Here is a 57,671-nt window from a genome sequence, read left to right as displayed (position 1 = left end):
CGTGCGACTATCATCGCGTGCATATGCCTTGTAACGGTATTCTGCGCGAGATGATCTATGTGCCGGGCGATCTCTATTCGGTCAACCCGCTAACGGCGCAAAATATTCCTAATCTGTTTGCCCGTAATGAACGCGTCATTTGCCGCTTTGATACTGAATTTGGCCCGATGGTGCAGATTCTGGTGGGTGCAACCATAGTCGGCAGCATCGAAACCGTTTGGTCAGGAACCGTTACGCCACCGCGTGAAGGGGTGATTAAACGCTGGAGCTGGCCGGGTGCCGATGAAGACGGGGCGGTGGTACTGCTCAAGGGACAGGAGATGGGCCGCTTCAAGCTTGGCTCCACGGTGATTAACCTGTTTGCTCCTGGGAAAGTGAAACTGGCTGAAAACCTGACGGCAGGAAGTCAAACCCGTCTTGGCGCACCGCTGGCCACCGCGCTGCAGAAAGAGAGCGCCGAAGACGTCCTTCACCACCCATAACGGGAAACCCATGTTACGTCTGATTCTGACTCTTTTGTTAGGCTGGAGCTTGCTCCAGCCGGTTTATGCCGCCAGCGTACCGGATGCGTCGCAGATCAAGCAGGAGCTTGAGGAAGCAAAGTCCAACAAAACCAGTACGAATCAGACGGCGACCGTCGACGCGTTGCAGTCCACGCTGAACTGGCTGGAAGAACGCCAGCAATCCCTTGAACGGGCGCAGGATTATCAGCAGGTTATCGATAACTTCCCCAAGCTGTCGCGAGAGTTGCGCCAGCAGATCGCCACGCAGACCAACAGCAGAAAACCGCTGCGCAGCAGCATGAGCGCCGCCGATCTTGAGCAGGAGATCCTACTGGGTAGCAGCCAGTTGCTGGAGGAGAGCCGCCAGGTTCAGCAAGAGCAGGATCGCGCCAGGGAAATCAGTGACTCGCTTTCTCAGCTACCGCAGCAGCAAACCGAAGCGCGTCGTGCGCTGGGTGAGATCGAGCGCCGCCTGCAGGGTCAGCCATCCCCTTCTACCCCGGCAGGCCAGGCACAGCGGGCGCAAAGGCAGGCTGAATCCGCCGCACAGAAAGCGCGGGTGGATGAACTGGAGCTGGCACAACTGTCGGCCAATAACCGCCAGGAACTGGCGCGCATACGCGCAGAAGTCCACCAGCGCAAAGCTGCCGAGCTGGACGGCTGGCTGCAAGATTTGCGCAACCAGCTGAACAACCTGCGCCAGCGCGAGGCCGAGCTGGCGTTAGCACGCACCGAGCAGCTGGCAGAAGACAGCGGTGATATGCCGCACGGCATTACTGAACAGTTCCGCATTAATCGGGAGCTGTCCGCCGCACTGAATCAGCAGGCGCAGCGTATGGATCTGGTCACCTCGCAGCAGCGCACCGCCGCCAATCAAACGATTCAGGTTCGTCAGGCGTTGAGTACTATCCGCGAACAGTCACAGTGGCTGGGCGTGTCGAACGTACTGGGTGAAGCGCTGCGCGCGCAGGTCGCCCGGCTGCCTGAAATGCCCAAACCGCAGCAGCTTGATAACGAAATGGCCGAGCTGCGCGTCAAGCGCCTGTATTACGAAGACCTGCTGGAACAGCAGCCGTCGCTGCGTCAGCTGCGCCAGGATGACAACAGTAACCTGACCAGCGAGCAGGAGCGCATTCTCACCGCGCAGTTGAAAACCCAGCGCGAACTGCTGACCTCACTGCTTTCCGGCTGCGATAACCTGATTCTGGAAGTCACCAAGCTGAAAGTAGGCAACAGCCAGCTGGTGGATGCGCTCAATGAAGTGAAAGAGGCCACCCACCGTTATCTGTTCTGGACCGCCGACGTCAGCGCGCTAAGCTTCAGCTATCCGATCGAGCTGGCGCACGACCTGAAGCGTCTGCTGTCGCTTGATACTCTCGGCCAGTTGGGGGGAGCGATGGTGATGATGATCACCAGCCGCGAAACCCTGCTACCCCTTTTTTCCGCCATTGTGCTGGTCGGCTTCAGCATCAGCTCTCGCCGCCACTTCCACGCATTTCTTGAACGTGCTTCCAGTAAGGTGGGCAAGGTCACCCAGGATCAGTTCAGTCTGACGATACGCACCGTATTCTGGTCTATTCTGGTTGCCCTGCCGCTGCCGGTGCTGTGGGCGGCGCTGGGCTACGGCTTACAGCACGCCTGGCCCTGGCCAATTGCGGTCGCCATCGGCGACGGCGTCACCGCCAGCGTGCCGCTGCTTTGGGCGTTTATGATCTGCAATACCTTTGCCCGTCAGCAGGGATTGTTTATCGTGCACTTCCGCTGGCCACGCAGCCGCGTGGCGCGCGCGATGCGTTTCTATACGCTGTGCATCGGGCTGGTGGTACCGCTGATGATGCTGCTGATCGCCTTCGATAATCTGCAGGATCGTGAGTTCTCCCCTACCCTCGGCCGCCTGTGCTTTATTCTGATCTGCGGGGCGCTGAGTATGGTCACGGTCAGCCTTAAACGTGCCGGTATCCCATTGCATATTGATAAAGAAGGCAGCGGCGAGAACTTTATCAATAACGTGCTGTGGAATGTGATGATCGCCATTCCCATGCTGGCGGCGCTGGCTTCCTGTATTGGCTACCTGGAAACCTCCCAGGCCCTGCTGGCCAGGGTAGAAACCTCGCTGGCTATCTGGTTCCTGCTGCTGGTGATTTACCATATTATTCGGCGCTGGATGCTGATCCAGCGCCGACGCATTGCCTTCGATCGCGCCCGGTCGCGCCGTGCGGAAATCCTCGCCCAGCGCGCACGCAGCGAAGAAGAGCTGGCCGCCCAGCAGACCGCCGCCGATAACATAGAGATCGAAGAGCCGGTTATCGACCTGGATGCCATCAGCGCGCAGTCGCTGCGCCTGGTGCGCTCGATCCTGACGCTGATTGCGCTGGTTTCGGTGATCGTACTGTGGTCAGAGATCCATTCCGCCTTTGGTTTCCTGGAAAATATCCGCCTGTGGGATGTCAGCACCACCATACAGGGCGTTGAGAGCCTGCAACCGATTACGCTCGGATCGGTGATGGTCGCCATTCTGGTATTGATCATTACTACCCAGCTGGTGCGCAATATGCCGGCGCTGCTGGAACTGGCACTGCTGCAGCATCTCAGCCTGACGCCGGGTACCGGCTATGCCATCACCACCCTGACTAAATATCTGCTGATCCTGATCGGCGGCCTGACGGGCTTTGCCCTGATTGGCATTGACTGGTCCAAATTACAGTGGCTGGTTGCTGGTTTGACCTTAGGATTAGGCTTTGGCCTGCAGGAGATCTTCGCCAACTTTATGTCCGGCCTGATCATCCTGTTTGAAAAGCCGATCCGCATCGGCGATACCGTCACCATCCGCGATTTGACCGGTAGCATCACGCGTATCAATACCCGTGCCACCACCATTACGGACTGGGATCGCAAAGAGATTATCGTGCCGAATAAGGCATTTATCACCGAGCAGTTTATTAACTGGTCGCTGTCGGATTCCGTCACCCGCGTGGTGCTGAGCATTCCGGCTCCGGCAGAAGCCAATAGTGACGAAGTGACCAACCTGCTGTTAACGGCCGCACAGCGCTGTAGCTACGTGCTGGAGACGCCGCAGCCAGAAGCTTTCCTGGTGGACTTACAACAGGGGATTCAGTTATTTGAGTTGCGTATTCACGCCGCTGAGATGGGTCACCGGATGCCGCTGCGCCATGAGCTGCATCAGCTGATCCTACGTGGGTTCCAGGAACACGGGCTGGAGATGCCGTTCCCACCGTTCCAGGTGCGTATGGACACTCTTGGACGTAAAACCCCTGCCAGCAACGGCACCCCGGCGGCACGCAGCTATAAATCCGGCGGGCTTTAGCGCAGCTGGCCACGGCATGCGCCGCACAATGACCGCCCACGACAAACGCACGGTGCGTACCCTGTCGCGGGCGAGCCAGTTTACCAGGCTAATCAGCTGCCTAGCAGCGATCTACCGTAAAGGCGATAACGTCACTCAGTCGTTCCGCTTTCAACGCCAGCATCACCAGACGGTCAACGCCTAGCGCCACGCCGGAGCTGTCCGGCATCCCCCCGGCAAGCGCCTCCAGCAGATAATTATCAATCGGCTGCTGCGGTAGTCCGGCGGCGGCGCGTTTGCGATTATCCTGCTCAAAACGCTGACGCTGTTCGCGGCTGTCGGTCAGTTCGTGGAAACCGTTCGCCAGCTCAATACCCTTAAAATAGACCTCGAAACGCTCGGCCACGCGGTGATCTTCCGGGCTAATCTCGGCCAGCGCGGCCTGGGTCGCCGGGAAGTGATAAACAAAGGCCGGTTTCTCTTTGCCAATTTCTGGCTCCACGCCGAGCACAAACAGCAGCTGTAACAGCGTATCGCGGTCTTCTTCACGATGGGCGAGGTCACCGGCACCGAGTTTCTCCGCCGCTTCACGCAGCTGGGCTTTATCTGCCGACAGGGGGTCAATCTCCAGATGACGCTGAAACGCCTGCTGATATGAAAGGGTTTCTGCCGGCGCGCACTCCAGCACCTGCTGCAGCAGGTCATCGACCTCATTCATCAGGCGGTACATGTCGTAGTGCGGGCGATACCACTCCAGCATGGTGAATTCCGGGTTATGATGACGCCCCATCTCTTCGTTGCGGAAGCTGCGGCACAGCTGGTAAATAGGGCCGCTGCCCGCTGCCAGCAGGCGTTTCATATGGTATTCCGGGCTGGTCATCAGATAAAGATCGACGCCCGCTGCCGCGCCCGGGCCAACAAAGCGCGTCTGGAACGGGAACAGGTGCACATCGGTCACCGTTGCCTGGCTCATTGCCGGGGTTTCCACTTCCAGGACGCCACGATCGGCAAAGAAACGCCGGATTTCAGCCATAATCGCCGCACGCTTTAATAAGTTGGCGATCGATGCACTCGGCTGCCAGCTGGCCGTATCGCTCATCTTGTCTACTCCAAAGTCAGTCAGGGGGAAGAAGTCTACCTGCCCATGCCGCCGCACACAATTCACAGCAGAATAATTCCCTCAGTGGCGGCGGCTAAACCGTTCGCGGCAGAGGCAGCGTAGCGCTTTACGTCTATACTGTAATACTTGATTGATAAAGGAATAGTTTCTATGAAGTTGTGGAAAAAGGTCACAGCCATTGTCGGCGCGCTACTTTCCGTCGCCTGTAGCACCACCCCGCCACATGGCGTGACGCCGGTGGCAGATTTTGACAGCAAGCGCTATCTCGGCAGCTGGTATGAAATTGCCCGCTTTAATCATCCCTTTGAACGCGGGCTGGATCATGTCACCGCCAGCTACAGCCAACGCGATGATGGCGGCCTGAAAGTGGTCAATCGAGGCTTTAACCAAAAAAAACAGCGCTGGCAGGAGAGCACGGGTAAAGCTTATTTCACCGGCTCAAGCGATCGCGCAGCGCTGAAAGTCTCTTTCTTTGGGCCATTTTACGCAGGCTATAACGTGATAGCGCTGGATAAAGATTACCAGCATGCGCTGGTTTGTGGGCCAAATCGTGACTATCTGTGGATGTTATCTCGCACGCCGCAGCTGGATGAGCAGGTTAAGCAGGATCTGATTGAAGAGGCGCGTCGGGCCGGATTCACGGTGGATGAGCTGATCTGGATCGATCAACGTTAAGCCTGAAGGAGAGAGAACACAGGCCGGTGAGAAGCACCAGCCTGTCAGCAGACTACTGCGTGCTTCTCTGAATCGCCTTACCGCCTGCCTCAACATCTTCACCCACGCCGCGCGTGGTATTGCAGGCCGTGAGTACAGAGGCGAACACCAGAACAGAAAGCAGAGCAACAATACCTTTCTTCATAGCCTTTTCCTTTTCTTTAGAGTTTAAGCACTGCGTTATAAGCATAGCCACGATCTCTTCGGCTGCCTCACCGGCAACAAGAAAAGGCAATTTTCAGAATAATGAGGCATGTTGATCGAACCCGGGGAAAGCATCTTCAGGCGGGACGGCAATCTAGCGCAACCAGTCTCGTTACGCACAGGGCCTGCAAAAACAGGCCCTGATTCGTTCAGATTTATTTTACGCGGGAAACGTATTCGCCAGAACGGGTATCCACTTTAATCACTTCGCCAATCTGCACAAACAGTGGCACTTTCACTACCGCACCGGTAGAGAGAGTCGCGGGCTTACCGCCGGTACCCGCGGTATCGCCTTTCAGGCCTGGATCGGTATCGGTGATTTCCAGCTCCACGAAGTTCGGTGGCAGAACCTGGATCGGCTTTCCGTTCCACAGGGTGACAATACATTCCGCATTGTCGAGCAGCCATTTCGCCGCGTCGCCCACGGTTTTCGCTTCAACAGGATGCTGTTCGAAGGTTTCCGGGTGCATGAAGTGGTAGAAATCACCGTCGTTGTACAGATAGTTCAGGTTAGTATCAACCACATCTGCGCCTTCAGCGGAGTCGGTAGACTTGAAGGTTTTTTCAACGCGGCTGCCGGTCAGCAGGCGACGCATTTTAACGCGCGCGAAAGCCTGGCCTTTGCCCGGTTTAACAAACTCGCTCGATTCGATAGCGTAAGGTTCGCCTTCGAACATGATTTTAAGACCGGGACGGAAATCGTTGCTAGAATAAGTCGCCATAAAGGCCCTCTACAATTTATTACTGGTACTTAGCCAAAAAAATGGCACACATTGTAACCCTAAATACCCCTGAGCGAGAAGAATGGTTACATCAACTTGCTGATGTAATCACCGATCCTGACGAATTGCTGCAACTTTTGGCGTTGCAACACCATCCTGAGCTGGTTTCAGGCCATGACGCACGGCGTCTTTTCGCCCTGCGCGTGCCCAGGGCGTTCGCGGCACGCATGCGTAAAGGCGATCCGCAAGATCCGCTACTGCTGCAGGTGATCACCTCGCGACAGGAGTTTGTCGATGCACCAGGTTACAGTGCCGATCCGCTCGATGAGCAGAGCAGCGTGGTGCCGGGTCTGTTACATAAATATCGTAATCGTGCGCTGTTGCTGGTCAAAGGCGGCTGCGCCGTCAATTGCCGTTACTGTTTCCGCCGCCATTTTCCCTATCAGGAAAACCAGGGGAACAAGCGCAACTGGCAGCAAGCCCTGGAGTATATCCGACAACAGCCGGAACTGGATGAGATTATTTTTTCCGGCGGCGATCCGCTGATGGCAAAAGATCACGAGCTGGACTGGCTGATCGGGCAGCTTGAGCAGATCCCTCACCTTAAGCGCCTGCGTATTCACAGCCGCCTGCCGGTCGTTATTCCCAAACGTATTACCGAAGCCCTGTGTCAGCGTCTGGCACAGTCGCGGCTGCAAACGCTGATGGTGACCCATATCAACCACGCGCAGGAGATCGATGACGATCTGCGTCACGGTATGCACATGTTAAAACGTGCCGGTGTCACCTTACTTAACCAAAGCGTCCTGTTGCGCGATATCAACGACAGTGCGCCTGCGCTTGCCGCCCTGAGCAACGCGCTGTTTGATGCCGGCATCCTGCCCTACTATCTGCATGTGCTGGATAAAGTGCAGGGCGCGGCGCATTTCTACGTCAGTGACGAGCGCGCACGCGCCATCGTGCGTGAGCTGCTGACGATGGTCTCAGGCTATATGGTGCCGAAACTGGCGCGTGAAATTGGTGGGGAGCCGAGCAAAACGCCGCTGGATTTACAGCTGCGCCAGGAATAGATGCCATGCGGGCGGAACGACGATCCGCCCGCATGGCTGGCCGATAGCCTTTAAATCAGCCCCTTTAAGGGCACTTATAGACCTGCCCGCTCATCTTGCTATCCAACGGTGCGAAGCTGGACCAGAAGTTCTGGGTTGGACTGGTGGCCCCATAAATCACGTTGCCGCCCATTTCCGCCGCACGGTTGCGCAGATCGTTAGCCGCGCCGCGCAGTGAACTTCCTTCACCGCCAGAGCCAGAGAACCAGTTGCTTTGTACGCCGGTCACGTTACCTAACAGCTGGCAGCTGCGAGCCGGCTGCTGGTCAGTAAAGGTCACGCGCCCGCCCGCAGAACTTAGCGTATGAGAAGAGCTACAGCCTGCCAGCAGCAGGGCAGCCACAGAGAGTCCCGGCAAGTTAATCCGCATTTTGATCCCCATATTATTATCATCAGTGTCAGGCCAGGGCATCGATGAAATCATTAAGATTTCCGACCCATCCTTGCCCCTTAACCCGCTTATCAGGTTAGCTTTGCGCCATTACTTATACTATTTCCCCGCCAAAAAGAAAAACCCCCTGCCAAAGGCAGAGGGTTTATTCGGACAGGTGCCTGGGGGGATTACATCATGCCGCCCATGCCGCCCATACCACCCATGCCGCCGCCGCCAGCACCTAAGTCAGGCGCATCGCCTTTAGGCAGGTCGGTTACCATGCATTCGGTGGTGATCATCAGGCCAGCAACAGAGGCCGCGTACTGCAGAGCAGAACGGGTCACTTTAGTTGGGTCAAGGATACCGAAATCGATCATGTTGCCGTACTCTTCGGTCTGTGCGTTGTAGCCGTAGTTACCTTCACCCGCTTTCACGGCATTGGTCACCACAGATGGTTCTTCACCGGCGTTAGAAACGATCTGACGCAGTGGAGATTCCATCGCACGCAGGGCAACTTTGATACCCACGTTCTGGTCTTCGTTCTGACCACGCAGGTCAGCGAGCACTGCCGCAACGCGAACCAGCGCCACGCCACCACCAGCAACCACGCCTTCTTCAACCGCAGCACGGGTCGCGTGCAGGGCATCTTCAACGCGTGCTTTTTTCTCTTTCATTTCAACTTCAGTTGCTGCGCCCACTTTCAGCACGGCTACGCCGCCTGCCAGTTTTGCTACGCGCTCCTGCAGTTTTTCACGGTCGTAATCAGACGTCGCTTCTTCGATCTGCTGGCGGATCTGAGTCACGCGGCCAGAGATAGCCACTTCTTCGCCGGTGCCATCGATGATGGTGGTGGTGTCTTTGTTGATAACAACGCGTTTTGCCTGGCCCATATCTTCCAGAGCCGCTTTTTCCAGCTCCATACCGATCTCTTCAGAGATTACGGTACCACCGGTCAGCACGGCGATATCCTGCAGCATGGCTTTACGGCGGTCGCCAAAGCCAGGTGCTTTAACCGCAGCCACTTTCACGATGCCACGCATGGTGTTCACCACCAGAGTAGCCAGCGCTTCGCCTTCCACATCTTCCGCGATGATCAGCAGTGGTTTACCGGCTTTAGCAACCGCTTCCAGTACTGGCAGCATTTCGCGGATGTTGGAGATTTTTTTGTCAGCCAGCAGGATAAATGGTGATTCCAGCTCTACCGCACCGGTTTCTGGCTTGTTGATGAAGTAAGGAGACAGGTAGCCGCGATCAAACTGCATACCTTCAACCACATCCAGCTCGTCCTGCAGGCCGGTGCCTTCTTCAACGGTGATAACGCCTTCTTTGCCCACTTTTTCCATCGCCTGAGCAATCAGTTCGCCCACGGTTTCATCGGAGTTGGCAGAGATAGTACCTACCTGAGCGATAGCTTTAGAGTCAGAGCAAGGCACGGACAGTTTTTTCAGCTCTTCAACCGCAGCGATAACCGCTTTGTCGATGCCGCGCTTCAGGTCCATTGGATTCATGCCCGCCGCAACGGCTTTCAGACCTTCGTTCACGATGGACTGAGCCAGTACGGTAGCGGTGGTGGTGCCGTCACCGGCTGCATCGTTAGCTTTAGAAGCGACTTCTTTCACCATCTGCGCGCCCATGTTTTCGAACTTGTCTTCCAGTTCGATTTCACGCGCGACGGAAACACCATCTTTCGTAATAGTTGGTGAGCCGAAAGATTTATCCAGCACCACGTTACGGCCTTTCGGGCCGAGGGTCACTTTCACTGCATCTGCCAGTACGTTCACACCGCGCAGCATTTTTACGCGAGCGTCATTACCGAATTTTACGTCTTTAGCTGCCATTTTATCTTTTTCCTTAAATTCGTTACGTTCAGTGAATTACGCTTCAACAATTGCCAGAATGTCGCTTTCTGAGATGATCAGAACTTCTTCGTTGTCGATTTTTTCGGTTTTCGCGCCGTAGCCTTCGCTGAAGATGACCACGTCACCCACTTTCACGTCCAGCGGCTTGACGTCACCGCTTTCCAGGATGCGGCCGTTGCCAACTGCCAGAACCTCGCCACGGGTAGATTTACCCGCTGCAGAACCGGTCAGTACAATGCCGCCAGCAGATTTGGATTCAACTTCTTTACGCTTGACGATCACACGATCGTGCAATGGACGAATTTTCATTGTTAGCTCTCCTTTGAGAAGTCCAATCAGTTTGGGATGAAAGCCGGGCTACATGGGCTACCGGCCTCGTGACGGAAGAGATGCGGCCGTACTGATGGCCTTTCAAGGGGCAGAAGCGATTTTTTTTATTCACTGCGGCATTTGCCGTTTTTTTAGCCACCAGAGCAGGCAGATAGCAAAACGGCGCGACCGTCAGAGGTGCGCGCCGTGCCAGCTGCGGTTATTGATGAGGGGGGTTGCCATCGTCGTGCTCAATCCGCATAACCTCTTTGCGCTCAAATTCACCGTCAACGGTCACTCCGCTGTCGGGACCGGCACCCGGCCCACGCCGCATTTTCAGATGCGGCATCAGCTTAAGCGTCAGATGCTTCTGTACCGGTGGCAGCAGCAGCAGCAGGCCAATAAAGTCGCTAAAGAAACCCGGTAGCAGCAGCAGGAAGCCCGCCAGTACCAGCGACACGCTTTTGGTCATCTCTGCCGCCGGGCTTTCACCCGCATGGAGCTTCTGCTGCATCAACATAAAATTCTTCATCCCCTGGTTCTTCACCAGCGAGATGCCAATGCAGGAGGTGAAAATCACCAGCAGCATCGTCAATAATACCCCGATGACATGGGCAATCTGAATGAAGAGAGAAATCTCAATCCATACCAGGACAAACATAATTAAGAACGGTAACCAGCGCACCGTATTCTCCTGTATCAATGGCCGCCTTGCAGCATACACGACGACATAAAATGAGGTTCGTAACGACCTGTAATATAGAAAATGGGAACGCTAACCCGGATTTTCAACTTAAAATGTTGAAAATCCTTTGGGAACTGCCAATGTTACCCAGACCATGTATCATTGAAGCTGTATGATATGACACAAAATTATGCGATCCGAGTCCAGTCTTTTGCATGACATCGGAATATGATCGTGCTCACCCCGACACAAACAGATAAAATGTCGCAGCAGGCGCTTCAGGTCGCATATTCATGGGATGATGCCTGCTAACACAGCAGTGACGCTGTGATGATTCTATCAGTATCCCCCCTTAAAGAAGGTTCTCATGGTTAATAACATTCGTATCGAAGAAGACCTACTTGGCATGCGCGAAGTTCCTGCGGATGCGTACTACGGTGTTCATACTTTGCGTGCGATTGAAAACTTTTACATCAGCAACAGCAAAATCAGCGATATTCCTGAGTTTGTGCGCGGCATGGTGATGGTGAAAAAGGCAGCCGCGCTGGCGAACAAAGAATTACAAACTATTCCGCGCAACGTGGCCAATGCCATTATCAGCGCCTGTGACGAAGTGCTGAACAACGGCAAGTGTATGGATCAGTTCCCGATCGATGTTTATCAGGGCGGCGCGGGCACTTCAGTGAATATGAACACCAATGAAGTGTTGGCGAATATCGGCCTGGAGATCATGGGCCATCAGAAAGGTGAGTATCAGTTCCTTAACCCGAACGATCACGTCAACAAATGCCAGTCCACCAACGATGCCTATCCTACCGGTTTTCGCATCGCGGTTTACAGCTCCATTCTCAAACTCCTCGACGCTATCGGTCAATTGAGCGAAGGCTTCCAGCGGAAAGCGGTTGAGTTTAATACTATTCTGAAAATGGGCCGTACCCAGCTACAGGACGCGGTGCCGATGACCCTCGGCCAGGAGTTTCATGCCTTTAACGTGCTATTAAATGAAGAGATCCGTAGCATTTTGCGCAACGCTGAACTGCTGCTGGAGGTCAATCTCGGCGCAACGGCAATCGGTACACGCCTCAATACTCCGGATGGCTATCAGCAACTGGCGGTGGCCAAACTGGCGGAAGTCAGCGGCCTGGCCTGTGTTCCAGCTGAAGACTTAATCGAAGCCACTTCCGACTGCGGTGCCTATGTGATGGTACACAGCTCGCTGAAGCGCCTGGCGGTAAAGCTGTCGAAAATTTGTAATGACCTGCGCCTGCTCTCCTCCGGTCCGCGCGCCGGCCTGAACGAAATCAACCTGCCAGAATTGCAGGCCGGTTCTTCGATCATGCCAGCCAAGGTGAACCCGGTAGTGCCGGAAGTGGTCAATCAGGTGTGCTTTAAAGTCATCGGCAACGATATCACCGTGACCATGGCGTCTGAAGCCGGTCAGCTTCAGCTCAACGTGATGGAACCCGTGATCGGCCAGGCGCTGTTCGAATCTATTCACATTCTGACGAACGCCTGCTACAACCTGCTGGAAAAATGCGTCGATGGTATCACCGCCAACAAAGCGGTATGTGAAGCCTACGTGTTTAACTCCATCGGTATCGTCACCTATCTCAACCCGTATATCGGCCACCATAACGGCGATATCGTCGGCAAGATCTGCGCAGAAACGGGTAAGAGCGTGCGTGAAGTGGTGCTGGAACGTGGTCTGCTGACCGAAAGCGAACTGGATGATATCTTCTCAACGCAAAATCTGATGTTCCCGGTGTACAAAGCCAGACGCTACACCGATGAAAACGAACAGTAATGCAGCCATCTGACCATGCCTTATCTCAGCCAGTTATCAGGAAGGTTGTTGGCCGGTAAATCTCTGGCAGGCGCAACGAAAATGATAAAGCGAGAAGGAGCACGCAGAGCCAACGCATTTGCCGCTTAAGGCATGAAGGAGCATGTAAGGCACGTCGGTTCTCACAGCGGCGTGCCTTTTGCTTTTTACAGCCCATAAATGATTAACATCCAGTAAGTAATAAATTAAGGAAACACCATGTTAGTACCAGAATTTCTTGTCGTCTTTGCCGCTATTTATCTGGGTAGCCGGTTGGGAGGGATAGGCATCGGCTTCGCTGGCGGTCTTGGGGTACTGGTATTAACCCTCGGATTTCAGATCTTGCCAGGGGCGATTCCGTTCGATGTCATAGAAATCATTATGGCGGTCATCGCCGCCATTGCCGCTATGCAGGTGGCTGGCGGCATGGATTATCTGGTTAATCTGGCCGAGCGCCTGCTGCGTAAGCATCCGCGTTACATTACCCTGCTCGCTCCACTGGTGACGTATCTGATGTCCCTGCTGGCGGGAACCGGACATACTGCATTCTCCACGCTGCCGGTGATTGCTGAAGTCGCCAAGGAGCAGGGAGTGCGCCCTTCCCGTGCGCTGTCGATTGCCGTGGTTGCATCGCAAATAGCGATCACCGCCTCACCGATATCAGCGGCGGTGGTGTTTATGGCCGGCATCCTTGAGCCAAAAGGGATCAGTTACCTGATGCTGCTGGCGGTCGCTATTCCCGCGACCATGGCGGGTATCTTTATCGCTGCTTTAATCACTAATTTCCTCGGTAAAGAGCTGAAAGACGATGCCTTGTTTCAGGCCCGGCTGGCGAAAGGGGAAGTCACACTGCGCGGGGCCAGCAAGTTCGAGCTAAAACCGGGAGCGAAACGCTCGGTTGTGCTGCTGCTGGCAGGCATTGTCGCCGTAGTAATGTACGCCACCGCGATCGGCGATGCGGTGGGGCTGATCGACAACCCGGTACTGCCACGTAACGAAGCCATCGTGGTGTTTATGCTGACGGTGGCCATGCTGATCTGCTTTAGCTGTAAGATTGATAGCGCAGAGATCCTGAATGCCAGCACTTTCAAATCCGGCATGAGCGCCTGCGTCTGCGTACTGGGCGTGGCATGGCTGGGAGATACCTTTGTCAAAGCCCATATTGGCGATATTCAGCAGGTGGCAGGCAATCTGCTGCATGATTATCCGTGGATGCTGGCAGTTATCCTGTTCTTTGCATCCACCCTGCTTTACTCACAGGCGGCCACCACCAAAGCGCTGATGCCTGCGGCACTGATGCTGGGCGTCTCACCGGTCACCGCCGTCGCGTCATTTGCTGCGGTTTCCGCCCTGTTTGTGCTGCCAACCTATCCAACATTACTCGCGGCGGTCGAGATGGACGATACCGGCTCGACGCGCATTGGCAGCCTGGTGTTTAATCACTCATTCCTGGTGCCCGGCACATTGGCCATCGTCCTGTCGGTGGCGTTTGGTTTCTTGCTGGGAGGGGTTCTGCTGTAGACGTGCCCCTGCGGGCCGATCGCCAGCCGCGATTGGCCCCCGTCATGTCGTTATGGCTCCAATGATTTACCCCCCGGTCCGATCGTTATATCCTGAAAACCCCATACCCGCTCTGCCATGCTATTATCTGCGCTTGCCGCACAAGGAATGGCCAGAATCGTGAAATTCGCCATTACCCGTTTCATATGGAGAGAGCAAATACCCGTCATGGACCAGCGCATTACGCCCTTTATTTTCCTGCTGTTAACCACCCTGTTCAGCCTGAACGCCAGCGCGTCGTTGTTTGGGCAGAACAACTCTGCTCAGTTTGTCACGGCCAACCAAGCCTTTTCATTTGATTTTTCTCAGAAAAATGAGCGCCTACACCTTAGCTGGCAGATTAAACCAGGCTATTACCTTTATCGCCAGCAGATCAAAATTAGCCTGAAAGGTGCAACCCTCGCCCAGTGGAGCCTGCCGGCCGGGCAACCGCACGAAGATGAATTCTACGGCAAAATGGCAGTTTATCCGCACAGTCTGACGCTGCCGTTCACCCTCATTCAGGCTGCTGCCGGCGCACAGCTCACGGTGAGCTATCAGGGGTGCGCCGCCGCCGGGTTTTGCTATCCACCGGAAACGCGTAACGTACCTTTAAACGCGGTTGCCGCGCAGAGTTCATTGGCGAATGCAGCCATGCCAGCCAGCTTAGTGGAGGATAGCAATGAACATTCTCTGCCATTTTCCGCACTGTGGGCGCTGCTGATCGGTATCGGCGTCGCTTTCACTCCCTGCGTACTGCCGATGTATCCGCTGATTTCCGCTATTATCCTCGGCGGCAATCGTCAGTACAGCCTGAGCCGCCTGTTTGCACTTGCCATGCTTTATGTACAGGGGATGGCGCTGACCTATACGCTGATGGGCGTAGTGGTGGCGGCTGCCGGGCTGCGTTTCCAGGCCGCATTGCAGGCACCTGCCGTGCTGATGGTGCTCTCCGCGCTGTTTATCCTGCTGGCGCTGTCGATGTTTGGCCTGTTCAACCTGCAGCTTCCCTCCGCGCTGCAAACCCGTCTGACGCTGTGGAGCAACCGCCAGCAGGGCGGTTCACTGCCCGGCGTATTCCTGATGGGCGCGCTGGCGGGGCTGATCTGCTCGCCCTGCACCACCGCGCCGCTCAGCGCCATCCTGCTGTATATCGCCCAGAGCGGGAACATGCTGACCGGAGCCGGAACCCTGTATCTGTACGCACTTGGGATGGGCCTGCCGCTGATCGCCATTACCCTGTTCGGTAACCGTCTGTTGCCGAAAAACGGCCCGTGGATGCAAACGGTGAAAGAAGGTTTTGGCTTTGTCATTCTCGCCCTGCCGGTATTCCTGTTGGAGCGCGTGGTCGGTGAAAGCTGGGGACTGCGGATGTGGAGCGGGCTGGGCGTGGCGTTCTTCGGCTGGGCCTTTATCAGTAGCCTGAAGAGCAACTGCGGCTGGCTGCGCGTGCTGCAAATTCTGCTGTTAGGTGCCATGTTAATCGCTGCCCGTCCATTACAGGACTGGGCTTTTGGCAACGCCCCTGCCCCACAAGCGGCGGCACCAATCAGCTTTACGCCTGTTACCCATGCTGGGCTGCTTAACCAGCAACTGCAAAGCAGCAACGGCAAAATTACCATGCTCGACCTGTACGCCGACTGGTGCGTGGCCTGCAAAGAGTTTGATAAGTACACCTTCCGTGATGCCCCGGTACGCGCAGCGCTCGCTTCTATGCAGCTGTTACAGGCAGATGTAACAGCGAATAACGCCCGTGACAGCGCCCTGCTTAAGCATCTGAATGTGTTGGGCCTGCCGACCATTCTGTTTTTTGCTGCCGACGGGCACGAAATTCCCGGATCGCGCGTGACGGGTTTTATGAAACCCTCAGATTTCCACGCGCATTTGCAGAAACTGGCGCGGTAAACGACACTAAAACGTTAAATGGTAAATGTGGAGAACCGCGTGCAGCGTGAACAAGTACTTAAACAGGCTCTGAATACCCTGGAGCAGCACGGACTCGCCGCCACCACGTCTCTGGTCATGATGGCGAACGAGCTGGGATATAGTGAACAGCAACTGCAACGTTTCTGGTCAGACCGCGATGCGCTGCTGTACGACGCACTGCGTTATCATGGTCAGCAGATTGACACCTGGCGGCACAAGCTGCTGCTGGATGACAGCCTGAATGCCGAACAGAAACTGCTGGCCCGCTATCAGGTACTGGCGGAAGCGGTAAACAATCAGCGTTATCCCGGCTGTCTGTTTATTGCCGCCTGTAGTTTCTATCCACAGCCTGATCACCCCATTCATGAGGTCGCAGAGCTGCAAAAGCAGGCGTCATGGCAATTTTCCCACGCCCTGCTCTGCGAGCTGGAAACAGACAACCCGCCACTGGTCGCGCATCAGATGGAGCTGATTCTGGAAGGTTGCCTGTCGCGCCTGCTGGTGAAACGTAACGTGCAGGAGGTGGAGAACGCTCGCCGCCTGGCGGAAGACATAGTGAGTAATGCCCTGTGCCGTAAGAACGGTGCACTAAGCTGAACAGCTTTTATTCCATGCGGATAAAAAGCAGTCAGCCGAGCGGGTTTTAGCACTTTTTTATGACAAACCCGTTGACGCCGAACGGCCTTTACGGTTTAATGCGCCCCGTTGCCCGGATAGCTCAGTCGGTAGAGCAGGGGATTGAAAATCCCCGTGTCCTTGGTTCGATTCCGAGTCCGGGCACCATCTTCAGAGCCTGTTCGTTAAGAGATTAAACTCCTGACGGGCATGTAAAATGGTCCCCAACTTGATGATGGTACTTTGCTTACCACACCACAGTTAAACACGGGACTGAAAAGTCCGGAGGATGTTAGTGCATCCTCCGGGTTTTTCACATCCATTAAAAACCTTTCATGAACGTATTTACCCTCTCCTTCTCTCAGTGTCAATATTTTGTAAAGCTTTCCTCTTCTTTTTTTCCATTTTTATAAACAAACGCTTAGATCTGACTTGAGATTTTCCTTAGGACGCATCGAGCTGTTCCAGCACGAACCTCACCTTTTCAATATCACTCTCGACATATTGCAGCGTAACGGCCGGTGTGGAGTGCCCTAACAGATCCTGCGCCATCTTGAGGTTCCGGTCGGGTAAGCTCATCAGGTTCGTGGCAATCGTGTGTCTGAAACGATGCGGGCTTACCACAAATCCGCACTCATTAGAAAGACGCCTGAAAAAGGCGCGTAAAGGCGGATGATCCATATTCTCGCTGGTTTCTTTCCTGCGTCCGTCAAAGCGTGAGATATTAAATAACTGATCGGCCATCTTTGCCCCCCGCCCGACTGACTGGTCATAAAGCCTTTCCAGTCGTGGTCGCAGGTGTGTTGTGATGGGCACACGGTGCTCACGATGGTTTTTTGCCCCTTCCGGGCGAAGGCTGATCCAGTTGTGTTCGAAATTAACGTCACAGAGGCGTATATGCAGCAACTGATTCTGCCTCATCCCGGTCCGGCGTAATATGTCCACAACCGTCATCCAGAACCAGGCAGGCCTTAGCGCATTCTTACATGCGCCAACCCTACCCGTCCGCTCTTCAGCCTCTCGTGCCTCCATAAGCAGGTATATTTTTTTAATCTGTGCATCGTTGAGAGTTTTCTTGCGTTTGACATCTGGCCGGACAACGGTGCCATTAAACGGATTTTCCCTTTGAGAGATGTGCCCCTGCGTAATAGCATGGTTAAAAATGGCGCGCATATGTGTCAGCTTATTATTCCATGTAATTTTAGTGAGTCCGTCTTCAATAATGACCTTGCGTCGCCACTGCAGAACCAGTTTTTTATCTACTTCTTCAGGCACTACTTCATTACCTGTAAAGCTGATGAAAGACTTAACCACTTTTCTATAGCTCCACTCTGTCGCAGGACGCAGAGACTTACTGAAAAAATAGTCAATCAATACATCATCAAACGTCATCACATCAGCCATAAATCCCTCGTTTTTTTCACTAATGCCTTACGCATTAACTTCTTGGTGAAAGCCATATACTGTCCGGCGGACAACTCCCTTTTCTGAAAATAAGATTAGTCTCAATCATATAACCTGACACCTTTATAAAGCGTCCGCTTTTATCCGGCGCGTCGTATTTATGGTAATGATAAAGCCCCTTTCCATTTCGTGAATGATGGACAGAGAGCGCTTCAAAACTTTTCTGTAGCTGATGTTTATCCTGAATATCATCACCTGCGGATGAGATGTACTTATAAAAAACGTCCGGTGAGGCGACAAAAATAAACCTGGCCAGAATGTGCAGCACGCTGTCACGTTCGTTAACGGAAAGCGTGCCGTCAGTGATGGATTGCCTGAGCCACTGCAGAAATCTCTCGCCGTCCGTTATTTCCGTCTTACCGCTCTCCTGCCGGCTGACTTCGCTGATGCTCTCTTCCCCTGCCGGCGCTGACTCCGGCAGCACCGGTGCCTCATCAGCTGACGGAAGGGGCTGCCCCTCTGCCATCAGATCCAGCATGGACATCAGGTTTCCGCCGGGCACCTGCTGCTGCCGATCGTCACTTTCGTTATCTGCCGGAATGCTCTCTTCGCTGCCCAGTGCTGACAACAGCGCAGTATCGGAAACAAGGCTGTTAATCACCTGGGGGTGCACCTTGTTTTCCGCAGACTGAGTATATGGCTGGGGAGTTGTAACAATATGATTTTCAACGGGCAAAGCACTGCTGACACTGGACAATGGCACGGCTTCGTTTTCATATAGTTTCGGGGAGATATGGCCTGTTTCCGGAACGGTCACGACCGGGCTGACTCCAGCCGGAGGCGGTACATCGGTAACCGTGCCTCCGGTAAAACCGCAGCTGTTGCGGGCGTCGCTGACGATACTGTTCAGAAGGCCAGATCCCGCCCTGCTTCCGGCAAGGAAACCGAGCAGGCTGTCAGAAATGGCTGGCCACCTCTGCAACCAAATCAGTCCCTCTGCGGGCAGCAGGCGGATGGCCATATACATGGCGTTCATCCCTCCGGCCGGCGACGCTTTCGGGCGCACCCGCCACTGGTCTGCGGGTACGTTAAGCCCCGGATACCAGGGTCGCCCGCTTTTCGTTGCCCCTTCCATCTGCGTGAGCCATTCAAAGTGATGAAACAGCCCGGCCCAGTACAGGGCGCAGGCCCAGCCAGCCCCCTGCTCTGCCTGTTCCTCCGGCGTGGCACCCGGCGGCAGCATCATGCCGCGCACCAGTCTTACTGCCCGCGTCGCCACGTTCAGGCTCAGGTCAGTAAATCCGCCGGGGCCGGAAAATTGCCCGTTCCAGGCCGCCGGGCACTCCTGTACGCGGGCAGCCATCTCCTCCAGCGGTCGCAGCCACCAGGCTTCCGTAACCGGCGTTGACAGCGGACTGTTCTCAGTCAGCACGCGGATAAGACGACGACGCTCATCCGTCTGTAGCAGCACAGCGCCGGTTTTTAACGGATGAAAGCCTGCCGAATCAGCGGCATTGCGTCCATACTGCTCTGGCACGGCCAGGCGTCCCGCACCCGCCTTTACGTTCCTGCCGGTTAACNATTTCAATCCGCGCATCGTTGCCCCGTCATTATTCGGCTCCTGAAAATGACGCTACGCTAAAAGACCCCAGCGCAATGACAATGGAAAACCCGGAATGCCCGGCGCTACAAATCCCGCTTGCTTAAATTCCACGACCCGGCTTCACAGTTTCCGGCTGCTTCCCGGCATTCAGGATGTTCTCTTTACTGCCTCAGTCTGAGCAGACTTTTCAGGGGATTGACTATGCAGCAGGCCATCATCGTGGCGTATTTTATTATCTGGCTGGGTATTTCGGCAGGTGTCAGCATCCTGTATACGTCAGGCACCAGCTGGCTGCTGTTGGTATGGCCGCTGATATTCTGCATGCCGTTTCTGCTGCGGCCGCTGGGCTGGCTTGAGCGACAGTTTCGTCCGCACCTCAGTCTGGCAAGCCGTCGTAAAGGACGAGCTTACGTCCATCTTTCGCCCTGGCAACCCACGGTAAGACTTTCAGCACAACAGATCCGGGCGTTCTGGTCCAGCGTGAATCGGTCAACCTGCGAGGCACTGCAGAAAAACCGCACCGTTATCGTCTCATCCCACCTGCTGACGACGAACCGGGCCACTCGTCTGAAAGCGCATCTGGCAGAGTCCGGCCGGCACTTCCGCTGTCGGGCGTTCTCTGTCCCCTTTACGCCAGCGGCAAGAGCCGTGATGCAGCTGGAGATCCTGTTCCGCCAGTGGCGCTGGCGTAGTCCTGCGCGTAAGGTATGGCCGGTGATGGTGATACGTAAGAAATCCTCAGGAACGGGAAGCAGCACCTGACTAATTCACTGTTATCAAAAGTAAAATAGCCGCGCCTCCATCACCTGCTGAAGATGAATACCACAAAAAAAACAGGCCGGTTTCCCGACCTGTCTGATGTAGTAATAATTGAAACCGCTGCTACACAGCAACAGCGCTGTCCCGATTTATCCTGGATCGCAAGCGGTATGGCCATCCTCCCCAGTAGTGCATCGGCGTATACAGCACTCGCCGGCGCTCATCACTGAGTGCATTCCCGATAACCACTTCTCCGGCCACGCCGCACAGCGAGAGCTGGATATAAGCCATCCCCGCCGCCAGCGGATCGATATCGGTAGCCGATACCCACATCCTCCGGTGTGGTGGAAAACCCACCTCCCGCAGAACGCTGGCGAAGGCCAGCGCCATGCAGCCCGCGCCGCAGGTCGGTTCTGACAGGGTGATAAAGGGTTTATCCCTGAACTGCTCCTCCACGTTGCCGAGTTGCAGTTGAGCCATCATCACCCCCACGCTCCACGGAGTAAAAAACTGTCCACGGTACTTGTCGCCCAGCTCCAGCAGCATAAAGACGCGCCCGAGAAAATCTCCGGGTGACTCTTCAAGGCCGCTGACAACGTGCGCCAGCAGTTGTGCCATATTGGTGACATCCGGCTTCTGGTATTTGCTCACGATGCGCATATATTTTTGCTCGCGCCTGTCGCAGAACTGCAAACCGTTTTGCAGCGCGATAACGCTACAGCTGATGAAATCCTCAAAAACCTGATACCGGTGATGATAACGGGCAGTCTGGTCAAAGAGGGAGATAAAGGCATTCTCATGGTTGATGGCGTTTTTCACAGGTATTTCCGGTAAAAAGGAAAACACCATCCACAGGGGAAACGGTGTTTCCCCTGTGGGTGAAAAAAACGGCCACGGCTTGCGCGGTGACCGGTATGCCTGACCGGATAAGCCGGCAGTATGTTCTATGCGCGGACGCTGCCGTACTGCGCAGCACCAGCGCCAGACGCCTCGGGTGCCAGCAGATATATGCGTGCGCCCTCACCGCCGGTCGCTGCATCCCGTACGTCAGACGGATAAGGTCCGCTGTCGACGTGATCTCCACGGTCAAAGCAGTTATAACCCGACAGTCCCGTATCTTGAGAGATCCAGTAGTGGCGGATTTCGCAGTCAAACAGCGACGACATCTGCCCCATCACCTCACCCGACGGTGGATACCCGGGCGATGACAGCGTGAGCGCCAGCGAGCTGATATCCTCACGACTCCAGCGGGCCTGGTGCCCCGCCGGAAACTCCATGCCGAACAGCTGCATATAGAGCTCTGACGTGGTGTTGAGTCCGCTGAACAGGCCACTGGTGCCGTTCAGCTCCGTCGCCAGACGTGACGGCATCACCATCAGCATGTCGCAGGGACAGGTTGTCTCCGGCATGATGCTGAGAGAATCCCAGCGCTCCTGCGGGTCGAACTGCCCTGCGCCGCTGGCGACGCCGAACCAGTCTGCGTAATGAACCGCCACCAGCTGCGATATTATCTGCCGCGCTGCCAGGGGAATATTCTCCCACTTCAGCCCATCGATACCGGACTGCAGCCAGATTTTCTCCATGCGGGAAAGCGTCGCACCGTCAAGCCAGGCGTCCTTCTCCAGCAGTTCGAGGAAGTGCTGGAACGCGTGGTTAGCAGACGTCTGCGCTCCCAACCCTGACGCGGTGAGCGCCGGGTAAGCCGGATACGTGGTGGCTTTTACCGGTTTAAGTATCCCGGCACAGCCGGCCAGAAACAGCTTTATGGCCTGGCGGATGGCGTGGCGGTAACGCGGGGTTTCCGTGCCGACGATCCACGACTGCATCACATCGATGCAGACAGACTTACCGGTGATGTCCAGACGGTTATGGCACCATGAAAACATAGTTGTACTCCTCTTTACGGTTGAAACGAAAAGAGGGCATCTCCCTGAGGAAGATACCCTCAGGGGGATGATGACGACCGCAGTCGTCGGGTTAAGTTAAGCCGCCTGCACCGTCTGACGGTTCAGCGGCTGTAGCAGATATTCCGATGCTTCCCGGGCAAACCGGCAGGCGCGGAAAAACGCTTTTTTGTCTTCACGCAGCGCCTTCAGCCAGCTGGCGAGATAGCTTTCGTGCTGTACCTCACCGATGACGCCAAGCTCAGCGCAGAGGAACGCGCTGCCGGTTTCGGCAATCAGTTCTTCAAAGGCATAAACCGGGTCACCGAATTTTCTGGACGACGAGGTAATACCCACACGGTTCAGACGTTTGCCGTGACCGCTGGCGTGCACCAGCTCGTGCAGCAGCGTGGAGCAGTAGTCCGCCTCTGATGCAAACTGCGCAACGGTTGGCATGACAATGCGGTCGGACAGCGGCTGATAGTACGCCCGGTTCTGCCGGTAGTGAGCGCAGCTGACGCCAGTGGCGTTAACGATGCTCTGCACCCGTTGCAGTCGCTCCGCACTGAGCACCGCGCTGTTCTCTGGCGCTTCTTCCCTCAGGCCGCCCCGTATCGTATCCGGCAGGCCGTCACACTGGGCAACGTTGAACAGTTGCAGCGGGCGCAGCATCGCCAGCTGTTCCATTACCGGTTCACCGTCCCGGAACAGCAGGTTGTCACTGTTGTCCCGCGCCTGTTTTTCAAACGGTTTGTAGATAATGGCCAGCGCGCTGCGCTCGCCCTTTCTGACCTGACCACCGGCGGTCTTCGCCTGCTGGTAAGTCAGCCAGCGGTCGGAGGTATAGCCATGCTCTTCGGCAGCCATCCACAGCAGCGGAATATTGACACCGCTGTAGTGGCGGCCGGTGGTGGCATTCACCGGCAGCGCGCTGCCGTGCACGTTCTGTGCAGAACGCCACGGCCGTCGCCAGGGGGGCACACCGTTTTCCAGTGCCAGAATGATTTTATCGGTGACCTGCTGATACAGGTCAGTTCGTTGAGTGGATGCAGCCTTGCGGCCGCGTGGGGTTTTCTTCATGGGGATGCAACCTCTGAGTATCGGGCGCATCCGTCCCGGTGGCGGACGATGCGCCACCGGTGAGTGGGTAAATCAGTTATCAGGCATACCGTACGAAGCCGTCCGACATCACCTGGCGGATGCGGTCGCGTACGCTGCGCACCGCGCTGTCAAACATCTCGCGATCGGCAGGTTTGGCGCGCTTTGCATCAAGCCGGATAACCTGGTCCAGCACAGACAGCGCCTGCGATCGCCAGCTGAGTCGTTCGGAGTTACTCACGCAGGCGTGGAAGTGCCTGAGGGACTGGTCGTGAAGCCACTGAACCTGATTGCGGAACTCGCCAACCGGTACGTACACCTTTTGCGGCGGACGCGTCTCTTTCTTAACCGTCATACCGGTCGAAGGGTTATTGACCGGAGTCATTAACAGGTCATGGTGATCATTCAGCACCGCGTCAAACGAGCTCTGCGCCATAAAGGTCTGAAACGAGTACTCCTTTTCAGCAATCAGGGCATCGGCGTTCTCTGACCAGTTGTTATCGGTTGAAGGATTGCAGCCCACGGCCCAGGCTTTAAGCCATTCACCGGGATTTTTGTCATCCGGAACACGGATGTAGATGCCCAAATTTTTCTCAAGTATCAGAGGGCGTTGCATCCCTCCCCGTTGAGATAAAACCGGACGAAGTTGAGTTGAGGTAAAGCGGATCATCATGCCTCCTGACATAAGGAGGAGACCTCCCCGGAAGGGAAAGTCCCCCCGGGAAGTGAGTTAATTTATCAAGAACATTCAGTCAAAGCGGTAGCGCAGTTCGGCCATCTGCCGGGCCATCCTTCGTCCCGCGCGTAAAGCCTTACGTGCGGAGGAGAACTGGCCAGCGCTGGCATGCGGCTGATAGCGCCAGTCGCGCGAGCTGTACCCGGTACGACGGGATATCACGGCGTTAAAGCCACTCCCTTGCGGAATAATCTCCGGGCGGAAACTGCTGTGGCCGCTGCGGTTGGTAAACCATTCAGACTGCTGCGGATCCAGTGCCAAAGAAAGGCGGTTGAGTCCGGCCATTGCATGGGCGATCAGTGAAAGAAGTATACTTCTCATGGATTTCTCCTTTGGTTAAAAAGCGGAGAAATCCTCACCGCAGCTGCAGGGAGGTTTTCCCCGCGCGGGTTGAAAAGCGTTTGTGTGTATGTCAATCGACCATCTGGGCAAAATGGGCATTACTGACGCCATCCCTGAATCCGTAGTTCCAGGCGCATTCATCAAGGCTGAGACCAATAAGTATCACCTCAGCAACGTAACGCTGAAAAAGATATTCCGGTATCAGCTTCAGTTCACAGGCCTCGCCCAACAGCCCGGCAATATGAACAACCTCCCAGACGCGATCCGGACAACCATCCTGATCGATATGGTCAGGAATACCGCAGTTGTTCAGGGCGCGGATGGTTAGCAGCGCGCTCTCCATGACGGAAATCATCATGATGAAGTCAACGCAGGAGCGGGTGCTCTCGCCAAGGCGGGCAACCGTTATATCGTAAATGGACATACAGGCCGAAGCAGAAGAAGTAGAAACAGACATGGCAGGCTCCTCAATATGGAAACGGAACCCTGCCCGACGGGAGCAAAGTCCCGGTGTGGGTAAACAAATGTTGTAGTGAATTTTTCGGCGTAAACTCAGCCACCGAAAGAAGGATCGGACGTCACGGTCTGCGACTATCTCGCCTGGTTACAGCCTTCCTGCCACTGCGTGGCATCAAGGCGTAAACCGCTATTGGCCAGTGACCTGAGCAATGCCCGGGGCCAGCGTTTCATCATGCCGTGATACTGGCGATCTGCGAAGAAGTAAGCCGCGTGGTAAACGCTGAATTCAGCCAGCATCTTATGCTCCGGNCGGGTGTAGGTTGCAGCGCGTTCAAGTTCATCAGCGATCAGACATAACGCTTCTGCGTCACTTCTGAAACAACAAAGCCACCCTGAAAAACGTGATTCAGGCGCAATACGGCGGACGGCGCGTTCAGTAAATACGGCTACAGAATGAAGAGTATTGAGTAAAAACATGGTGATATCTCCGTGAATAAGGGGAAACAACCACCCATGACGGGAAGCGTTGTCCCGNGGGAATGTAGATAAATCAGGAAGCAGGTTGACTGGACCTTAACCGCAAGGGTCCCTGTTCTCAAAGGTTAAACAGGCTGAACCGCTCTAAAGCGCCATCTCTCAGGTTNTGATGGCATTGGCATGTGATTACCCGAAGGCGTTCCTCTCAAATCACCGGAACATTGGCAGTTGTCGTGATGACAACGGTTAGCAAAATTATCGTACTTCAGGTTTTACGTTACATCAAGCCCCGGCGAAAAAAATTAATCGATAATAATGGCGAGTGGGACAAATATTTTAACACTAATTTTTGGTCTTATTATAAACGCGTGCGATATAATGCCCTCTTCCGTCGCCATGACCTAAATCCATAGATGCCAGCGCCTGCGCTTCTTTAAGACTGAACCCTTTATTAAGGTGAAATGCGGTCACATCCTGCGTATAGGCATAGCGCAGGCTGTGCGGTGCAAATTCGCCCACCAGACCGGCATCGCGTGCGATATTTCTGTATCGCTCAATGGCGAGATGTAATGAAGACTTATTAATTAAGCGGCCGTTATTTTCTTCAGCATATTGTATAGCCTGCCTGATTGCCTGAATGGTTTCTTCTCTCTTTATGATGGTCGTATCTCTTGCCCGCCCACCTTTCGTACCAAAAACGACACGAATTTTTCCCTCGTTATTGTCGAGGTTCTTTTGCCATGTTCGCAGTGACTTTACAGACTGCACCGNTTCTTCCGTTCTCAACCCTAAAAGACGGGATAATCTTATNGCACAGGCAACGCCTTTATCTTTCTCCTCTGCTGAAGAAAGAACCTGGCGGTAATAATCATCCGTAATAGCAACTTTTGTCCCGTCACGGCTTGTACCTGAAATATTAAGCGCTTCATTGCTCAGTTTTTCATGTGAGGGATCTGCCATAAAGGTTTTTCCGGCAACGCGCAGTAANGCACGGATGGCGGCCATCTCATTTTGNAGCGTTCGTTTAGAGATATTCTCAGTAAGCCGACTGCGAATATATAATTCAACGTGGCCGGTTTTGATATTTTTCACGTCCCTGANCTGAATATTAAGCTTCAGCANCCGTTCAGCAAAACGGTCAGCTATTTTCATGCGATCGGAGACGGTTTTAAAACTTCCGCCGGCCTGCCTTGCCAGCGTCATCAAATTTTTATTCAGTTTTGCCACAATTACCCTCCACTCAAACAGGTGACAGCGCTTTTCCGTCTGCGTGAACGGAAAAGCGCTGTCACCGGCTGCGAATTAACAACAGACGATGAAATTTCACCCCGACGGCACGGTTGATTTTGCGCTTCCTGCGTCACGGCAGACATCTGTGCATCGGGGCGGCGAAATGTTGAGTTATTGCGAGGCTCCCCAGGTCTCTGACCTGTTCGCGGCTTGCGCCGGGCTGAAATGAATCAGACTGCCTCCACACACCAGCAAGCTGGTGTCGCCATCGATGTCGTGCCGATTTTCTCCTTAGATAGTGAGGTTCTGAGCCGTTATGACGGACAGACCACAGGTTGATAAACAAACGAATATGTTTGGGAAGACGTCTTTGTGGTGGTTTAAACCCTTCAGTACGTGTTGGTCAGTTGGTAAAACTGTCGTTGAAGCGGCAGTGCGTAAGCTCTGCCNGTTATGCGCTGCGCGCGTCACTTGGTACTCGTTTTACTCGTACACAAGTGACGCCGCGCTCCTCTGCTCTCAATGCCGTCGTGGAAGATGCCCAAATGTGCCAAATGGNCATACCCACGCCGCAAAGTTCGCAACCGGACTTCAGCGTCAAATCAAAGTGAAAAGTAAAACGGAGACGGGCGAAACCCGTAATCAGTGGCAGGCCAGTAGCTGGCTGAAACAGTGGAAAGGACCTTAATCGCTGTACGATCTTCGTTTTCAAAGGTTAAACGAAGTTACCGCCCGAAAGCGCCGTCTCTCAGGTTATAACGGCATTGGCATGTGATTACCCGAAGGCGTTCCTCTCAAATCACCGGAACATTGGCATGTTGCTTAGTGCAACGTTACAACGAAACAGATATTAAACCGGTGTGCATTCGCTTTCAACAATAAACATTCATTTTGTTGTAAATGCTGCGCAGCACCTTGAAAAACTAAGATATGCAGTTTTTTTCGAGTACTTATTTAAGTAAACTCATTTACAGATAAAACAGGCGGGGTTACTTAAAAGACTTATTCATATAATTAAATAAAGATTTTGAGGCAATGATGAAATCAAAGCCTCATACTGCAATCTTACTCACTGGCTAAAAACATCGACTAAGTGAAAAATTCAAGCAACTTGGACAAATCCAGATTTAAAAGCATAATCAAACCCTACAACCTGAGGGTAATATATTAAACTTGTGCCAGTAAGATTATTGCCATCACCAACTACCACTCCACCAAAATCATCAGAGGCCATTAATTGCTGTTGGTAATCATGCGGAGTAAGGTTTTTATCTTTCAGTAATGCTACCAAACGCGTTGTACATATAGTGAGATCCAATATTTCCATCGAGGGTAAAGTTAACCACGCATGTATATTAACCACACCTGACACCTTACTGGTTAACTTTTCTTTATAAAAGGAATTATCTTGTTTAAAATAATCAGTTTCACCATCTTTAATATAACCAAAGGTTAAGGCGCACTCTTTCCCTATCACATTAGATAGGATGGGTTGCATGTAAAAATTAGTTCTCACACACTGTGCAAAAAAATCCTCAACCGAAGGAACTCCATACTCTTCGGCATAAGCTTTTTGAATTTTATTCAAAACCTTTTTTCTTTTTTCATCGGTATCTAAATAATAAGCACTACTCACTCCCATATCAAGACAACCACACCCCAATCCTTTAGTAAAAGAAACGGCACTAAGATAATCAATAGTATAACGACCTTGCATTTACAACTCTCCTTTTGTAGGTAGAAATTCAAGACCAGTATCGGCAGAAGTAAATATTACTTTAAGTCATAACTGACATTCTTATGAGATATTTCCTGCATGTTTTTATTTTACAATAAGCCTTTCACTATAGGTTTTGGCCGGTGATAGCATTGATAAAGCTCAGAAATACTTCACTGCGTTAAATTTTCATGACTGGAAGTAGAGTTAAAAATCACGAAGACAGTAGTGGCAATTGCTCAAAAATTTGCCACCATCAGTGAAATTTAGTAACCTGGTGACATCAAACATGGGGTAGAAAATCTGCCAGCTACACCCGGCCAACGGGTNATTGATGACGAGTTTTTGCAATCAATGGTTTAAGGAGCTTTNACTATGAGTGAAGATGGATTTAAAACGGATGATCTGAGCAGTACTATTGCCCGATTCGCCAGCAAACGCCGCAACATTATCCAGGACAAATCCAGGCTGGAGCGTAAGATTCAGGACCCCGTTACACTACCTAGCGCAACCCACGATTGTGGTGCGGTTATTCTCACTGGCTTGGCGTCCATTCTGACTCCTAAGCAGCGGGAACGTAACGAAGAAAATGAGGAGTGGAGAAAACGTTGGGAGGCGGAAAGAGAACAGTGGGTGGAGCAAGATAGGGAATGGCAAAACAATAGATGAACTGCATAAATTTATCTGTATTAGCCCAGACTTGACCTGACAGTTTTCCAGGGCAACACGCAATTAAATCGGACAGTCTGGTGTGAGCGAGAAGCGGACGTTGTAACCCTATCACCAATACATGCTTATACGATTGTTAAATCTGCTAAAAAAGTACAGTTTAGGGTAACAAAATCCAACTTTTACTTAGCTTATGAAGATAACTTATGACAACTCACGACAGAAAAGCATGTAGCGCCTACCTTACTCTTGTTGCACCGCCAGTTTCAAATACAATGGCAGCTAATATTAATAATGACGATAAGGAAATTATAAGAATCCTGGGTCAAAGTCATTTTTATATGATCTGCGGAAGACCGAAAGCTAGCTTTGGTAATGTTGGTTTATCTGNGAGCCTGTAATTTAAATTGTGTATCTGCCTGTTTTTGATATGTTCATTCCAACAACGGAGACAGGCACATTATGGACGAAAAGAAACTCAAGGCCCTTGCGGCTGAACTGGCTAAAGGCCTTAAAACCGAAGCCGANCTCAATGCGTTTTCCCGCATGCTGACGAAGCTTACCGTTGAAACAGCACTCAATGCTGAGCTGACTGACCACCTCGGGCACGAGAAAAACGCCCCAAAAGCAGGCTCCAATACCCGCAACGGCTATTCGTCAAAAACTCTGCTGTGCGATGACGGCGAGATTGAACTCAGCACACCGCGTGACCGTGAAAACACCTTTGAACCTCTGCTGATAAAGAAAAACCAGACGCGTATCACGCAGATGGACAGCCAGATTTTGTCCCTGTACGCCAAAGGCATGACGACCCGAGACATCGTCGCCACGTTCAGGGAAATGTACGATGCGGACGTGTCGCCCACGCTGATTTCAAAAGTCACGGATGCCGTTAAAGAGCAGGTTGCTGAATGGCAGAACCGCCCGTTGGATGCACTTTATCCCATTTGTTTATCTTGACTGTATCGTGGTGAAAGTTCGTCACGATGGCAGCGTGATTAACAAGGCCGTCTTCCTCGCTCTGGGCATTAATACCGAAGGCCAGAAAGAGCTGTTGGGCATGTGGCTGGCAGAAAACGAAGGCGCGAAGTTCTGGCTCAGCGTGCTGACAGAGCTTAAAAANCGGGGCCTTCAGGACATCCTGATTGCCTGTGTGGACGGACTGAAGGGCTTCCCGGATGCGATAAACAGCGTTTATCCTCAGACAAATATCCAGCTGTGTATTATTCATATGGTGCGCAACAGCCTGAAATACGTGTCGTGGAAGGACTACAAAGCCGTCACCGGCGGGCTGAAAAAGGTGTATCAGGCTCCGACAGAAGAGGCGGCGCTGATGGCGCTGGATAAGTTTGCAGGCATCTGGGACGAGAAATACCCGCAAATCAGTAAGAGCTGGCGCACACACTGGGAAAATCTTAATACGTTCTTCGGCTATCCGCCCGATATCCGTAAGGCTATCTACACCACGAACGCCATCGAATCACTGAACAGCGTGATCCGCGCAGCCATCAAAAAGCGAAAGGTGTTCCCGACAGATGACTCGGTGAGAAAGGTCATTTATCTGGCGATCCAGTCGGCGTCAAAAAAATGGAATATGCCGATCCAGAACTGGCGGCTGGCAATGAGNCGTTTTATTATCGAGTTCGGTGANCGCCTGAGCGATCACCTTTAATACGGTGGCAGTTACACAGAATTATTTACAGGTTCTTTATCTGTTAATGGTGCAATCAAGATTGAAATAACACTAGATTCTGGCCTTTTGTCTAATGGGCTAATTCACATTCAAAAATTGCATTTCTTCCGTACCACATCAGCTAACACGAGCTTCGACCTTAAACTTAAATGTAATAAAGACTATTTGCGGATATTTCTTGAAGATGAACTGGTATTTGCTACTACACCGGACGAACTGCTCATGAGGCGAGGGAGAAAAGAAAATTTAGTCAGTGGTTTCGATAACTTTCTTGAAATGATGACTTTTGACTTGCTTTACGTAGGAATCGCTAAGAAAAATCAAGATAGTTATAGTAGATTAATTGCTAAAGGCCATACTGCGCGTATGAATATTTTGGCCGCAGAAGAGCAGCGATCGCCCGGCGCTAGGGTCAGTGATGAAACTTACCTACTTTTTTTTGAAATAGAACCGCTTACCATAACTGTCTTTGGCGCAGGAGACGATTTTGATGATGAAGATTTTAATTTTACAATTGATTATCATAGAATAATAGCTGACGCAGAAAAAGCCGTTATCAGCACATTTAAACCCAAATATAATAAGCAACTCTATGTTAATTATCCTAAGGGAGTCGATGGGTTATATGGACAGGGGTATGACGGATACTCATACGCAATCGCAGAAGGGGTTGCTTTTAATACGACTTATGGAACAATTAAGGGAGCCAGAGACTCTCAAGACTTACTCCCATCAAATGATGCTGACTTTATATCCATTAACGGAAATGAGGTGGTTCTTAATATCTCTGGAGTGGATTTTAATATTCCTTTAGATGATAGTGCGTTGTAAATCAAAAATATTCTGCTTTAAAATGGATTGTACATGCCTACCTCAAGCGTTCACTTAGCACATGGTTGCCAAAAGCGAATGTCAGGTGTGTTATTAGTAGAATCGGATGTATTAGTCCAACCTGTTGTTCGTTATGCTTTTTTCATAAAATTTTAATGGCTATCTTAATGATACTGTTTGATAAAGTGAGATTTCGACCGTGCCTTATAAACTAAATAAACTACTTAGCAGAATATTCTTTAAATTGATTTTGCTTTGTTTGGCCCTGACATTCATAAACATGATTTCATTTAAAAGCATGAAGTTTATGGCCGTAATGCAACCAGTATTCATAGCCTTAGCTGTTATGTGGGTGTCAGTTCCGTTAGCAATATCTGCTGCAATTTTATACCCAAGGGCTTGCAAACATTTCAAGATGAAAAGTTGGCGTTTGGTAGTGGATATAAGGAGGTACTATAAGCTCACTCCAATCAATAGATTTGTTTTATATATTGGCTCTTTGGCATTTATGTTTTTTTTACTCGGCCAGATTTTATTCGGTGACGATTCTTTCTTCCTAACGGGATTTTCTTTTGTGGTAATGAGTATTTCCTTTGCAATTGATATATATAATCGCTCCATCTATATCTTTAAGAAAATATGGTCAGGGCTATTAGGAAAGACCATAATAACGTTGTTAGCAGCATTGTCATTTGTCATTACCCATTATTTGGCTCGGCGTTGGATTTATATTACTACAGATCTCGACCCTAAATTCTTCAGTGACTTTACTAATATAGTTAGCATTTTCTTCACGCCGCTTGCTTATCTAATCCTTATGGGTATTTTTTCATTGGTGATTGTCATTCCTGAATTTATTGGAATAGCCTTAATGTCTTTGCTTACTCCCATTAAGGAAAACTTTCTAAGAAATAAATTTAAAAAGCTGGCGAACTTGTCAGTAAGAATGAGGACAGGAAAGAGAATTGAAAAGCTCACTTCATCCGAATTGGTCTTATTAAACTCTAGAGTTCTATTTTTTAGAATTTTATCATCACCTATGTTCGTCTGTCTTATTTTCTATACGTTCTCATGGGCAAGCAGCATCACGGGATCCTTTTGGGATTCCACCGCAAGATTAGGTTTGGTTAATTATTATTATCATGCCGAAGAAAAAAGCCCTATATCTAAGATGAGGCATTACAACTATGATGAAGAAAATTTTTCCACAGCCATATTTAATGGAAGTCGATGGGAGTTTTTTACTTTCAATAAAAAATAATAATTCATAAATCGCAATTGCTGTAAAAATATGATCTTATTGGATTGAACGACCAACTCCATGAAACCAACCAATCATGGAGTTCCAACATACCTAAAGATAAGATGTTTCAAGTATTATTACTCACCCTCATCCCTACGCTCCCCATTGATTACCACTCAGAATGTTTGTAATGTCCACTCCTTGCACAAAGCTGTCTGTCAGATTAGGTATAACCCTGAACCACAGAGGTATCAGGGTTATACCTGAACTAATACAATTTATACCTTGCAGTTCATCTTAGAATCTATATTACTTGATGCTCCCTTTCATTGTTCCTCCTACTTTGCTCGTTACCATTTTCTGCGCATTCTTGCCAGCCTCTGCACCAGCTTGTTGAGACTGAGAACTCGCCTTTTCCAGCCCCGTATTTATCGCGGTTCCCAAATTAACGCCAATCCAGCCTAAATAGCTGCGCGGAATAGTAGATCACTTTGAGGGAACTCAGCCCGGATTGTGCGATCTGATCAATCGCCAAATCAAAACAAATCACCAACCGGACTGAGCAATGCCGATCATAGCACCCATTTCCCGTGAAGAACGACGCCTGATGCGAAAAGCTATCCATAAAACGCGCGATAAAAATCATGCCCGCAGGCTGACGGCCATACTGATGTTGCACCGGGGAAACCGTGTCAGCCACGTCGCCAGAACGCTCTGTTGCGCCCGTTCATCCGTCGGGCGCTGGATTAACTGGTTTACGTTGTCCGGTGTTGAAGGTCTGAAATCGTTGCCCGCAGGGCGCTCCCGCCGATGGCCATTTGAGCATATCTGCACTCTGTTACGTGAACTGATAAAGCACTCTCCCGGCGATTTTGGTTATCAGCGTTCACGCTGGAGTACGGAATTGTTGGCTATAAAAATTAAAGACATAACCGGCTGCCGGTTGCATGCAGGAACCGTCCGTCGCTGGTTGCCCGCTGCCGGGCTGGTGTGGCGCAGAGCTGCGCCAACCCTGCGGATCCGTGACCCGCACAAAGATGAAAAGATGGCGGTGATCCGCCAGGCGTTGGACAAATGCAGCGCAGAGCATCCGGTATTTTATGAAGATGAAGTGGATATCCACCTCAATCCAAAAATCGGTGCTGACTGGCAACTGCGCGGGCAGCAAAGACGCGTGGTAACACCGGGTCAAAATGAAAAATATTACCTGGCGGGTGCGCTGCACAGCGGAACGGGCAAAGTCAGTTACGTTGGCGGTAACAGCAAAAGTTCGGTGCTGTTTATCAGCCTGCTTAAGCACCTGAAAGCGAGTTACCGCCGGGCAAAAACGATCACGCTGATTGTCGATAACTATATCATCCACAAAAGCCGTGAAACGCTGAGCTGGCTGAAACAGAATCCAAAGTTCAGGGTGATTTACCAGCCGGTTTACTCGCCGTGGGTCAATCATGTTGAGCGCCTGTGGCAGGCGCTGCACGATACCATTACACGCAATCATCAGTGCCGGTCAATGTGGCAACTGTTGAAAAAAGTACGCCACTTTATGAAAACGGTCAGCCCGTTCCCGGGCGGTAAACACGGACTGGCAAAAGTGGAGCGCTATTAGACGCAGCTATTTAGAGAATACCATTTTGTTAATAAAGACAATAAAACTGTTTTGATTCAAGAGCATAGTTTAGGCCATCAAAAAGCTGCTCCCGGGCACGGTGCAGAGCCGCATTTTAATACCAGAAGTATTGATAGGCCAGATGCAGGAAACTTTCCCGAAACACACGGGCACTACAATTTTCCGTGGAGTTATTAGTATGAATCTTATTGATGTGATTGGTTATAATAATTTTTTGAAAAGTCTATTCCCTAACGGAATGGACGATAATGTCCTAATAGGGAAGCTTTCTTTTGAGTTAGGCGGTAGATTTGGAGTAAGTATCCATACAAAACAGAGACCTGCTAAAGAAGTGCCCAAGTGGGGTAAGTGGGGCGTAGATTATAATGTGATAGTTATACATCTTTTGGGTGGCAAGGGTGAAGTTGTTAATATAAAAAATTGGAATGATGTTGAATATGCATCGGCATATTTAAAAAAATGCGACACTGGATTTAGCATTCAACAATCAGGTGCATCGCATGATATTTATTTTTTATTCGATGTTCTAACTTTCCAGAATTGCACTACATATATTGATAGCGCAGATATCTCGGATATTTAAAAGTAAAATTTAAGCCGGAAGCGATCCCAAAGATCCTTCCGGCCTTTTACCTTCAGCCGCCCGTCACGCCAGCATGGCGATCATNCGCTGCTTAGTCTGTTCCAGCTCCTGCTGCTGNGCCTTCAGCTGCTGTTCCATCGCCCGCAGCCGCCTCTCCTCGCGGCTGTCGGGGATCNGCAGCAGACAGCCGTCCAGCACCGTCAGGCTGACGCCGGTTCCCACCGCAAATCCCGCCTCCGCCAGCCACTTGCCCGCAATACTGNCCTGTGGCGTATCGCGTTCGCCNCCCTTCGGGCGGTAGCCGACGATTTGCCGGCCATAATCGTGCGTTACAGCCGCGCCGTTCGATAAAGCGGTATAACCTCCTGCGGCTTGACGTAAAAGCGGCCGGGTCATCCCACGGCCGCCCTGCCGTCAGGCAGTGGGCAACTGCTGTGCCGTGCGCTCAACCAGCGCCAGTAGCAGTTTAATATCCTGCAGGCTGACCGTCGGGTTCAGCAACGTCATCTTCAGACAGGTAACGCCGGCGAATTCGGTTACGCCAACGTTGGCACGCCCGGACTCCAGCAGCGCATCGCCAATCTGTTGATTGAGCAGCGCAACGGCAGCATCACTGCCATTAGCCAGCTGCTGCGGGCGATAGCGGAACAGCACGCTGGCCAGCTGCGGCTGCATCACCAGCTCCAGCAACGCCTGCTCATCAACATACTGCGCAACCTGCTGTGCCAGCGTCACACCGTGGTCGATGATCTCTGCGTACTGTTTCTCGCCCAGCGCTTCCAGGCTCATCCACAGTTTCAGCGCGTCGAAACGGCGGGTGGTCTGCAACGATTTGGACACCAGATTCGGTACGCCCTGGGCTTCGTCGAACTCGGAGTTCAGATAAGCGGCCTGATAACGCATCAGTTCATAATGGCGGGCTTCTTTTAACAGGAAAGCGCCGCAGCTGATGGTCTGGAAGAATTGCTTATGGAAGTCCAGCGTAACGGAATCCACCCGTTCAATACCGTCCAGATAGTGACGGTACTGCTCAGACATCAGCAGCGCACCGCCCCATGCAGCATCAACATGCACCCAAATCTGGTGTTCTGCCGCCAGTTGTGCAATGGCTGGCAGCGGATCGATAGCCCCGGCATCCGTGGTGCCGGCAGTAGCGACGATCGCGAGGATCTGCTCGCCGTTGGCCTGAGCCAGCGCCACTTTTTCTGCCAGATCGTTGATGTCCATGCGCGCGAAGCGGTCGGTTTTCACCAACGTCACCGACTGATAGCCAAGCCCCATCAGCGCCATATTCTTCTGCACCGAGAAGTGCGCGTTTTCAGAGCACAGCACTTTAATCTTACGCAGATCGCCCACCAGCCCATCCTGCTGGATGGAATGCCCCTGACGGGCAAAGAAGGCGTCACGCGCCAGCATCAGGCCCATCAGGTTACTCTGGGTGCCGCCGCTGGTGAATACCCCGGCATCGCCAGGCTGGTAGCCAACGCGGGTACGCAGCCATTCGATCAGTTTCATCTCAATGATGGTGGCTGACGGGCTTTGATCCCAGGAATCCATGCTCTGATTGGTGGCGTTGATCAATACCTCGGCAGCCTGGCTCACCACCAGGCTTGGGCAATGAAGATGCGCCACGCACTGCGGATGATGCACCGACAGACTGTCTTTTAAGAAAAATTCAACCGCACGCTCAATGGCGGCCTGGTTGCCCAGGCCCTGCGGATTAAAATCCAGCGCAATGCGTTCCCGCAGTTCGGCAACGCTTTTGCCCTGATACATCTCGGGCTGTTGCAGCCACTGCACCACGGCGGCGCTGCTCTGAGCCATGGCCTGCTGGTATGCCTCGCTGCTTTGCGCGCTGGCGGCGAGAATAGGATTCAACCTGGACATCTGTTTACTCCACACAAACCGGCTTAACGCCAGCGGCTAACAGCGCCTGTTCAAATTTATCCAGGAATATGCCCAGCTCATCATTGGAGATCAGCAGGGAAGGCAACAGACGCAGCACGCAACCATGACGCCCGCCGCGCTCAAGGATCAGTCCGTTTTCGAAGCATTTTTTCTGCAGCAGAGCGGATAACTGGCCATCAGCCGGATAACAGCCCATGTGATCCTGCGCTTCATTGGGTTTAACGATCTCAATACCGAGCATCAGGCCAAGACCACGCACATGACCGATGACCGGGTAGCGTTTTTGCAACTCAGCCAGCTGCGCTTTCAGCCATTCGCCCTGCGCAGCAACCTTATCAGCAACATGATTATCTTTCAGATGTTGCAGGGTGGTCAGGCCAGTGGCCATCGCCAGCTGGTTGCCACGGAAAGTCCCGGTATGATGGCCCGGTTCCCAGGCGTCAAACTGCTTCTTAATGCCCAGTACCGCCAGCGGCAAACCCCCACCGACCGCTTTCGACATCACAATGATGTCCGGTTCGATGCCGGCATGTTCGAAAGCGAACAGTTTACCGGTGCGCGCGAAGCCAGCCTGAACTTCGTCAATAATCAGCAGAATACCGTGCTCCTGCGTCACTTTACGAATGCGTTGCAGCCACTCTGCCGGTGCCGGATTCACCCCGCCTTCGCCCTGCACCGCTTCCAGAATCACGGCCGCCGGCTTACGCACGCCGCTCTCGACGTCGTTGATCAGGTTTTCAAAGTAGTAGGTTAATGCCTGTACGCCCGCTTCGCCGCCGATGCCCAGCGGGCAACGGTACTGGTGCGGATAAGGCATAAACTGCACTTCCGGGATCATGCCGTTAACCGCATCTTTCGGCGACAGGTTGCCGGTTACCGCCAGCGCACCGTGCGTCATACCGTGATAGCCGCCGGAGAAGCTGATCACCCCGGTACGACCGGTATATTTCTTCGCCAGCTTCAGCGCCGCTTCCACCGCATCAGCACCGGAAGGCCCGGTAAACTGCAGGCAGTACTCTTTGCCTTCGCCCGGCAGCAGGGAAAGCAGATATTCTGAGAAGCGGTCTTTTAACGGCGTGGTCAGATCCAGTGTATGTAACGGCAAGCCGCTGGTAATGACATTTTGGATGCTTTGCAAGATATCAGGATGGTTATGCCCAAGCGCCAGCGTACCTGCACCGGCCAGACAGTCAAGATATTGATTATTTTCAACATCGGAAATCCACACGCCTTCGGCCTTAGCAATGGCTAACGGCAGTTTGCGCGGATAACTCCTGACATTCGATTCAAATTCAGCTTGTCGCGCCAAATAGGTTTGATTGTTACCATCAAATGAAGTCGCACCTAAATTATCAATACGGACTTTATCCGTCATCATATCACTCCTACAACTGAGGGTATCGGTCACGCCACAGTTGAATAATTGAATTAAAGGAAACTACTACTATGAAAAAACGCGGCCAATATATGGCTTTTTAAGGATCTTCTCAATCACTTATTTTATTAAGATTTTCTTAATATTTATCAACACATTGCGTGTAATTTATTTCAATAGCCTCTGCTATATTTCGCCACAAGCATTATCCTGCATGGCGCAAACGCGTCATTTCTTCCCCCGGCGTAACACCAAAATAACGTTTGAATTCCCGTGAAAACTGCGACGGGCTTTCATAGCCCACCTTCAGCGCCGCCACGCTGGCTTTCATCCCTTCCTGCATCATCATCATCCGCGCCTGATGCAGGCGGTAGCTTTTGATGTACTGCAAAGGGGAAGTGCTGGTGACGGCCTTAAAGTTATGATGAAAGGCCGAGACGCTCATATTGGCTTCTGCTGCCAGCTGTTCGACGCTCAGGCTATCGGTGAAATGGTGCTCAATGCGCCGCAATGCGCGGGCAATCTGGCTGAACTGCGTCTGACGGCTTACCAAAGCCAGCAGCGCTCCACCACAGGGGCCTTGCAGCGCATGGTAGAGAATTTCTCGCACGATATGCGGCCCGAGCACGCGCGCATCGCGCGGATGCGCCATCGCATCCAGCAATCGTCCGGTGGCACACAGCATCTTCTCCGTCAGCAGCGCGGAGTGTATGCCGTGAGTGAGTGGCTGCGGGTAGAAGCCGTCATCTTCGCCGATATCGATCAGCAGATCCTGCAACTGAAGCGCATCCACCCGCAGCGACAGCCCGGTCAGCGGCAGTTCAGGCGTGGCAAAGGTTTCACATTCAAACGGCAGAGGTACCGTCAGCATCAGATATTTGCTGGCATCATAATGGAATACGCTTTTGCCGAGGTAACCGGTTTTCTTGCCCTGGAGCACAATCACAATCGCCGGCTTATACATGACCGGCTGACGTACCGTGCCGCTTTCGGAATAAAACAGGGTGATACCCGGCACCGGGGTCATTTTATCCTGCTTAACCAGGCCGGAGACCTGTTGCGCCAGCCGGGCGCAGACGATTTTTCGATCCATGATGGTTTGCCGCTCGCTGAATGAATACCGCATATATCATCCCCTGCTGCTCTCTTTTTCTCCAGCCCTTTGGAGGATCGGGCAAGACTCAGAGAGAAATGTGCACTCATCACCATGCAGCAGGTACTGTCGCGCCTGTGCCAGCCTTAGCGGAAAATCGTTTAACTTACGGCTTGCTCACCTGTCTACTAAGCTTAGCGTTATCAATCGGTGCCAGCGCACCGGTTAATCCGCTGAACAGGAGATATCATGGCAAATCAACCGATCATCAAACTACACGACGGTAATATGATGCCGCAGCTTGGGCTGGGCGTCTGGCAGGCCAGTATTGATGAAGCGCGCAGCGCAGCAGTTAAAGCACTCTCCGTGGGTTATCGCTCCATTGACACTGCCGCCATCTATAAAAATGAGGAAGGTATTGGCCAGGCGCTGCAGGAAACCGATATCGCTCGCGACGAGATCTTTATCACCACCAAATTATGGAATGACGACCAGCTCAACGCGCAGCAGGCGCTGGAAACCAGTCTGCAAAAGCTGCAGCTGGAGAGCGTCGACCTGTATCTGATGCACTGGCCGTGTCCGGGGAAAAACAATTACGTGGCCGCCTGGCAGCAGATGATTGAACTGCAACAGCAGGGGCTGACCAAAAGCATTGGCGTCTGCAATTTCAGTGAAGCCCATTTGAAACGCCTGATGGACGACACCGGCGTCAGTCCGGTGATAAACCAGGTGGAACTGCATCCGCTGCTGCAACAGCGCACCCTGCATGCCTGGAACGCCATGCACCAGATCCAGACGGAGTCATGGAGCCCGCTGGCACAAGGCGGGGAAGGCGTATTCGACCAGCAAGCGATCAAGAAGCTGGCGAAGAAATACGGCAAATCCCCGGCACAGATTGTTATCCGCTGGCATCTGGACAGTGGCCTGGTGGTTATCCCCAAATCGATCACGCCGGCGCGTATTGAAGAGAACTTCAGGGTGTTCGATTTCCGCCTTGAAAAAGCGGAAATCAGCGACATTGCCGCATTGGACCAGGGCAAACGCCTCGGTCCTGACCCGGACGAATTGAATTAACCCACGAACGCCGGGCAAGCCAGGCGTTCGCCCGCTGCCAGTCCGGCCAGTCAGCCCGCCTGCTGCGCCGGATTAACCACCAGCTGCCCCGCTACACCGCGATCCGCCATCTCCAGCGTCTGGCTGTAGTAGACAAACGGGAAATGCTCAGACGATGGCTGAGTAAAGGAGACAAACAGCTCCACTTCGCCATCAACCCATACGGTATCCTTCCAGCCACGATCTTCCGCCATCGGCTGCGCCCCGTTGACGTTTTTGATCAGGAACATCACGCCCTGGATATGGAACGACTGTGGCGTATCGGCATGGATGATCCAGCGCTCGTAGCTGCCCTGCTGCGCCTGCACGTCAATGCGCATCATTTCCCACAGCGCACCGTTAATGCCCGGCATCGAATCATCCAGGCGGAACTCACGCGTGCGGCTCACCGCGCCTTCAATCACCTGGTCCGGCAGCAGGCGCATGGGTAAGTTATCCGTTACCAGCGGTAACAGGCCGGTCGGACGCAGAGTCAGTACCCGCGTTGAGGTCAAAATGGAAGATGGCTCAAAAAAGCCGCGCAGACGGTCAACAATGCCTGCCGCTTCGCCGGCGGTAATCGCCACCTCGTTCCCCTGTGACATATCCACCAGTACTTCGCGCCGTTCTCCCGGAGCCAGTGAAAGTTGTTCCACCGCCACCGGTGCCGGCAGAAACCCCTGATCGCTGGCGATAACATTGAACGGCCGACCGTCGCTCATACGCAGCTGATAGCAGCGCGCATTAGAGGCATTCAGCAGACGCAGCCTTACCCAACCGCGCGACACTTCGACATACGGGTTCTGTACGCCGTTGACCAGCAGCGTATCGCCAACAAACCCGCCCTTAGCCGACGGGGCATATACCGGAGTGGCAAAGTTGTCCAGGCGCTTGTCCTGAATGATCAGCGGGAAATCATCAACGCCGTAGTGATTAGGAATTGGTAAGGACTTACTAACTTCATCCTCCACCAGCCACATGCCGGCCAGCCCGTTATAGACATGCGGAGCCATACGGTTCGGCGTATTGGCGTGATACCAGCAGGTGGCCGCCGCCTGACGGATCGGCACCACCGGCGCCCAGTCCACGCCCGGTGACATCAGACGCGCGGCTCCCCCCATCAACGCTCCCGGCACCTGCAGGCCGCTGACCGTCATCGCTACCGGTTCGGTCAGACGGTTGCTGTAAATCAGCTTCACGTCGTCGCCGTTCCACACGCGCACCGTGGGGCCAAGATACAGGCCATTAATTCCCCAGACCGCTGCTTTATTACTGCCGTTAAATGACCAGTGGCTGCGTTGCAGCGTCAGAAACAGCGGCTGTCCACGGCGTGATTCAATCAGCGGAGGAACCGGTAGCGCGTTGATCGCTCCGGCGGCACGGGCATTAAAAGGCAAAGAAGAAGCACAGAGGGCAATGCCCGAGGCCTGAAGAAATTGACGACGACTGAAGGACATACCCACTCCGTAAGCCAAAAAGGGGCCACCGCAGTGGCTCTGTTGCTTTTTATCATTCTGCACGAACCGTGCTGCCGCGTGGTAATGCCGTTAAATTTATAATTTGCCTGAGGCTTCGCGGGCGGCGACTTCGGCGTTCAACTCATCCAGCTTAGCCGACATGATTTCGCGGCAGTGCGTGGCCAGCTTACGCACCGACTGGTCGGCAAAAGCCGGGGTATCGACAGGCGGCAGCATTTCAACAATCGCCAGGCCATTTTTTAGCCGGTTCAACTTAATTTTACCGTGAGTATTGGATACCACTACCGGAATAATCGGCACGCCAGCCGCAACGGCAGCATGGAACGCCCCGGTTTTAAACGGCAGCAGGCCGCGACCACGACTGCGCGTCCCTTCCGGGAACATCCAGAAAGAGATTTTCTTCTTTCTGAACTGTTCGACCAGCTCACCGATAGTGCCATGCGCTTTAGTGCGGTTTTCCCGATCGATAAGCAGATTGCCGGTCAGCCAGTAGAGCAGGCCAAAAAACGGCACCCACAGCAGGCTGGTTTTGCCGACGGTCACGGTGGTTGGCTGCACGATGGCAGCGGCGGTGATCATGTCATAATTATTCTGGTGATTGCAGATATATATCGCATTCGGATAGTTTTCAGCCCCTGCCGGCTTGCGCAGTTCCACCTTAAGACCAAACACCGGAGCAAGGCGGCCAAACAGGTGACCAAACGTCGCCACATGACGTGGATTGCGTGGACTAAACAGACAGTAAATACAACCAAACACACACACCAGTATCGAGTAAACCACTACCACCAGGGTACGTAACAGAGTAAGCATCACAACCTCATTATCTTTTATCACCGTCATCGTTCAGGCAGCATGGGGATCGGCGAATTATGCTCTTCATGTCAACCGCGCCCGGCTCTGACGATACAGCGACACACTTTCTTCAATAAGACATCATTTCATTCGGTCAGTTGAATAAACGATTCGTCAGATAAAGCTTAGGATCACTCCCCGCTATCATCCGTGGCGGCTGCACACACCGCACCTTCCACATCAACCCGGTCAATACGCTGTAAGCCACGCGGCAACAGGGTGCCACGGCGGCCGCGCTCGGCACGGAATTTTTGCAAATCAGCGGCTTTCAGCGTTAGTTTACGTTTGCCCACATACAGGGTGATCGCGTTTTCCGGCGTCAGTAGCAGCAGCCAGGCCAGTTTATCTTCACCTGAAGCAGCCTCCGCAGACGGGATTGAGACAATCTTGTTGCCTTTGCCTTTCGACAGCTGCGGCAGTTCGCTGACCGGGAACATCAGCATACGGCCAGCAGCGGTGATCGCCAGCAGCAAATCGTCATTGCTTTGAATCGCTAACGGTGTCATCACTTTGGCATTTGACGGCAGGGTTAACAGCGCTTTGCCCGCGCGATTACGTGACACCAGTTCGCTAAAGGTGCAGACGAAACCGTAACCGGCATCAGATGCCATCAGTAGTTTCTGCGTCTCATCCGCCATCAGCACCTGTTCCACCACCGCCCCCGGCGGCGGGGTCAGTTTGCCGGTAAGCGGCTCGCCCTGACCACGCGCCGACGGTAGCGTTAGCGGGTCGAGCGCGTAGCTGCGGCCGGTTGAATCAATGAAGACGACCGGCTGATTGCTCTTGCCGCGTGCCGCACCGAGGTAAGCGTCTCCGGCTTTATAACTGAGGCCGGCCGGGTCAATGTCATGGCCTTTGGCGCTGCGTACCCAGCCGCTCTGCGACAGCACGATGGTCACCGGTTCTGACGGTATCAGCTCATGCTCACCGATCGCTTTCGCTTCCTCGCGCTCGCGCAGCGGCGAGCGGCGGTCATCGCCGTAAGCATCGCTGTCGGCCTGTAATTCTTTCTTCAGCAGGGTATTCATCTTACGTTCGGAAGCCAGAATAGCCTCCAGATGCGCACGCTCTTTTTCCAGTTCGTCCTGTTCGCCACGGATCTTCATCTCTTCCAGTTTGGCAAGATGACGCAGTTTCAGCTCAAGGATGGCTTCTGCCTGGATTTCTGAGATGTCAAAGCGCGACATCAGCACCGGTTTAGGTTCATCCTCGGCGCGGATAATCTCGATCACTTCGTCAATATTGAGGAAGGCCACCAGTAAACCGGCGAGGATATGCAGGCGCTTGAGCACTTTTTCCAGGCGATGATTCAGACGTCGGCGCACGGTATCGCGACGGAATATCAACCACTCGGAGAGGATCTCCAGCAGGTTTTTGACCGCCGGGCGGTTGTTCAGCCCGATCATGTTCAGGTTGATACGGTAGCTGCGCTCAAGGTCGGTGGTGGCAAACAGGTGGTTCATGACCTGATCCATATCGACGCGGTTGGAGCGCGGGACAATAACCAGCCGCGTCGGATTCTCATGATTGGATTCATCACGCAGATCTTCGACCATTGGCAGCTTTTTATTGCGCATCTGTACGGCGATCTGCTCCAGCACGCGCGCACCGGAAACCTGGTGCGGCAGCGCGGTGATCACCACGTCGCCCTCTTCCTTCTTCCACACCGCACGCATACGCACCGAACCGCGCCCGTTCTGATAGATTTTGCGGATTTCATTGCGCGGGGTGATGATTTCAGCTTCGGTCGGATAGTCCGGCCCCTGAACGATATCCAGCAGTTCATCAAGGGTGGTTTTCGGGCTGTCAATCAGCGTGATGGCGGCTTTAGCCACTTCTCTGAGGTTGTGCGGTGGAATGTCAGTGGCCATGCCAACGGCAATACCGGTGGTGCCGTTCAGCAAGATGTTAGGCAGGCGTGCCGGCAGCATTGACGGCTCCTGCAGGGTGCCGTCAAAGTTCGGCACGTAGTCAACGGTGCCCTGACCCAGCTCACCCAGCAGGACTTCGGCATATTTTGACAGGCGCGACTCGGTGTATCGCATCGCCGCAAAGGATTTGGGATCGTCCGGCGCCCCCCAGTTCCCCTGGCCATCGACCAGCGGGTAACGGTAGGAGAACGGCTGCGCCATCAGCACCATCGCTTCATAGCAGGCGCTGTCGCCGTGCGGATGGTATTTACCCAGCACATCACCGACGGTACGCGCCGATTTTTTAAACTTCGCGTTGTTGCTTAGCCCCAGTTCCGACATCGCATAAACGATGCGTCGTTGTACTGGCTTCAGCCCATCGCCAATATAAGGCAGCGCGCGATCCATGATGACGTACATGGAGTAGTTAAGGTAAGCATTCTCAGTAAATTTATGCAGGGCAAGACGCTCTGCACCATCCTGCGTCAGGTCACTCATTCTCTTCTTGTCCTCATATCGCGGCGCGTTCAGGGCCAGCACCGCCACAGCGGTAAGTTTGGCGAGGATAGTACCTTATCTGGTAAGGGTCTGTCACAGAGATCGGTGGTTAAGCGGGGCAGCCTGCAACGAATTGTATCATGCAGCAGTAAACGGGATTCAGGTAAGCGGTAATTAACTGAATAACAGCAAAACGGGGGAACATCATTGCCTGAAGCTTGCATCAGCGACGGCCCGGCAAGGCGCTCCGGGCCTTAGGCTTACCCCTTTGTCGCTAACCACTGTCCCACTATCTGCTGATACTCACCGCTGGCTTTCCCCAGATGTAGCCACTGGTCAACGTACATCTTCCAGCTGATATCATCACGCGGCAACATCCACGCCTTCTCGCCGTACTGCAACGGTTTTCCCGGATTGATGGCGCACAGCTGCGGGTAGCGTTTCTGCTGATAAAGCGCTTCAGAGGCGTCGGTTACCATCACATCCGCCTTTTTGTCCACCAACTGCTGGAAGATGGTCACGTTATCGTGGAACAGCGTCAGATTAGCCTGCGGCAGAAAAGCATGTGCAAAGGCTTCATTGGTGCCGCCCGCCGGTTCAATCAGCCGTACCGTCGGCTTATTCAGCTGTTTAACCGTGCGGTATTTATTTTTATCCACACAGCGCACCAGAGGAATTTTGCCATCGCTATCCAGCGGGCTGGCAAACCATGCGGTCTGCTGGCGCTTCAAGGTGACCGATACACCTCCCAGCGCGACATCGCACTGTTTGCCAATAAAGTCCGCAGTCAGCGTTTTCCATGTGGTTGGCACCCATTTCACCTCCGCCCCCAGCGTTTTCGCCAGCGACTGCGCCAGTGAAATATCAATACCTTCATAGCTGCCATCCGGGCGCAGATAAGTATAGGGTTTATAGTCCCCGGTGGTGCAAACGGTCAGGGTTTTACTCTGCATCACCCTATCAAGATGTGATTGCGCGCTGGCGCTACCTGCCAACAGCAGCAGAACCATGGCTCCTGTTTTCATCATCATTTTTATACTCTCGTTATTCGTGTCATTGCCACGGATTGTTGCCTGAAATGCAATACTACTTTGATTATAAACATATTTCCTTGCCAAATCGCCCTACCAGACTCGCATTCATTACGCGAAAGAAATAGGCCGCTGCCGGCCTGTTCACAAGGCCAGTCAGTTCTCTGACATCGGCGGTTACCCGCATTTATTGTCATAATGTCAACAGGAGAGCAAGACGATGTCGGGGTTATTGCGCGTTATCTGACACATCTTAGCGAAATCTTTGCTTAACTGATCAACTGACCCGTATTAAAGAAGGAAACAGTATGCTGACCGTTCTCGCTGAAATTTGTATCAGGCCAGGCCGCCGCCATGTCGTGTTGCAGGCGATTGAGGCGCTGATACCGGAGGTGCTGGCGGAGGAAGGTTGCGCAAGCTACCAGCCGCTGATCGATCATAAAGCACAGGTTCCCTGGAAGCAGCACTCACCGCATTCAATCTTTATGGTGGAACACTGGGAGTCGCTGCGCCACCTTGAACAACATCAGCAAGCGCAACATATGGAAAACCACCGTACGGCCATTAAGGACGATGTGGTTGACGTGAAGATTTTTATACTGGAACCCGCCATTAAATAGCTCAGGCAAGCAATGTTACGGCCGTTCCGCACTGGAGAACGGCCCTTTAGTCTTAAACCTTCTTAACCTTACTGAATGAGAAAATACAGACTTCAGCTTTATGATCGGGAACACCGACCATAAACCATTAAGCATCCTGAACGTCAAGGCTGATGTCGTCGTTTATCATTTTCCGGCTATAACAATATGGCTATGTTGATCGGTGTCGTTTATTTTATTACGGCCATTCCCGCTCAGGTCAAATGAGATAACCAGTCCGGGCCTCATATCTTTTGGCCCCTCATTTTTACTGTCGCTAAAATGACCTGCGCCTCCCCATACAATGCTTTTTCCCGCAGAGACGGCCTCAGCTTCTCGTTTTACTGCAGCGTCCCAGGCAACATTAAGGGACAACCTTTTCTTCATATATTGGATTTTTTCCATGGCTGTATTGGGTTCAGCAACCGCCAGCCTGCGGTCAATCCCGGAAACGTAAATCCCGGCTTTATGGGCATTGACCAGGGCGCCAGCCACTTCATGTAGCCAAGCGGAACCGTGTTTACCCCATGAATTTTCCAGAAAATCATGCACGGCGCTTTTACCATCATGCAAAGCTTCCCTCAGGAGTGCACCGTCGGTGAATTTCACAAATTCTACCGCGAGATGATCGGCTCCCGCTTTCTTCAGATCCTTCGCGGATTCTGCAATAAGTTTGGGTATGAAAAGCTTTCCGTGCAAATCGCTAATGTAGAGTAGTTTGTTGCCCTGCAAGGCCCCTGTCAGGGCACCTTTGGGATGACTGGCGGGGGACATAATGTGAATATCCGGGTGTATTGCGTATGAGTTGCTGCTTGACGAAACACGATGAACTGAACTGGACGATACGTTATTAAACATGAACTGTGCCAAAGAGAACCGCGACGTGGTGTGGAAAACGATAATTTTGTCTAAGCAGCAAATCAGATGTCGGGAAGATGGATTTAACGATGCTGATGCAAAACCACCATGTTCATATGCTGTTTAGCGTAAATAAGTGTTAACCCGCAGCGTTCGGTTCCAAATAAATTTGAAAAGGGTTCTGGAATTGCCTGCACGGCGAGTGGCTCGGTTGCATAACAGCCAGGCTGTGGCGAGCGGGGATTGAATATTGGCCGTCATTATCAAGGCTGGAATGTTATTGCCGCCTGTTTTTATCGGGCGCTTTCACCGGGGTTTCCATGCGGGCAGACTGAATGATATTCAGTTTATAACGCTGAATATCATTGGGGGATGAAAGGGGAATGGCTCACTTCATTTCACTGAGAACCTGCACATCGTTCGCCGCAAAAATAGCCGTTGAGGATTTGCCAGAGCGGAATGCCAATGGAATAGGGAATTTAATCCAGCGTGTTTATACCCGTATGCTGGTGGTGGAAATTTTCCAGCCACAGGCTTAATAAAGCAGGCGGTAAGGGCAATTGCAGGCCCTGTTCAAATCCATTTAACCTGAACTCAGGGCCTTTAATTCATCACGGCTAAAACCGTTTTACACCTCGATTTCTGCGCTGTCGCCTTTTTCCTGCAGCCAGTTACGACGGTCTTCAGATCGTTTCTTCGCCAGCAGCATATCCATCACTGCCAGCGTTTGATCGACATCCTCATCGCTTATCGTTAACTGCACCAGACGGCGGGTATTTGGGTCAAGCGTGGTTTCACGCAGCTGCAACGGGTTCATCTCGCCCAGCCCTTTAAAGCGCTGCACGCCCGGCTTGCCTTTTTTACGCTTCAGCTGCTCAAGAATGCCTGCTTTCTCTTCCTCGTCCAGCGCGTAATAGACCTCTTTACCCAGGTCGATACGGTAGAGCGGCGGCATCGCCACATAGACGTGACCGTTTTTAACCAGCGTGCGGAAATGGCGTACAAACAGCGCGCACAGCAGGGTGGCGATATGCAATCCATCGGAGTCCGCATCGGCGAGAATACAGATCTTACCGTAACGCAGCTGGCTGAGATCTTCGCTGTCGGGATCGATGCCGATCGCCACCGAAATATCGTGCACTTCCTGCGAAGCCAGCACCTCATCAGAGGAGACTTCCCAGGTATTAAGGATTTTACCCTTCAGCGGCATGATCGCCTGATATTCGCGATCGCGCGCCTGCTTGGCGGAGCCGCCCGCCGAGTCCCCTTCCACCAGGAACAGTTCGGTGCGACTCAAATCCTGTGCGCTACAGTCAGCCAGTTTCCCCGGCAGCGCCGGGCCGCTGGTCAGCTTTTTACGCACCACTTTCTTCGCCGCACGCATGCGCCGCTGGGCGCTGGAGATTGCCAGCTCGGCCAGCATTTCTGCTGCCTGGACATTCTGGTTAAGCCACAGGCTGAAAGCATCTTTGACTACGCCTGAGACAAAAGCGGCGCACTGGCGTGATGACAGGCGCTCTTTCGTCTGACCGGCGAACTGTGGATCCTGCATTTTTACCGACAGCACGTAAGCACAGCGATCCCAGATATCTTCCGCCGACAGCTTCACGCCACGCGGCAGAATATTGCGGTATTCACAGAACTCGCGCATCGCATCCAGCAGCCCCTGGCGCAAGCCGTTAACATGAGTACCGCCCTGCATGGTCGGGATCAGGTTAACGTAGCTCTCGGTTAGCAGCTCGCCGCCCTCCGGCAGCCATAACAGCGCCCAGTCTACTGCTTCAACATCGCCGGAGAACGCCCCGACAAAGGGTTTTTCAGGCAGCAGCGGCAGGCCGTTAACCGCCTCCATCAAATAGTCAGTCAAACCGTCGGCGTAGCACCAGCTCTGTTCGGTTTTGTTCAGCCTGTCTTTAAAAACGATTTCCACGCCCGGACACAGCACCGCTTTGGCTTTCAGCAGGTGGCTTAAGCGCGTGACCGAGAAGCGCGGGCTGTCAAAGAAGGACTCGTCCGGCCAGAACTGCACGCGAGTACCGGTGTTACGCTTACCGACCGTCCCGGTAACCGTGAGATCCTGCACTTTGTCACCGTTTTCAAACGCCATTTCATACACTTCGCCATTGCGACGTACGGTGACTTCTACACGTTTTGACAGAGCGTTAACCACCGAGATCCCCACGCCGTGCAGGCCGCCGGAAAACTGATAGTTTTTATTGGAGAATTTTCCTCCGGCATGCAGGCGGCAGAAAATCAGCTCAACCGCCGGTACGCCCTCTTCGGGGTGGATATCCACCGGCATGCCGCGCCCGTCATCAATCACTTCCAGTGACTGGTCGGGATGCAGAATCACTTCGACACGTTTGGCATGGCCGGCCAGCGCTTCATCCACGCTGTTGTCGATCACTTCCTGGCCTAAATGGTTAGGACGCGCGGTATCGGTGTACATACCCGGGCGGCGACGCACGGGTTCAAGTCCGCTGAGAACCTCAATGGAATCAGCGTTGTAACTGGATTGAGTCATCGTAACAATCTGATTAGTGGTGGCTAAAAATGCGTGGCCAGCCCCCGGCTCATCTCAATCCTTGACGTTAAGGAAGTCGAGGATGGCGGAGAAATGGCGTTCGAATCCGATAAAAGCATGATTTCCGCCCTCTTCTACCGTCTGTCGGCAGGCGCTGTAATAATCGAGAGCCTGGCGGTAGTCGAGCACTTCATCGCCCGTTTGTTGCAGTAACCAGAGCAAATCCGGAGACTCTAACGGGTCAATATGCATCACTTTTAGATCGTAAATATGGCGTGACTCTAACACATATTGCTGGCCGGTGTACGGGTTCTCGTTTTCACCGAGGTAATCCACCAGCAGCTCAAATGGGCGCACGGCAGGATTGACGACCACCGCTGGCAGGGTAAAGCATTGCGACAGCCAGGTGGCGTAATAGCCGCCTAGTGAAGAACCGATTATCCCCAACGGCTCGCCGGCCGACTGCATCACGAAATCTTCCAGCAGCTGCGCGGCTTCTGACGGATAAGCCGGTAGCTGAGGAACGTAAAGGCGGATATCAGGATGGTGCTGCGTCAGCCACTGCCTGAACTGCGTCGCCTTGGCCGACTGGGGCGAACTGTTAAAACCGTGCAGATAAAGCAGCGTAGCCATGAGTCAGTACCCTTCGGAGTCAAGATCCGGGTTAAACTTGCGCGTGTTCAGGCGCTTAACCTCTGTCTCCAGGTGGCCATCCTGATCAAGATTCAACCAGCGCCAGCCTGGCGCTTCAGCATCAATGGTGAAATGGGTACAGTGAGGCTTGAACTGCACGCAGGTTGAGGGCGTTGCCAGTACGCGACGCCCATGCCAGTTAAGATCCAGCTCCTGATGAATATGACCGCAAAGCAGCGTCTTTGCCAGCGGGTAGCGCCGCAAAACAGCATCAAGCATATGCGGATTACGCAAACTGTGCTGGTCAAGCCAGGAACAGCCGGAAGGCAAAGGATGATGATGCAGTAGGATCAGCGTGTGGCGCTGTGGTTCAGCGGCCATCGCACGTTCCAGCCACTCCAGCTGGTAATCACTCAGTTCACCGTGTGGCACCCCAAATACCTGGCTATCCAGCAGCACGGCTTGCCAGTGGTCTCCTATCAGCACCTGCTTTTGGTCGGCAATGCTGGACGCCCCCAGCGTGCTAAACATCGTCGGCTGATAGTCGTGATTGCCCGGTAGCCAGACGCAGGGCGCGGGTAGGCGAGCAATGCCCTCAGCAAAATGCTGATAGGCCTCTACCGCGTGATCCTGTGCCAGATCGCCCGTGGCGACGATCAGATCAAAGTGACGTCGTTCTGCAGCGACAGCTTCCAGCACGGCGTCGAAACTGGCCCAGGTGTTCACCCCCAACAGCGTTTCATCTTTACCTGCAAAAAGGTGGGTATCCGTTATCTGTAAAATCCTGACTCTGGACCCACTCGCCACAGGAAGTTTTAACAGGCTATCCAATCAAAGTCCTTACGGTTAGATCTGTACCAGTCATACTAAAAAGCGGCAGGTGAGTTGGCTGCAACCCGAATGATTTGCTGATAAAAAGGTTTGCAGCTGGCTCAACACACCGGGACGGCCATTGCGCCGTGGGACAAGCAATAGCGTAACCAGTCAGCCAGGAACTGATTAATCTGGTGCTTTTCGTCACGCTGATGCAGCTTTTTATTTGGATAATCATAGCGTGCTTTAAAGCGATAGATCTGCTGCGTGGAACACACTTCTGCCACCATCGCGTCGTGATACAAGCGTACCGACATGGAGGGCAGGCTCCAGTAGCTTACCGCCGGGGCGGTTTGCCTGATTTCCACCAGCGTCGTATAGCGGGTCGACTCCTGAATGGTAATCAGATAACTGGCCCCGGTCACCTGATATGCCACAGATTCGCCGGCACGGTCTTCTTTAGGCAATAACCGGCGCAGCTGCGCAAAATTGGTCTCGCAAACGCGCATCATTTCAGGAAAGTCGGGGACATAGCGTTTCATTATTCGTTTTTCCACTCCTGGCGTAACTGTTTATGGTGCAGCTCCAGCCATTGCAAAGCAATAACGGCAGCGGCATTATCAATTCTCCCCTGTTCCACCCATTGATAAGCCTGACTGCGGCTCACCACATGCACAAGAATGTCCTCATTCTCTTCCTCCAGACCGTGGTTTCCCTGCGCCACGCTGGCATCCACTTCACCGACAAACACCGCCAGACGTTCTGTCGTTCCCCCCGCACTGGAGAGATAATTAATGATGGGTTTAATCCGTCCGGCTGTCAGACCTGCCTCTTCTACCGCCTCGCGGCGCGCCACGTCTTCCGGCGTTTCACCCGCTTCAATCATTCCTGCCACCAGCTCAAGCACCCAAGGGGTGGGGCTGGTATCGTAGGTCGCTATACGGATTTGTTCGATCAGCACAACTTCATCACGCCGGGGATCATAGGGTAGCAGCACTGCGGCGTGACCGCGCTCGAAAATTTCTCTGGTGATTTCACCGCTCATTCCCCCGTTAAATAAACGGTGGCGAAAACGATAGCGTTGCAACGAAAAAAAACCCTGGTACAGGGTCTCGCGAGCCATGATTTCTACATCGTTTTTGGTAAAAATTACCGGATAATTGTTCACTGCGGTCATCACTGTATCTCCTGAAAATGAGGGTGAAAACGGTAAGTTCAATAGTAATCAGCCGGATGTCTGGTTCTTCATGACGTATTTAAGTAAATTAGAAGGAGGATGGCACTTTCAGCCAACTTACCTGATCCGGAATCTCTGCTATCATCGGCGACAATTTTTGGTCTTCGTCAGCGCTACCATAACAACTACCATAACAATTTTGCTGCACTACAAGGAATGCAAATGAACAAACTGCTCCCTTTACTTATCGGTCTGAGCCTGGGCGGCTTCAGTGTTGCCAGCCAGGCTGAAAACCTGCTGCAGGTATATCAGCAGGCGCGTTTATCAAATCCTGACCTTCGTAGCTCAGCAGCCGATCGTGATGCGGCATTTGAGAAAATTAATGAAGCTCGCAGCCCGCTGTTACCGCAGCTTGGCCTTGGAGCTGACTATACGTACACCAACGGTTACCGTGATAGCAGTGGCGCTAACAGCAACACTAAAAGTGCCTCACTACAACTGACTCAGACCATTTTTGATATGTCAAAATGGCGTGCGCTTACCCTGCAGGAAAAGACCGCCGGGATTCAGGACGTCACCTGGCAGACCGCCCAGCAGACGCTGATCCTGAATACCGCTACCGCCTATTTTAATGTCCTGAATGCCATCGATACCCTGTCATATACCGAGGCACAAAAACAGTCCATTTATCGCCAGCTGGATCAAACCACCCAGCGTTTTAACGTGGGCCTGGTTGCCATTACCGATGTGCAGAACGCCCGCTCGCAGTACGATACCGTGTTGGCCAGTGAAGTGGCAGCGCGTAATGAGCTGGACAATGCGGTTGAAACCCTGCGTCAGGTAACCGGTAACTACTATGCGAGCCTGGCTTCACTCAACGTTGATACTTTCAAAACGGATAAACCGCAGCCGGTCAGCGCTCTGCTAAAAGAAGCAGAAAACCGCAATCTGAGTCTGTTAGCAGCCCGTCTCTCTCAGGATCTGGCGCGTGAGCAGATTCGATCTGCCGAAACTGGCCATATGCCAACGCTGGATCTGACCGCGTCTACCGGTTTATCCAATAACCGTTACGGCGGCAGCCGTGCTAACCAGTCAACCAGCACTAAGGACAATATCAGCGGCAGTAACCAGGTGGGTTTGAGCTTCAACCTGCCACTGTACAGCGGTGGCTCAGTCAGCTCACAGGTTAAGCAAGCGCAGTACGCCTTTGTTGCCGCAAGTGAACAGCTCGAAGGCGCTCACCGCACTGCCGTCCAGACCGTGCGTTCCTCGTTCAACAACGTGAATGCCTCAATCAGTAGCATTGCAGCCTACAAACAGGCTGTTGTTTCAGCACAAAGCTCGCTGGATGCCATGGAAGCCGGTTATTCCGTGGGTACCCGCACTATCGTCGATGTGCTGGATGCCACCACCACGCTGTTCAATGCCAAACAGCAGCTGTCTAATGCGCGTTACAGCTATATGATTAATCAGCTAAACATCAAGTCTGCGCTGGGCACGCTCAACGAACAGGACCTGCAGACGTTGAATAGCCAGCTTGGTAAAGATGTGGTTACCGCGCCAGATGTTGTTGCCCCGGAAAACCCGCAGCAGGATGCCCGCGCCGTTGGCGCTGCTCACAAGGTACGCAACGGCAACGCCCCGGCGGCTACCCGAACCATCGGTAATCCCCTCAGTTACTGATCCTTTCAGGGGCAGCAAAAGCTGCCCCTTTTGACAGGGCTACCTGTTCCTTCGCCATCGAACGTATAGCTGAGTAAAGATCACATGCCGCCCAGGCTCCATCGCTTCATTTTTCGCCGCCGTTCCCCTATCCTATAAGCTACTTTGGGCACAGGACAAAATTGATGAAACGGACTAAAAAAATTAATTACGCCTCCTTTCGCAAAAGCTGGAGCGCCCGCCATTTAACGCCGGTAGCACTGGCGGTGAGTGCGGTATTTATGCTGGCCGCATGTGAACAGGCCGATGAAACCGTATCAATGTATCAAAACGCTGACGACTGCTCGGCCGCTAACCCCGGCAAGAGCGCGCAGTGCACTACCGCGTTTAACAGCGCCAAAGAAGAAGCGGCCAAAACCGCGCCGAAATATACCAGTCGTGCAGACTGCGTGGCTGAATTTGGCGAAGGCCAGTGCCAGCAGGCACCGGCTCAGGCTGGCGTTGGCAATACCAATGCGGAATCGCAGTCCAGCGGCAGCTTCTGGATGCCACTGATGGCCGGTTACATGATGGGCCGACTGATGGGCGGCGGGATGGGCGGCCAGCAACAGCCGCTTTTCACTTCAAAATCCCCGACCAGCCCAGCCAGCGGTCAGTTTGTTGATGCCAGCGGGAAAAGTTACGGAGCCGCCACCCCCGGCCGTACCATGACGGTGCCGAAAAGTGCGCTGGCACCTAAGCCTGCCACCACCAGCACCGTAACACGCGGCGGTTTTGGTGACAGCGTTGCCAAACAAAACACCCTGCGGCGTAACAGTAGCAGTACTGCCAGCAGCATGCGCAGTAAACGCAGCATGGGGGGCTAATCGCTGATGAGGCGTATTGCCATTGCCGAACGCCCGGCCTGGCGAGAAAAAGCGACGGAATATGGTTTTCGTTTTCACACCATGCACGGCGAACCGTACTGGTGTGAAGAGGCCTACTATCAGTTCACGCTGCAGCAAATTGAATCGCTGGAAGACGTAACCAGTGAACTGCACCAGATGTGCCTGCAGGCGGTGGAGCTGGTGACCGGTAGCGAAGAGCTGCTGGCTAAGTTCCGCATTCCAAAACATACCTGGGACTTCGTGCGCGAATCCTGGAAAAGCGGCCAGCCATCGCTCTATTCGCGGCTGGATCTCGCCTGGGATGGCCATTCACCGGCCAAACTGCTGGAAAACAATGCCGATACGCCCACTTCGCTGTATGAAGCCGCGTTCTTCCAGTGGCTTTGGCTGGAAGACCAGCTGAAAGCAGGCCTGCTCCCCGCTGGCAGCGACCAGTTCAACAGCCTGCAGGAAAAGCTGATCGAACGCTTTAGCGAGCTGCATAAGCAGCACGGTTTTAGCTGGCTGCACCTGGCCTGTTGCCGGGATTCTGAAGAAGATCGTGGCACCGTTCAGTATTTGCAGGACTGCGCCACGGAAGCCGGGCTACCAACGGATTTCCTTTATATGGATGAAATCGGCCTGGGTGAGAAAGGGCAATTTACCGATGTCCACGACCAGGTGATTGGTAACCTGTTTAAGCTCTATCCGTGGGAATTTATGCTGCGCGAAACGTTCTCCACTAAACTGGCCGATGCCGGGGTGCGCTGGCTGGAACCGGGCTGGAAGAGCGTTCTTTCCAATAAAGCGCTGCTGCCGTTGCTGTGGAAAATGTTCCCTGACCATCCGAACCTGTTACCAGCATACTTCGCAGAAGATAACGTGCCCCACATGGATAAGTATGTGGTCAAGCCGCTGTTTTCCCGCGAGGGCGCGAATATCCGCATTGTGGAAAACGGTCAGGAGATTGTGCGTGTCGATGGGCCATACGGTGAAGAAGGGATGATTGTGCAACAGTTTCATCCGCTACCGAAATTTGGTGACAGCTATACGCTAATTGGCAGCTGGTTGATCAACGATCGGCCTGCCGGCATCGGCCTGCGCGAAGATCGCGATCTGATCACCCAGGATCTGTCGCGCTTCTATCCGCACACCTTTATTGGATGATCTGTCGGGCAAGGGCGAGCACTGACTCGCCTTTGCCCGAGGCGGTTAAAACAACACATGACCCGTTACCGTGCGGCAGATACGGGTGTTGCCCCGTCATCTGAGCGAACAAGCCCCTTATCCTACCTGCACGGACAGCATACTGAGTGACCCCATGACTATCCCATCCACCGGGATCGACACCGTTTCGCCCGCTGCGCGTGCACCGAGTACGTACAGCAGCGGCAGATAATGCTCCGGCGTAGGGTTCGACAGTGCCGCGCCCTCATGCTGCATAAAGTTCACCAGCGGATGCTGTGAGGCTTCCCCTTCCCAGCCCAGATTATCGCGTACGTATTGATTAAAGGATTCAGCCCAGGGCCAGGCTTGTGCCTCATCCTGCCAACGCATCCTGCTCAGGTTATGCACCACATTACCGCTGGCGACGATCATAACCCCCTGCTCGCGCAGCGCGGCCAGTTTTCGTCCCAGTTCGAAGTGGTAAGCAGGGGGTTTACTGCCGTCCACGCTCAGCTGCACCAGCGGGATGTCCGCGTCAGGGTACATCTTGATTAGCACTCCCCACGAGCCGTGGTCGAATCCCCACTCGCGGTCAAGCTCTACGGCAACCGGAGCCAATGCACCGGCCACCTGTTGTGCCAGCACCGGGGAGCCAGGTGCCGGATAATGCGTGTCAAATAATGCCTGCGGGAAACCACCGAAATCATGAATAGTGCGCGGTTTTTCCAGCGCCGTCACCGCCGTACCCCGGGTATACCAGTGGGCGGACACGGCAATAATCGCTTCAGGCCTTGGCAGGGCAGTCCCCAGTTTGCGCCAGGTTTGCGTGTAGATATTCTCTTCCAGAACGTTCATCGGACTACCGTGCCCCAGGAACAGCGCAGGCATAGTTTGCTGACTCATAGTGTGGCTCCAGGCAAAATTTTGCTCAATGG

53 protein-coding genes, 1 tRNA gene and 1 pseudogene (1 of these 55 running past the window's edge) are annotated in these 57,671 nt (G+C 53.2%); 22 read left to right on the top strand and 33 right to left on the bottom strand.

What is annotated here, in order from left to right:
* Positions 1-482: the 3' portion of an archaetidylserine decarboxylase gene (gene asd / locus EPYR_RS02575; RefSeq protein WP_012666854.1), read on the top strand. The gene continues 418 nt to the left of window position 1, outside the view; the window shows 482 of its 900 coding nt (coding positions 419-900); its start codon lies off the left edge, out of view; its stop codon occupies positions 480-482.
* A gap of 10 nt (positions 483-492) precedes the next feature.
* A complete protein-coding gene (mscM, locus tag EPYR_RS02570; protein WP_012666853.1) occupies positions 493-3,828 on the top strand; it encodes a miniconductance mechanosensitive channel MscM in 3,336 nt (1,111 codons plus the stop codon).
* A 100-nt stretch (positions 3,829-3,928) separates the two neighbouring features.
* On the opposite strand, the gene epmA is transcribed toward mscM, so the two are convergent.
* A complete protein-coding gene (gene epmA, locus EPYR_RS02565) occupies positions 3,929-4,906 on the bottom strand; it encodes an elongation factor P--(R)-beta-lysine ligase (RefSeq protein WP_012666852.1) in 978 nt (325 codons plus the stop codon).
* 171 nt (positions 4,907-5,077) lie between these two features.
* Between epmA and EPYR_RS02560 the strand changes: the two genes are divergently transcribed.
* Positions 5,078-5,602 carry a lipocalin family protein gene (locus tag EPYR_RS02560; RefSeq protein ID WP_012666851.1) on the top strand — a complete coding sequence of 175 codons (525 nt, stop codon included), beginning with the start codon at positions 5,078-5,080 and terminating at the stop codon, positions 5,600-5,602.
* A 52-nt stretch (positions 5,603-5,654) separates the two neighbouring features.
* Here EPYR_RS02560 and EPYR_RS02555 read toward each other — a convergent pair whose 3' ends face one another.
* Both EPYR_RS02555 and efp read right to left on the bottom strand, forming a co-directional pair.
* Positions 5,655-5,786 (bottom strand): entericidin A/B family lipoprotein, encoded by a 132-nt coding sequence (locus EPYR_RS02555; RefSeq protein ID WP_012666850.1) that lies wholly within the window; start codon positions 5,784-5,786, stop codon positions 5,655-5,657.
* A 214-nt stretch (positions 5,787-6,000) separates the two neighbouring features.
* Positions 6,001-6,567: an elongation factor P gene (efp, locus tag EPYR_RS02550; RefSeq protein ID WP_012666849.1), complete on the bottom strand. Its 567-nt coding sequence runs from the start codon at positions 6,565-6,567 to the stop codon at positions 6,001-6,003.
* A gap of 41 nt (positions 6,568-6,608) precedes the next feature.
* On the opposite strand from efp, the gene epmB reads away from it, so the two are divergent.
* Positions 6,609-7,637 (top strand): EF-P beta-lysylation protein EpmB, encoded by a 1,029-nt coding sequence (gene epmB, locus EPYR_RS02545; RefSeq protein ID WP_012666848.1) that lies wholly within the window; start codon positions 6,609-6,611, stop codon positions 7,635-7,637.
* A gap of 64 nt (positions 7,638-7,701) precedes the next feature.
* Here epmB and EPYR_RS02540 read toward each other — a convergent pair whose 3' ends face one another.
* From EPYR_RS02540 to EPYR_RS02525, 4 genes are all read right to left on the bottom strand, one after another.
* The gene (locus EPYR_RS02540; protein WP_014538509.1) at positions 7,702-8,046 is read right to left on the bottom strand and encodes a DUF4156 domain-containing protein; all 345 of its coding nucleotides are present in this window, start codon (positions 8,044-8,046) and stop codon (positions 7,702-7,704) included.
* A 191-nt stretch (positions 8,047-8,237) separates the two neighbouring features.
* A complete protein-coding gene (groL, locus tag EPYR_RS02535) occupies positions 8,238-9,887 on the bottom strand; it encodes a chaperonin GroEL (protein WP_012666846.1) in 1,650 nt (549 codons plus the stop codon).
* 36 nt (positions 9,888-9,923) lie between these two features.
* Positions 9,924-10,217: a co-chaperone GroES gene (locus EPYR_RS02530; protein WP_004160183.1), complete on the bottom strand. Its 294-nt coding sequence runs from the start codon at positions 10,215-10,217 to the stop codon at positions 9,924-9,926.
* A 220-nt stretch (positions 10,218-10,437) separates the two neighbouring features.
* Positions 10,438-10,902, bottom strand: a complete 465-nt coding sequence (locus tag EPYR_RS02525) for an FxsA family protein (protein ID WP_012666845.1) — start codon at positions 10,900-10,902, stop codon at positions 10,438-10,440.
* Positions 10,903-11,269: 367 nt separating this feature from the next.
* Between EPYR_RS02525 and aspA the strand changes: the two genes are divergently transcribed.
* The 5 genes from aspA (at position 11,270) to EPYR_RS02500 (ending at position 16,972) form a co-directional block, all read left to right on the top strand.
* Positions 11,270-12,706 carry an aspartate ammonia-lyase gene (aspA, locus tag EPYR_RS02520; protein ID WP_012666844.1) on the top strand — a complete coding sequence of 479 codons (1,437 nt, stop codon included), beginning with the start codon at positions 11,270-11,272 and terminating at the stop codon, positions 12,704-12,706.
* A gap of 237 nt (positions 12,707-12,943) precedes the next feature.
* Positions 12,944-14,245 (top strand): anaerobic C4-dicarboxylate transporter, encoded by a 1,302-nt coding sequence (locus EPYR_RS02515; RefSeq protein ID WP_012666843.1) that lies wholly within the window; start codon positions 12,944-12,946, stop codon positions 14,243-14,245.
* Positions 14,246-14,452: 207 nt separating this feature from the next.
* Complete coding sequence (locus tag EPYR_RS02510; RefSeq protein WP_012666842.1) at positions 14,453-16,168, top strand: protein-disulfide reductase DsbD; 1,716 nt, start codon at positions 14,453-14,455, stop codon at positions 16,166-16,168.
* Between the two features lie 39 nt (positions 16,169-16,207).
* A complete protein-coding gene (locus EPYR_RS02505) occupies positions 16,208-16,786 on the top strand; it encodes a transcriptional regulator (RefSeq protein WP_012666841.1) in 579 nt (192 codons plus the stop codon).
* Positions 16,787-16,896: 110 nt separating this feature from the next.
* Positions 16,897-16,972: transfer RNA gene (locus EPYR_RS02500), tRNA-Phe, on the top strand.
* Between the two features lie 276 nt (positions 16,973-17,248).
* Here EPYR_RS02500 and EPYR_RS02495 read toward each other — a convergent pair.
* Both EPYR_RS02495 and EPYR_RS02490 read right to left on the bottom strand, forming a co-directional pair.
* Positions 17,249-18,208 carry a tyrosine-type recombinase/integrase gene (locus EPYR_RS02495; protein WP_012666840.1) on the bottom strand — a complete coding sequence of 320 codons (960 nt, stop codon included), beginning with the start codon at positions 18,206-18,208 and terminating at the stop codon, positions 17,249-17,251.
* 34 nt (positions 18,209-18,242) lie between these two features.
* The gene (locus tag EPYR_RS02490; protein ID WP_014538505.1) at positions 18,243-19,805 is read right to left on the bottom strand and encodes a TraI domain-containing protein; all 1,563 of its coding nucleotides are present in this window, start codon (positions 19,803-19,805) and stop codon (positions 18,243-18,245) included.
* 207 nt (positions 19,806-20,012) lie between these two features.
* Between EPYR_RS02490 and EPYR_RS02485 the strand changes: the two genes are divergently transcribed.
* Positions 20,013-20,573 carry a hypothetical protein gene (locus EPYR_RS02485; protein WP_012666838.1) on the top strand — a complete coding sequence of 187 codons (561 nt, stop codon included), beginning with the start codon at positions 20,013-20,015 and terminating at the stop codon, positions 20,571-20,573.
* Positions 20,574-20,693: 120 nt separating this feature from the next.
* On the opposite strand, the gene EPYR_RS02480 is transcribed toward EPYR_RS02485, so the two are convergent.
* The 9 genes from EPYR_RS02480 to EPYR_RS02440 form a co-directional block, all read right to left on the bottom strand.
* Positions 20,694-21,419: a DNA methyltransferase family protein gene (locus EPYR_RS02480; protein WP_012666837.1), complete on the bottom strand. Its 726-nt coding sequence runs from the start codon at positions 21,417-21,419 to the stop codon at positions 20,694-20,696.
* 95 nt (positions 21,420-21,514) lie between these two features.
* Positions 21,515-22,456, bottom strand: coding sequence for a DUF1281 domain-containing protein (locus EPYR_RS02475; protein ID WP_012666836.1), 942 nt, complete (start codon positions 22,454-22,456; stop codon positions 21,515-21,517).
* Between the two features lie 96 nt (positions 22,457-22,552).
* Complete coding sequence (locus tag EPYR_RS02470; protein ID WP_012666835.1) at positions 22,553-23,533, bottom strand: ArdC family protein; 981 nt, start codon at positions 23,531-23,533, stop codon at positions 22,553-22,555.
* Between the two features lie 79 nt (positions 23,534-23,612).
* Entirely contained in the window at positions 23,613-24,221 is a 609-nt protein-coding gene (locus EPYR_RS02465) for a hypothetical protein (RefSeq protein ID WP_012666834.1), read from the bottom strand.
* Between the two features lie 78 nt (positions 24,222-24,299).
* Positions 24,300-24,608 carry a hypothetical protein gene (locus EPYR_RS02460; protein ID WP_012666833.1) on the bottom strand — a complete coding sequence of 103 codons (309 nt, stop codon included), beginning with the start codon at positions 24,606-24,608 and terminating at the stop codon, positions 24,300-24,302.
* 91 nt (positions 24,609-24,699) lie between these two features.
* On the bottom strand, positions 24,700-25,086 hold the full coding sequence (locus EPYR_RS02455) for a hypothetical protein (protein WP_012666832.1): 387 nt from the start codon (positions 25,084-25,086) through the stop codon (positions 24,700-24,702).
* A gap of 134 nt (positions 25,087-25,220) precedes the next feature.
* Complete coding sequence (locus EPYR_RS20930) at positions 25,221-25,385, bottom strand: hypothetical protein (protein ID WP_231844232.1); 165 nt, start codon at positions 25,383-25,385, stop codon at positions 25,221-25,223.
* A gap of 522 nt (positions 25,386-25,907) precedes the next feature.
* Entirely contained in the window at positions 25,908-26,792 is an 885-nt protein-coding gene (locus EPYR_RS02445; RefSeq protein ID WP_014538502.1) for an integrase domain-containing protein, read from the bottom strand.
* A 1,105-nt stretch (positions 26,793-27,897) separates the two neighbouring features.
* Complete coding sequence (locus tag EPYR_RS02440) at positions 27,898-28,512, bottom strand: hypothetical protein (RefSeq protein ID WP_012666828.1); 615 nt, start codon at positions 28,510-28,512, stop codon at positions 27,898-27,900.
* Between the two features lie 375 nt (positions 28,513-28,887).
* Between EPYR_RS02440 and EPYR_RS02435 the strand changes: the two genes are divergently transcribed.
* From EPYR_RS02435 to EPYR_RS02410, 7 genes and pseudogenes are all read left to right on the top strand, one after another.
* The gene (locus tag EPYR_RS02435; protein WP_012666827.1) at positions 28,888-29,181 is read left to right on the top strand and encodes a hypothetical protein; all 294 of its coding nucleotides are present in this window, start codon (positions 28,888-28,890) and stop codon (positions 29,179-29,181) included.
* Between the two features lie 462 nt (positions 29,182-29,643).
* Positions 29,644-30,853 (top strand): annotated as a pseudogene (locus tag EPYR_RS02430) (IS256 family transposase).
* Between the two features lie 87 nt (positions 30,854-30,940).
* Positions 30,941-31,705: a hypothetical protein gene (locus EPYR_RS02425; protein WP_012666825.1), complete on the top strand. Its 765-nt coding sequence runs from the start codon at positions 30,941-30,943 to the stop codon at positions 31,703-31,705.
* Between the two features lie 307 nt (positions 31,706-32,012).
* Positions 32,013-32,966, top strand: coding sequence for a hypothetical protein (locus tag EPYR_RS02420; protein WP_226060696.1), 954 nt, complete (start codon positions 32,013-32,015; stop codon positions 32,964-32,966).
* 547 nt (positions 32,967-33,513) lie between these two features.
* Complete coding sequence (locus EPYR_RS02415) at positions 33,514-34,554, top strand: IS630 family transposase (RefSeq protein WP_012666458.1); 1,041 nt, start codon at positions 33,514-33,516, stop codon at positions 34,552-34,554.
* 51 nt (positions 34,555-34,605) lie between these two features.
* On the top strand, positions 34,606-34,752 hold the full coding sequence (locus EPYR_RS21485) for an HNH/endonuclease VII fold putative polymorphic toxin (RefSeq protein ID WP_081441616.1): 147 nt from the start codon (positions 34,606-34,608) through the stop codon (positions 34,750-34,752).
* Between the two features lies 1 nt (position 34,753).
* A complete protein-coding gene (locus EPYR_RS02410; RefSeq protein WP_041474085.1) occupies positions 34,754-35,158 on the top strand; it encodes a hypothetical protein in 405 nt (134 codons plus the stop codon).
* Between the two features lie 63 nt (positions 35,159-35,221).
* On the opposite strand, the gene EPYR_RS02405 is transcribed toward EPYR_RS02410, so the two are convergent.
* From EPYR_RS02405 to EPYR_RS02390, 4 genes are all read right to left on the bottom strand, one after another.
* Complete coding sequence (locus tag EPYR_RS02405) at positions 35,222-35,554, bottom strand: SymE family type I addiction module toxin (RefSeq protein WP_014538498.1); 333 nt, start codon at positions 35,552-35,554, stop codon at positions 35,222-35,224.
* An 18-nt stretch (positions 35,555-35,572) separates the two neighbouring features.
* A complete protein-coding gene (locus EPYR_RS02400; RefSeq protein WP_012666821.1) occupies positions 35,573-37,045 on the bottom strand; it encodes a pyridoxal phosphate-dependent decarboxylase family protein in 1,473 nt (490 codons plus the stop codon).
* Between the two features lie 4 nt (positions 37,046-37,049).
* Positions 37,050-38,444: a diaminobutyrate--2-oxoglutarate transaminase gene (locus EPYR_RS02395; protein ID WP_014538497.1), complete on the bottom strand. Its 1,395-nt coding sequence runs from the start codon at positions 38,442-38,444 to the stop codon at positions 37,050-37,052.
* Between the two features lie 202 nt (positions 38,445-38,646).
* Positions 38,647-39,534, bottom strand: a complete 888-nt coding sequence (locus tag EPYR_RS02390; RefSeq protein ID WP_012666819.1) for an AraC family transcriptional regulator — start codon at positions 39,532-39,534, stop codon at positions 38,647-38,649.
* Between the two features lie 249 nt (positions 39,535-39,783).
* On the opposite strand from EPYR_RS02390, the gene dkgA reads away from it, so the two are divergent.
* Positions 39,784-40,608 (top strand): 2,5-didehydrogluconate reductase DkgA, encoded by an 825-nt coding sequence (gene dkgA, locus EPYR_RS02385; protein ID WP_012666818.1) that lies wholly within the window; start codon positions 39,784-39,786, stop codon positions 40,606-40,608.
* 50 nt (positions 40,609-40,658) lie between these two features.
* Here the strand turns inward: dkgA and ftsP are convergent, their stop codons facing one another.
* From ftsP to EPYR_RS02365, 4 genes are all read right to left on the bottom strand, one after another.
* Entirely contained in the window at positions 40,659-42,083 is a 1,425-nt protein-coding gene (ftsP, locus tag EPYR_RS02380; RefSeq protein ID WP_012666817.1) for a cell division protein FtsP, read from the bottom strand.
* Between the two features lie 96 nt (positions 42,084-42,179).
* Positions 42,180-42,917 carry a 1-acylglycerol-3-phosphate O-acyltransferase gene (locus EPYR_RS02375; RefSeq protein WP_014538495.1) on the bottom strand — a complete coding sequence of 246 codons (738 nt, stop codon included), beginning with the start codon at positions 42,915-42,917 and terminating at the stop codon, positions 42,180-42,182.
* 173 nt (positions 42,918-43,090) lie between these two features.
* A complete protein-coding gene (parC, locus tag EPYR_RS02370; RefSeq protein ID WP_012666815.1) occupies positions 43,091-45,367 on the bottom strand; it encodes a DNA topoisomerase IV subunit A in 2,277 nt (758 codons plus the stop codon).
* A gap of 260 nt (positions 45,368-45,627) precedes the next feature.
* Positions 45,628-46,398 (bottom strand): transporter substrate-binding domain-containing protein, encoded by a 771-nt coding sequence (locus EPYR_RS02365; RefSeq protein WP_014538494.1) that lies wholly within the window; start codon positions 46,396-46,398, stop codon positions 45,628-45,630.
* Between the two features lie 308 nt (positions 46,399-46,706).
* On the opposite strand from EPYR_RS02365, the gene EPYR_RS02360 reads away from it, so the two are divergent.
* A complete protein-coding gene (locus EPYR_RS02360; RefSeq protein WP_012666813.1) occupies positions 46,707-47,018 on the top strand; it encodes a putative quinol monooxygenase in 312 nt (103 codons plus the stop codon).
* Positions 47,019-47,183: 165 nt separating this feature from the next.
* Here EPYR_RS02360 and EPYR_RS02355 read toward each other — a convergent pair whose 3' ends face one another.
* From EPYR_RS02355 to nudF, 6 genes are all read right to left on the bottom strand, one after another.
* The gene (locus tag EPYR_RS02355; protein WP_012666812.1) at positions 47,184-47,810 is read right to left on the bottom strand and encodes a hypothetical protein; all 627 of its coding nucleotides are present in this window, start codon (positions 47,808-47,810) and stop codon (positions 47,184-47,186) included.
* Positions 47,811-48,522: 712 nt separating this feature from the next.
* Positions 48,523-50,418: a DNA topoisomerase IV subunit B gene (gene parE / locus EPYR_RS02350; RefSeq protein ID WP_012666811.1), complete on the bottom strand. Its 1,896-nt coding sequence runs from the start codon at positions 50,416-50,418 to the stop codon at positions 48,523-48,525.
* Positions 50,419-50,472: 54 nt separating this feature from the next.
* Positions 50,473-51,051: an esterase YqiA gene (gene yqiA / locus EPYR_RS02345; protein WP_012666810.1), complete on the bottom strand. Its 579-nt coding sequence runs from the start codon at positions 51,049-51,051 to the stop codon at positions 50,473-50,475.
* 3 nt (positions 51,052-51,054) lie between these two features.
* Positions 51,055-51,882, bottom strand: a complete 828-nt coding sequence (gene cpdA / locus EPYR_RS02340) for a 3',5'-cyclic-AMP phosphodiesterase (RefSeq protein WP_012666809.1) — start codon at positions 51,880-51,882, stop codon at positions 51,055-51,057.
* Positions 51,883-51,983: 101 nt separating this feature from the next.
* Positions 51,984-52,406 (bottom strand): DUF1249 family protein, encoded by a 423-nt coding sequence (locus tag EPYR_RS02335; protein ID WP_012666808.1) that lies wholly within the window; start codon positions 52,404-52,406, stop codon positions 51,984-51,986.
* On the bottom strand, positions 52,406-53,041 hold the full coding sequence (gene nudF / locus EPYR_RS02330; protein ID WP_012666807.1) for an ADP-ribose diphosphatase: 636 nt from the start codon (positions 53,039-53,041) through the stop codon (positions 52,406-52,408). The genes EPYR_RS02335 and nudF overlap by 1 nt, the downstream gene beginning before the upstream one ends.
* A gap of 222 nt (positions 53,042-53,263) precedes the next feature.
* On the opposite strand from nudF, the gene tolC reads away from it, so the two are divergent.
* From tolC to EPYR_RS02315, 3 genes are all read left to right on the top strand, one after another.
* Positions 53,264-54,724, top strand: a complete 1,461-nt coding sequence (tolC, locus tag EPYR_RS02325) for an outer membrane channel protein TolC (RefSeq protein WP_014538489.1) — start codon at positions 53,264-53,266, stop codon at positions 54,722-54,724.
* A 164-nt stretch (positions 54,725-54,888) separates the two neighbouring features.
* Positions 54,889-55,569 (top strand): DUF1190 family protein, encoded by a 681-nt coding sequence (locus EPYR_RS02320; RefSeq protein WP_012666805.1) that lies wholly within the window; start codon positions 54,889-54,891, stop codon positions 55,567-55,569.
* Between the two features lie 6 nt (positions 55,570-55,575).
* Complete coding sequence (locus tag EPYR_RS02315) at positions 55,576-56,736, top strand: glutathionylspermidine synthase family protein (protein WP_012666804.1); 1,161 nt, start codon at positions 55,576-55,578, stop codon at positions 56,734-56,736.
* Positions 56,737-56,853: 117 nt separating this feature from the next.
* Here EPYR_RS02315 and ygiD read toward each other — a convergent pair whose 3' ends face one another.
* Entirely contained in the window at positions 56,854-57,639 is a 786-nt protein-coding gene (gene ygiD, locus EPYR_RS02310; protein ID WP_014538488.1) for a 4,5-DOPA-extradiol-dioxygenase, read from the bottom strand.
* Positions 57,640-57,671 lie beyond the last annotated feature (32 nt).

The organism is Erwinia pyrifoliae DSM 12163, from assembly GCF_000026985.1.
GTDB classification, from domain to species: domain Bacteria; phylum Pseudomonadota; class Gammaproteobacteria; order Enterobacterales; family Enterobacteriaceae; genus Erwinia; species Erwinia pyrifoliae.
This window is presented reverse-complemented; position numbering and strand designations above follow the sequence as displayed.

Coding starts and splice junctions, on each gene's coding strand:
- ftsP (WP_012666817.1), bottom strand. CDS start 42,083: ATGTCCTTCAGTCGTCGTCAATTTCTTCAGGCCTCGGGCATTGCCCTC.
- EPYR_RS02495 (WP_012666840.1), bottom strand. CDS start 18,208: ATGGCTGATGTGATGACGTTTGATGATGTATTGATTGACTATTTTTTC.
- EPYR_RS02360 (WP_012666813.1), top strand. CDS start 46,707: ATGCTGACCGTTCTCGCTGAAATTTGTATCAGGCCAGGCCGCCGCCAT.
- EPYR_RS02460 (WP_012666833.1), bottom strand. CDS start 24,608: ATGAGAAGTATACTTCTTTCACTGATCGCCCATGCAATGGCCGGACTC.
- EPYR_RS20930 (WP_231844232.1), bottom strand. CDS start 25,385: ATGCTGGCTGAATTCAGCGTTTACCACGCGGCTTACTTCTTCGCAGAT.
- EPYR_RS02320 (WP_012666805.1), top strand. CDS start 54,889: ATGAAACGGACTAAAAAAATTAATTACGCCTCCTTTCGCAAAAGCTGG.
- EPYR_RS02355 (WP_012666812.1), bottom strand. CDS start 47,810: ATGTCCCCCGCCAGTCATCCCAAAGGTGCCCTGACAGGGGCCTTGCAG.
- parC (WP_012666815.1), bottom strand. CDS start 45,367: ATGAGTGACCTGACGCAGGATGGTGCAGAGCGTCTTGCCCTGCATAAA.
- EPYR_RS02375 (WP_014538495.1), bottom strand. CDS start 42,917: ATGCTTACTCTGTTACGTACCCTGGTGGTAGTGGTTTACTCGATACTG.
- EPYR_RS02555 (WP_012666850.1), bottom strand. CDS start 5,786: ATGAAGAAAGGTATTGTTGCTCTGCTTTCTGTTCTGGTGTTCGCCTCT.
- EPYR_RS02455 (WP_012666832.1), bottom strand. CDS start 25,086: ATGTCTGTTTCTACTTCTTCTGCTTCGGCCTGTATGTCCATTTACGAT.
- mscM (WP_012666853.1), top strand. CDS start 493: ATGTTACGTCTGATTCTGACTCTTTTGTTAGGCTGGAGCTTGCTCCAG.
- tolC (WP_014538489.1), top strand. CDS start 53,264: ATGAACAAACTGCTCCCTTTACTTATCGGTCTGAGCCTGGGCGGCTTC.
- EPYR_RS02415 (WP_012666458.1), top strand. CDS start 33,514: ATGCCGATCATAGCACCCATTTCCCGTGAAGAACGACGCCTGATGCGA.
- EPYR_RS02410 (WP_041474085.1), top strand. CDS start 34,754: ATGAATCTTATTGATGTGATTGGTTATAATAATTTTTTGAAAAGTCTA.
- aspA (WP_012666844.1), top strand. CDS start 11,270: ATGGTTAATAACATTCGTATCGAAGAAGACCTACTTGGCATGCGCGAA.
- epmA (WP_012666852.1), bottom strand. CDS start 4,906: ATGAGCGATACGGCCAGCTGGCAGCCGAGTGCATCGATCGCCAACTTA.
- EPYR_RS02440 (WP_012666828.1), bottom strand. CDS start 28,512: ATGCAAGGTCGTTATACTATTGATTATCTTAGTGCCGTTTCTTTTACT.
- epmB (WP_012666848.1), top strand. CDS start 6,609: ATGGCACACATTGTAACCCTAAATACCCCTGAGCGAGAAGAATGGTTA.
- parE (WP_012666811.1), bottom strand. CDS start 50,418: ATGACTCAATCCAGTTACAACGCTGATTCCATTGAGGTTCTCAGCGGA.
- EPYR_RS02365 (WP_014538494.1), bottom strand. CDS start 46,398: ATGATGATGAAAACAGGAGCCATGGTTCTGCTGCTGTTGGCAGGTAGC.
- EPYR_RS02480 (WP_012666837.1), bottom strand. CDS start 21,419: ATGGTGTTTTCCTTTTTACCGGAAATACCTGTGAAAAACGCCATCAAC.
- EPYR_RS02470 (WP_012666835.1), bottom strand. CDS start 23,533: ATGAAGAAAACCCCACGCGGCCGCAAGGCTGCATCCACTCAACGAACT.
- EPYR_RS02515 (WP_012666843.1), top strand. CDS start 12,944: ATGTTAGTACCAGAATTTCTTGTCGTCTTTGCCGCTATTTATCTGGGT.
- dkgA (WP_012666818.1), top strand. CDS start 39,784: ATGGCAAATCAACCGATCATCAAACTACACGACGGTAATATGATGCCG.
- EPYR_RS02475 (WP_012666836.1), bottom strand. CDS start 22,456: ATGTTTTCATGGTGCCATAACCGTCTGGACATCACCGGTAAGTCTGTC.
- EPYR_RS02315 (WP_012666804.1), top strand. CDS start 55,576: ATGAGGCGTATTGCCATTGCCGAACGCCCGGCCTGGCGAGAAAAAGCG.
- EPYR_RS02390 (WP_012666819.1), bottom strand. CDS start 39,534: ATGGATCGAAAAATCGTCTGCGCCCGGCTGGCGCAACAGGTCTCCGGC.
- EPYR_RS02400 (WP_012666821.1), bottom strand. CDS start 37,045: ATGTCCAGGTTGAATCCTATTCTCGCCGCCAGCGCGCAAAGCAGCGAG.
- EPYR_RS02395 (WP_014538497.1), bottom strand. CDS start 38,444: ATGATGACGGATAAAGTCCGTATTGATAATTTAGGTGCGACTTCATTT.
- EPYR_RS02560 (WP_012666851.1), top strand. CDS start 5,078: ATGAAGTTGTGGAAAAAGGTCACAGCCATTGTCGGCGCGCTACTTTCC.
- ygiD (WP_014538488.1), bottom strand. CDS start 57,639: ATGAGTCAGCAAACTATGCCTGCGCTGTTCCTGGGGCACGGTAGTCCG.
- nudF (WP_012666807.1), bottom strand. CDS start 53,041: ATGACCGCAGTGAACAATTATCCGGTAATTTTTACCAAAAACGATGTA.
- yqiA (WP_012666810.1), bottom strand. CDS start 51,051: ATGGCTACGCTGCTTTATCTGCACGGTTTTAACAGTTCGCCCCAGTCG.
- efp (WP_012666849.1), bottom strand. CDS start 6,567: ATGGCGACTTATTCTAGCAACGATTTCCGTCCCGGTCTTAAAATCATG.
- groL (WP_012666846.1), bottom strand. CDS start 9,887: ATGGCAGCTAAAGACGTAAAATTCGGTAATGACGCTCGCGTAAAAATG.
- EPYR_RS02435 (WP_012666827.1), top strand. CDS start 28,888: ATGAGTGAAGATGGATTTAAAACGGATGATCTGAGCAGTACTATTGCC.
- EPYR_RS02485 (WP_012666838.1), top strand. CDS start 20,013: ATGCAGCAGGCCATCATCGTGGCGTATTTTATTATCTGGCTGGGTATT.
- EPYR_RS02510 (WP_012666842.1), top strand. CDS start 14,453: ATGGACCAGCGCATTACGCCCTTTATTTTCCTGCTGTTAACCACCCTG.
- EPYR_RS02465 (WP_012666834.1), bottom strand. CDS start 24,221: ATGATCCGCTTTACCTCAACTCAACTTCGTCCGGTTTTATCTCAACGG.
- EPYR_RS02335 (WP_012666808.1), bottom strand. CDS start 52,406: ATGAAACGCTATGTCCCCGACTTTCCTGAAATGATGCGCGTTTGCGAG.
- EPYR_RS02420 (WP_226060696.1), top strand. CDS start 32,013: ATGGCCGTAATGCAACCAGTATTCATAGCCTTAGCTGTTATGTGGGTG.
- EPYR_RS02530 (WP_004160183.1), bottom strand. CDS start 10,217: ATGAAAATTCGTCCATTGCACGATCGTGTGATCGTCAAGCGTAAAGAA.
- EPYR_RS02540 (WP_014538509.1), bottom strand. CDS start 8,046: ATGCGGATTAACTTGCCGGGACTCTCTGTGGCTGCCCTGCTGCTGGCA.